Annotated in this window: 44 protein-coding genes (1 of these 44 only partly in view); 30 read left to right on the top strand and 14 right to left on the bottom strand. The window is 68.3% G+C overall.

All coding sequences use genetic code 11. From position 1 onward, the window contains the following. Positions 1-470: 470 nt before the first annotated feature. The 3 genes from nrdF (at position 471) to A5789_RS37505 (ending at position 2,831) form a co-directional block, all read left to right on the top strand. The gene (gene nrdF / locus A5789_RS29315; RefSeq protein ID WP_030515669.1) at positions 471-1,433 is read left to right on the top strand and encodes a class 1b ribonucleoside-diphosphate reductase subunit beta; all 963 of its coding nucleotides are present in this window, start codon (positions 471-473) and stop codon (positions 1,431-1,433) included. Between the two features lie 328 nt (positions 1,434-1,761). After that, entirely contained in the window at positions 1,762-2,265 is a 504-nt protein-coding gene (locus A5789_RS29310; RefSeq protein WP_064906124.1) for a hypothetical protein, read from the top strand. Positions 2,266-2,336: 71 nt separating this feature from the next. After that, positions 2,337-2,831, top strand: a complete 495-nt coding sequence (locus A5789_RS37505; RefSeq protein WP_181064045.1) for a hypothetical protein — start codon at positions 2,337-2,339, stop codon at positions 2,829-2,831. A gap of 12 nt (positions 2,832-2,843) precedes the next feature. On the opposite strand, the gene A5789_RS29300 is transcribed toward A5789_RS37505, so the two are convergent. Next, positions 2,844-3,920, bottom strand: a complete 1,077-nt coding sequence (locus A5789_RS29300) for an ABC transporter substrate-binding protein (protein WP_064906128.1) — start codon at positions 3,918-3,920, stop codon at positions 2,844-2,846. 199 nt (positions 3,921-4,119) lie between these two features. Here A5789_RS29300 and ctaD point away from each other — a divergent pair, with 199 nt between their 5' ends. From ctaD to A5789_RS29260, 8 genes are all read left to right on the top strand, one after another. Beyond that, a complete protein-coding gene (gene ctaD, locus A5789_RS29295; RefSeq protein WP_062963242.1) occupies positions 4,120-5,856 on the top strand; it encodes a cytochrome c oxidase subunit I in 1,737 nt (578 codons plus the stop codon). 221 nt (positions 5,857-6,077) lie between these two features. Continuing rightward, a complete protein-coding gene (serB, locus tag A5789_RS29290; RefSeq protein WP_036524710.1) occupies positions 6,078-7,331 on the top strand; it encodes a phosphoserine phosphatase SerB in 1,254 nt (417 codons plus the stop codon). Continuing rightward, positions 7,331-8,146: an aminoacyl-tRNA hydrolase gene (locus tag A5789_RS29285; protein ID WP_064906130.1), complete on the top strand. Its 816-nt coding sequence runs from the start codon at positions 7,331-7,333 to the stop codon at positions 8,144-8,146. The genes serB and A5789_RS29285 overlap by 1 nt, the downstream gene beginning before the upstream one ends. A 192-nt stretch (positions 8,147-8,338) precedes the next feature. Further along, positions 8,339-9,169 (top strand): ABC transporter ATP-binding protein, encoded by an 831-nt coding sequence (locus A5789_RS29280; protein WP_063015655.1) that lies wholly within the window; start codon positions 8,339-8,341, stop codon positions 9,167-9,169. A 93-nt stretch (positions 9,170-9,262) separates the two neighbouring features. Then, positions 9,263-10,096 carry an NUDIX domain-containing protein gene (locus A5789_RS29275; RefSeq protein WP_063015654.1) on the top strand — a complete coding sequence of 278 codons (834 nt, stop codon included), beginning with the start codon at positions 9,263-9,265 and terminating at the stop codon, positions 10,094-10,096. A gap of 235 nt (positions 10,097-10,331) precedes the next feature. Then, on the top strand, positions 10,332-11,096 hold the full coding sequence (locus A5789_RS29270) for an enoyl-CoA hydratase-related protein (protein ID WP_063015653.1): 765 nt from the start codon (positions 10,332-10,334) through the stop codon (positions 11,094-11,096). Positions 11,097-11,132: 36 nt separating this feature from the next. Then, complete coding sequence (locus tag A5789_RS29265) at positions 11,133-12,110, top strand: class I SAM-dependent methyltransferase (RefSeq protein ID WP_039779972.1); 978 nt, start codon at positions 11,133-11,135, stop codon at positions 12,108-12,110. A gap of 187 nt (positions 12,111-12,297) precedes the next feature. Continuing rightward, positions 12,298-13,572, top strand: coding sequence for a hypothetical protein (locus A5789_RS29260; protein ID WP_064904558.1), 1,275 nt, complete (start codon positions 12,298-12,300; stop codon positions 13,570-13,572). Here A5789_RS29260 and A5789_RS29255 read toward each other — a convergent pair. After that, complete coding sequence (locus A5789_RS29255) at positions 13,556-15,001, bottom strand: PQQ-binding-like beta-propeller repeat protein (RefSeq protein ID WP_227463004.1); 1,446 nt, start codon at positions 14,999-15,001, stop codon at positions 13,556-13,558. The genes A5789_RS29260 and A5789_RS29255 overlap by 17 nt on opposite strands. A 78-nt stretch (positions 15,002-15,079) precedes the next feature. Between A5789_RS29255 and A5789_RS29250 the strand changes: the two genes are divergently transcribed. Then, a complete protein-coding gene (locus A5789_RS29250; RefSeq protein ID WP_181064059.1) occupies positions 15,080-15,823 on the top strand; it encodes an acyltransferase in 744 nt (247 codons plus the stop codon). 29 nt (positions 15,824-15,852) lie between these two features. On the opposite strand, the gene A5789_RS29245 is transcribed toward A5789_RS29250, so the two are convergent. After that, a complete protein-coding gene (locus tag A5789_RS29245; protein WP_228794837.1) occupies positions 15,853-16,866 on the bottom strand; it encodes an RNA polymerase subunit sigma-70 in 1,014 nt (337 codons plus the stop codon). Positions 16,867-16,993: 127 nt separating this feature from the next. On the opposite strand from A5789_RS29245, the gene A5789_RS29240 reads away from it, so the two are divergent. Further along, a complete protein-coding gene (locus A5789_RS29240; protein ID WP_064904573.1) occupies positions 16,994-17,647 on the top strand; it encodes a dihydrofolate reductase family protein in 654 nt (217 codons plus the stop codon). A gap of 10 nt (positions 17,648-17,657) precedes the next feature. Then, entirely contained in the window at positions 17,658-18,197 is a 540-nt protein-coding gene (locus A5789_RS29235; protein ID WP_064904553.1) for a DUF1697 domain-containing protein, read from the top strand. Between the two features lie 228 nt (positions 18,198-18,425). Here the strand turns inward: A5789_RS29235 and A5789_RS29230 are convergent, their stop codons facing one another. Beyond that, a complete protein-coding gene (locus tag A5789_RS29230; protein WP_063015650.1) occupies positions 18,426-19,091 on the bottom strand; it encodes a TetR/AcrR family transcriptional regulator in 666 nt (221 codons plus the stop codon). A 95-nt stretch (positions 19,092-19,186) separates the two neighbouring features. Between A5789_RS29230 and A5789_RS29225 the strand changes: the two genes are divergently transcribed. After that, on the top strand, positions 19,187-19,891 hold the full coding sequence (locus tag A5789_RS29225; protein ID WP_064904551.1) for an SDR family oxidoreductase: 705 nt from the start codon (positions 19,187-19,189) through the stop codon (positions 19,889-19,891). 75 nt (positions 19,892-19,966) lie between these two features. On the opposite strand, the gene A5789_RS29220 is transcribed toward A5789_RS29225, so the two are convergent. Continuing rightward, a complete protein-coding gene (locus tag A5789_RS29220; RefSeq protein WP_064904548.1) occupies positions 19,967-21,262 on the bottom strand; it encodes an NAD(P)/FAD-dependent oxidoreductase in 1,296 nt (431 codons plus the stop codon). Between the two features lie 111 nt (positions 21,263-21,373). Between A5789_RS29220 and A5789_RS29215 the strand changes: the two genes are divergently transcribed. Beyond that, positions 21,374-22,231: a LysR family transcriptional regulator gene (locus A5789_RS29215; protein ID WP_063015687.1), complete on the top strand. Its 858-nt coding sequence runs from the start codon at positions 21,374-21,376 to the stop codon at positions 22,229-22,231. 69 nt (positions 22,232-22,300) lie between these two features. Here A5789_RS29215 and A5789_RS29210 read toward each other — a convergent pair whose 3' ends face one another. The 5 genes from A5789_RS29210 to A5789_RS29190 all read right to left on the bottom strand — a co-directional run bounded on the left by A5789_RS29210 (position 22,301) and on the right by A5789_RS29190 (position 26,495). Continuing rightward, complete coding sequence (locus A5789_RS29210; RefSeq protein ID WP_081879507.1) at positions 22,301-22,948, bottom strand: ATP/GTP-binding protein; 648 nt, start codon at positions 22,946-22,948, stop codon at positions 22,301-22,303. Further along, positions 22,923-23,273, bottom strand: coding sequence for a DUF742 domain-containing protein (locus A5789_RS29205; RefSeq protein WP_030515691.1), 351 nt, complete (start codon positions 23,271-23,273; stop codon positions 22,923-22,925). The genes A5789_RS29210 and A5789_RS29205 overlap by 26 nt, the downstream gene beginning before the upstream one ends. Beyond that, positions 23,270-23,698, bottom strand: coding sequence for a roadblock/LC7 domain-containing protein (locus tag A5789_RS29200; RefSeq protein ID WP_030515692.1), 429 nt, complete (start codon positions 23,696-23,698; stop codon positions 23,270-23,272). Before A5789_RS29200 ends, A5789_RS29205 begins: the two co-directional genes overlap by 4 nt. After that, a complete protein-coding gene (locus A5789_RS29195; RefSeq protein ID WP_227463003.1) occupies positions 23,698-25,164 on the bottom strand; it encodes a sensor histidine kinase in 1,467 nt (488 codons plus the stop codon). Before A5789_RS29195 ends, A5789_RS29200 begins: the two co-directional genes overlap by 1 nt. 344 nt (positions 25,165-25,508) lie before the next feature. Then, on the bottom strand, positions 25,509-26,495 hold the full coding sequence (locus A5789_RS29190) for an aminoglycoside phosphotransferase family protein (protein ID WP_082941036.1): 987 nt from the start codon (positions 26,493-26,495) through the stop codon (positions 25,509-25,511). Positions 26,496-26,607: 112 nt separating this feature from the next. On the opposite strand from A5789_RS29190, the gene A5789_RS29185 reads away from it, so the two are divergent. Continuing rightward, complete coding sequence (locus A5789_RS29185) at positions 26,608-27,015, top strand: DUF1707 domain-containing protein (protein ID WP_063014426.1); 408 nt, start codon at positions 26,608-26,610, stop codon at positions 27,013-27,015. A gap of 99 nt (positions 27,016-27,114) precedes the next feature. Here A5789_RS29185 and A5789_RS29180 read toward each other — a convergent pair whose 3' ends face one another. Both A5789_RS29180 and A5789_RS29175 read right to left on the bottom strand, forming a co-directional pair. Then, entirely contained in the window at positions 27,115-28,074 is a 960-nt protein-coding gene (locus A5789_RS29180) for an electron transfer flavoprotein subunit alpha/FixB family protein (protein WP_030515696.1), read from the bottom strand. A 41-nt stretch (positions 28,075-28,115) separates the two neighbouring features. Continuing rightward, the gene (locus A5789_RS29175) at positions 28,116-28,901 is read right to left on the bottom strand and encodes an electron transfer flavoprotein subunit beta/FixA family protein (protein WP_030515697.1); all 786 of its coding nucleotides are present in this window, start codon (positions 28,899-28,901) and stop codon (positions 28,116-28,118) included. A gap of 210 nt (positions 28,902-29,111) precedes the next feature. Between A5789_RS29175 and A5789_RS29170 the strand changes: the two genes are divergently transcribed. The 8 genes from A5789_RS29170 (at position 29,112) to A5789_RS29135 (ending at position 37,349) form a co-directional block, all read left to right on the top strand. Beyond that, entirely contained in the window at positions 29,112-29,927 is an 816-nt protein-coding gene (locus A5789_RS29170) for a bifunctional 2-polyprenyl-6-hydroxyphenol methylase/3-demethylubiquinol 3-O-methyltransferase UbiG (protein ID WP_064904546.1), read from the top strand. After that, on the top strand, positions 29,924-31,495 hold the full coding sequence (locus A5789_RS29165; RefSeq protein ID WP_064904544.1) for a glycoside hydrolase family 57 protein: 1,572 nt from the start codon (positions 29,924-29,926) through the stop codon (positions 31,493-31,495). Before A5789_RS29170 ends, A5789_RS29165 begins: the two co-directional genes overlap by 4 nt. Next, positions 31,492-32,754: a glycosyltransferase family 4 protein gene (locus tag A5789_RS29160; RefSeq protein WP_030515700.1), complete on the top strand. Its 1,263-nt coding sequence runs from the start codon at positions 31,492-31,494 to the stop codon at positions 32,752-32,754. Before A5789_RS29165 ends, A5789_RS29160 begins: the two co-directional genes overlap by 4 nt. A gap of 51 nt (positions 32,755-32,805) precedes the next feature. Continuing rightward, a complete protein-coding gene (locus A5789_RS29155; protein WP_063014434.1) occupies positions 32,806-33,447 on the top strand; it encodes a PadR family transcriptional regulator in 642 nt (213 codons plus the stop codon). 46 nt (positions 33,448-33,493) lie between these two features. Next, the gene (locus A5789_RS29150) at positions 33,494-34,483 is read left to right on the top strand and encodes an ATP-binding cassette domain-containing protein (protein WP_064904541.1); all 990 of its coding nucleotides are present in this window, start codon (positions 33,494-33,496) and stop codon (positions 34,481-34,483) included. Further along, positions 34,480-35,241, top strand: coding sequence for an ABC transporter permease (locus tag A5789_RS29145; RefSeq protein ID WP_030515703.1), 762 nt, complete (start codon positions 34,480-34,482; stop codon positions 35,239-35,241). Before A5789_RS29150 ends, A5789_RS29145 begins: the two co-directional genes overlap by 4 nt. Before the next feature lie 177 nt (positions 35,242-35,418). Continuing rightward, positions 35,419-36,339 carry a GNAT family N-acetyltransferase gene (locus A5789_RS29140; RefSeq protein WP_082941039.1) on the top strand — a complete coding sequence of 307 codons (921 nt, stop codon included), beginning with the start codon at positions 35,419-35,421 and terminating at the stop codon, positions 36,337-36,339. Continuing rightward, positions 36,336-37,349 (top strand): 1-acyl-sn-glycerol-3-phosphate acyltransferase, encoded by a 1,014-nt coding sequence (locus A5789_RS29135; protein WP_227463002.1) that lies wholly within the window; start codon positions 36,336-36,338, stop codon positions 37,347-37,349. The genes A5789_RS29140 and A5789_RS29135 overlap by 4 nt, the downstream gene beginning before the upstream one ends. A 17-nt stretch (positions 37,350-37,366) precedes the next feature. Here the strand turns inward: A5789_RS29135 and A5789_RS29130 are convergent, their stop codons facing one another. Beyond that, complete coding sequence (locus A5789_RS29130; protein ID WP_227463001.1) at positions 37,367-38,050, bottom strand: PAS and ANTAR domain-containing protein; 684 nt, start codon at positions 38,048-38,050, stop codon at positions 37,367-37,369. 730 nt (positions 38,051-38,780) lie between these two features. Here A5789_RS29130 and A5789_RS29120 point away from each other — a divergent pair. Genes A5789_RS29120 through A5789_RS29110 form a run of 3 tightly spaced genes read left to right on the top strand, consistent with a single transcriptional unit; the run spans position 38,781 to position 42,048 of the window. After that, entirely contained in the window at positions 38,781-39,995 is a 1,215-nt protein-coding gene (locus A5789_RS29120; RefSeq protein WP_227463000.1) for a PP2C family protein-serine/threonine phosphatase, read from the top strand. A 47-nt stretch (positions 39,996-40,042) separates the two neighbouring features. Next, positions 40,043-41,605, top strand: coding sequence for a CHASE3 domain-containing protein (locus tag A5789_RS29115; protein ID WP_064904564.1), 1,563 nt, complete (start codon positions 40,043-40,045; stop codon positions 41,603-41,605). Beyond that, positions 41,602-42,048: a response regulator gene (locus tag A5789_RS29110; RefSeq protein WP_030515710.1), complete on the top strand. Its 447-nt coding sequence runs from the start codon at positions 41,602-41,604 to the stop codon at positions 42,046-42,048. The genes A5789_RS29115 and A5789_RS29110 overlap by 4 nt, the downstream gene beginning before the upstream one ends. A gap of 36 nt (positions 42,049-42,084) precedes the next feature. Here the strand turns inward: A5789_RS29110 and A5789_RS29105 are convergent, their stop codons facing one another. Further along, on the bottom strand, positions 42,085-42,453 hold the full coding sequence (locus A5789_RS29105) for an STAS domain-containing protein (RefSeq protein WP_062963217.1): 369 nt from the start codon (positions 42,451-42,453) through the stop codon (positions 42,085-42,087). Positions 42,454-42,686: 233 nt separating this feature from the next. Between A5789_RS29105 and A5789_RS29100 the strand changes: the two genes are divergently transcribed. Together A5789_RS29100 and A5789_RS29095 are read left to right on the top strand one after the other, a co-directional pair. Further along, positions 42,687-43,115 carry a hypothetical protein gene (locus A5789_RS29100; protein WP_064904562.1) on the top strand — a complete coding sequence of 143 codons (429 nt, stop codon included), beginning with the start codon at positions 42,687-42,689 and terminating at the stop codon, positions 43,113-43,115. After that, a protein-coding gene (locus A5789_RS29095; RefSeq protein ID WP_063014558.1) for an RNA polymerase sigma factor SigF crosses the window boundary here: on the top strand, positions 43,105-43,391 show its start. The gene runs 511 nt beyond the window's last position; the window shows 287 of its 798 coding nt (coding positions 1-287); its start codon is at positions 43,105-43,107; its stop codon lies beyond the right edge, outside the window. The genes A5789_RS29100 and A5789_RS29095 overlap by 11 nt, the downstream gene beginning before the upstream one ends.

Here is a 43,391-nt window from a genome sequence, read left to right as displayed (position 1 = left end):
CACACCTGTCAGCACAACCAACCAAATGAAAGGGCCACGGCGCTACACGCCGCCACCACCCATTTCGCAACAGCCCGAAAACCGCTGAAGCCGAGGAGGTTTGCACGATTAGTGCGCCGCCCGCATGCGTTCACCGCCGCCGGTCGGGGCGCTGAGCCCGGTCGGGAGCACCCGCCAGGCCTCATCGATGTCCGCCGGAATGTGCTCTGCGGGGATCGACCGGCACGTCCCGGTATTGGATCGCATTGGCAAACTCTCGGCATCGTTGCTGCGATCGTGGCGGCGGCAGTAGCCTGTGCATCGCGCGCTCGTCATTCGCTCTCGGCCGCGGTGTGGAACTTCCCACCCCGGAACGCATTTGCCCAGGACATGGGAGACACAAGCCCTTGTGTTGTGCTGAGCGGCGGCCCACTAGGAGTAGTGTCCGAGCGTACAATGACCGGCGAAGCGGGAAGGGTGAGTGAGCGGGCGTGAAGCTGATCGATCGAGTGTCTGCGATCAACTGGAATCGGGTGCCCGACGAGAAGGATGCCGAGGTCTGGGACCGGCTCGTCGGCAACTTCTGGTTGCCGGAGAAGGTTCCGGTGTCCAACGACATTCCGTCGTGGAACACGCTGAACGCGCACGAGAAGCAGTTGACCATGCGCGTGTTCACGGGTCTGACGCTGCTGGACACCATTCAGGGCACGGTCGGCGCGGTGAGCCTGATTCCGGACGCGCGCACCCCGCACGAAGAGGCGGTGCTGACCAACATCGCGTTCATGGAGTCGGTACACGCCAAGAGCTACAGCTCCATCTTCTCCACGCTGTGCTCCACCCGCGAGATCGACGACGCCTTCCGCTGGTCGGAGGAGAACCCGAATCTGCAGCGCAAGGCCGAGATCGTGCTCGAGTACTACCGGGGCGACGAGCCGCTCAAGCGCAAGGTGGCCTCCACGCTGCTGGAGAGCTTCTTGTTCTACTCCGGGTTCTATCTGCCGATGTACTGGTCCTCGCGCGCCAAGCTCACCAACACCGCCGACCTGATCCGGCTGATCATTCGTGACGAGGCCGTGCACGGCTACTACATCGGCTACAAGTACCAAAAGGGGCTCGAGGACCTCACCCAGCCCGAGCGCGACGAGCTCAAGAACTACACCTTCGAGCTGCTGTTCGAGCTGTACGAGAACGAGGTCGAATACACCCAGGACCTCTACGACGAGGTCGGCCTCACCGAGGACGTCAAGAAGTTCCTGCGCTACAACGCCAACAAGGCGCTGATGAACCTCGGTTACGAGGGCCTGTTCCCGCGCGACGAGACCGACGTCAACCCGGCCATCCTGTCGGCGCTGTCCCCGAACGCCGACGAGAACCACGACTTCTTCTCCGGCTCCGGTTCCAGCTACGTCATCGGCAAGGCGGTCAACACCGAAGACGAGGACTGGGAGTTCTGAACTCGGTTCGACCATGAAGGGCCCGGACGCAGACTTCTGCGTCCGGGCTCGTTCGTTCTGGGCTCCTGGGACCTTGCCGAGCCCAGCCGCTCGAGTCTCCCCTAGGAGGAGGCGGCAGGCTGAGGCTCGTGAACGACGAGACGATGCTGACGATCGGCGCGCCGGCCGAGCGGACGGGGCTGACGGTCAAGGCGATTCGGTTCTAGGCGGATCGGGGGATCGTGGCGCCGACCGGCCGTAGTCGCGGCGGATATCGGCTCTACGATGCCGAGGCCTCCGCACGCCAGGAACTGGTGCGAACGCTGGGTCTTCGACATCGTTGTCGTACATGAGCGCAATCGGTTTCGAGCATGCACGGTTGGTGCATATGGACCGCGGCACGCGACAGTGGGTGAGTGTCAAGGTCTTTCGCATCGACCCGGGAGCGTCAACGCCGGAGTTGCTGGCGGCGCTGCTCGCGCATCGGCAGTATCGCGACCACTACGCGGGGGGACTTCCCGAGGAACAGGGTGAGCACCGCATGCACGGGCCCTATCGCCTGGAATGCATCACCCTCGATTCGTTCCGGCCGATCGAGACCGAGGGCGCCGTGGCGATCGTGCGAGGGTGGGCGGCCGCGGGTAAGCCGGTGTCAGCCGGAACGCAACGTGATCTCGACATGTTGGTCTACCCGGCCCTCGCAACTCCCGAGCTGTACGAATTATCCGATTTGCATTCAACCGCTGAACACGACTGGGGATGGGTGGTGGGTCATCTCGCAGGCTTCCACGAACTGATCGCCATCGACAGAATCAGGTGCTCACTGGCGTTGCTGGTTGCCTCGGACGACTGACCGCCATGCATTGCCGCGGGGCGGCGGTGGGGTGGGTGCCGATCGGGCCGACCGCTCGGTATGATTCGAATATGTGTTCGAGTGCCGGGGGTGTGTCGTCGGAGGGGGCGGGCGATGGGTTCTCCGGCCGGGCGCCGCGACGGCTTCCGGACGGTGTTCCGCGGACCGAGGGGACCGAACCGCAGCTGCAGTATCCGAACGAGACCGGCTATTACTACCGGGTGCTCGTGCAGCCGCCGAAACCGGTGTGGGTGCGGTTGGATGCGATTCTCATCCGGGATCCGGGCGCGCCCCGGCACGTCAACGGGGCGGGGCTGGATATGACGGGGGAGCGGCCGGGGACACTGACCCACTGGGTGCCCTCGTTCAGTGGCGAGTGGCTGGGGCGGGTGAATTTCTCGGTTTGTTATGCGGACGGGCGGACGCCGCTGCACCTGACCGACCAGTTGGTGCCGGCCTACGCATTGCGTCCGCGGGCGGCAAGCGACGATCCGCGCCGCACCCCGGCGAATCCGTCGGATGCCGACGAGCGGATGGCCGGTGAACCGGGCCCCGAGCTGCGATGAGCCGATACGCGCTCAGTCGGTGACGTACCCGTTCAGCGTCTTCCGTAGGTCGTCGAGGATCGCCCGCGCGGCGGTGAGCCCGGAACCGTGCCAGAGGTCGTCCTCGACGGCGAAATCGCGCTTGTCGGCGACGGCGCCGAGCTCTTTCCAGTCGTCGCCCTTCATGATTGATTCGCCGTGGCTCTGACCGTCGGGGCCGTCGAACATCAAATAGATGATGTCGCCCTCGATCTTGTTGCGGTCGCTCTCGGTGGCGAGGCTGTCCACCGTGAACGAGCGATCGCGCTGGGCGCCGGGCCGCTGCACACCGGCGTCGGCGAGCACCTGCCCCGCGAACGTGTCGATGCCCTGAACCTGAATGTCCTTGGGGGAGAAGCGGATCACCGATGCCTGCGAGAAATTGGCCGCGATCGAGGCTCCGGTTTCGCGGGCGTCCGTGCGGTAGTCCGCGAGCGCCTTCGCGCCGGCCGAACCGCGGCCCAGGGCGTCGGTGTAGGCGGTGAAATCGTCCTGCCAGCCGCGGTGGTCGACCAGTACGGTCGGGGCGACGCCGCGCAAGGCGGCGAGATCCCCGTCACCCGCGGCGCCCAGGATCAGATCCGGTTGCAACGCGGAGATTTTCGCCGGGTCCACCGCCCCGGAGGTCCCCACGCTCGGGATCTTCAGCACGCCAGTGCCCAGATAGTTCGGTTGCGGCGCCGGGCCGGGTTGCGTGGTCGCGCCGACGACCCGCTCCCACAGGCCCACGGCACAGACCGCGTCCAGCGCCGCGGTGTCCAGGACGACAATGCGTTTCGGATCCGCGGGCACCTGGGTGCCTGCCACCGTGCGCGTGCCCGACGCCTGATCGGGGGCGGTGGGCAGGGCGCAGGCCCGGGTGGTGTCGCGCTCGATGCCGACCACGCTCGCACCGGCGATATTCGTGGTGGTCCGGACGATCGAACTCGATGCGTCGTCACCCCCGGTGCCGCACCCGGTGACCAGGGCGACCACCGCGCCGACGGCCGCACCGCCGAGCGAGAGCCGGCGCGCACTGGTGCGCTTGCGGGTCTTGGGCTTTCGGGTGGAGACGCGTTCGCTCACCGGCATGCAGCGTAGGGTACATGCGCCCGTGTGCAGGGTCGTTGCGGCACCGTCCGCGCGGCGAATACGACAGAGAGTAGGACCCCGTCGGACGCCTGCGACGCCACGGTTTACGATGCCTCTAGCGCAAGCCACCGTCGTTTCGTCATGTGCCGGAACGCACGAGCGTGCGAAACGAGCAGAAGGCACACCTTCAGGAGGATCAGTGACTGCTGTAGAGCCCCAGCCAGTCCCCAAGCTGGAAGCGACACGGCCGTATCCGGCACGACTGGGCCCGAAGGGTTCGTTCATCTACAAGGCCGTCACCACCACGGACCCCAAGGTCCTCGGTGTGATGTACCTGGTGACCGCGATGTCGTTCTTCATGATCGGCGGCCTGATGGCCCTGCTGATGCGTGGTGAGCTCGCTCGTCCGGGTCTGCAGTTCCTGTCGCCGGAACAGTTCAACCAGCTGTTCACCATGCACGGCACGATCATGCTGCTGTTCTATGCGACCGCGATCGTGTTCGGCTTCGCCAACATCGTGCTGCCGCTGCAGATCGGTGCGCCCGACGTCGCCTTCCCGCGTCTGAACGCGTTCAGCTACTGGCTGTACCTGTTCGGCGCGACCATGGCGACCGCGGGCTTCATCACCCCCGGTGGCGCCGCCGACTTCGGCTGGACCGCCTACACCCCGCTGTCGGACATCGTGCACTCCCCGGGTGTCGGCGGCGACCTGTGGATTCTGGGTCTGGCCGTCTCCGGTCTGGGCACCATCCTCGGTGGTGTCAACATGCTGACCACCGTCGTCTGCCTGCGCTGCCCCGGTATGACCCTGTTCCGGATGCCGATCTTCACCTGGAACATCGCCGTCACCAGCGTTCTGATCCTGCTGGCCTTCCCGCTGCTGACCGCCGCGCTGATGGCGCTGGCCTACGACCGGCACCTGGGCGGCCACATCTACGACCCGGCCACCGGCGGTTCGCTGCTCTACCAGCACCTGTTCTGGTACTTCGGCCACCCCGAGGTGTACATCATCGCGCTGCCGTTCTTCGGCATCGTGTCCGAGATCTTCCCGGTCTTCAGCCGTAAGCCGATCTTCGGTTACACCACCCTGGTCTACGCGACGCTGGGCATCGCGGCGCTGTCGATCGCGGTGTGGGCGCACCACATGTACGCCACCGGCGCGGTGCTGCTGCCGTACTTCTCGTTCATGACCTTCCTGATCGCGGTTCCGACCGGTGTGAAGTTCTTCAACTGGATCGGCACCATGTGGAAGGGGCAGCTGACCTTCGAATCACCGATGTTGTTCTCGGTCGGCTTCCTGGTCACGTTCCTCTTCGGTGGTCTGTCGGGCGTCATCCTGGCCAGCCCGCCGCTGGACTTCCACGTGTCCGACACCTACTTCGTGGTCGCGCACTTCCACTACGTGCTCTTCGGCACCATCGTGTTCGCCACCTTCGCCGGAATCTACTTCTGGTTCCCGAAGATGACCGGCCGCATGCTGGACGAGCGCCTGGCGAAGTGGCACTTCTGGGCGACCATGGTCGGCTTCCACACCACCTTCCTGGTGCAGCACTGGCTGGGTAACGAGGGCATGCCGCGTCGTTACGCGGACTACCTGCCGACCGATGGTTTCACCGCCCTGAACACCGTCTCCACGATCGGCGCCTTCATCCTCGGTGCCTCGACGCTGCCGTTCATCTGGAACGTCTTCAAGAGCTACCGCTACGGCGAGGTCGTGACCGTGGACGATCCGTGGGGCTACGGCAACTCGCTGGAGTGGGCCACCACCTGCCCGCCGCCGCGGCACAACTTCTACGAGCTGCCGCGGATCCGGTCCGAGCGTCCGGCGTTCGAGCTGCACTACCCGCACATGGTGGAGCGCATGCGGGCCGAGGCGCACGTGGGCTGGGGCTCGAAGTCCCATCACGTGGCCGAGCTCGAGAAGGTGTCGAGCTAGTACCCCGCTTCGAAGAGAGCAGTCCCGGCGCGGCGGCCGTCCAGTGCGACGGCCGCCGCGTTCGGCGTTTCGGGGGGTGCCGCGCCGGGTCGGCGGTGCGGCAGTGACTCCGGCGACCGGTGCGCGCCGGTGGCCGCACCCGACCTGAGAGAATGTCTGCTGGCCGTCGCGGACCGCGATCGCCGCGGAAGTGGAGCTGTGACGAAGAGATGGAGTTGCGCGTGGGCACGTCCGAGTCCGATCGTGGCACTGCCACCGAGACGACGGTGCTGATCACGGTCACCGGGCCCGATAAACCGGGCGTGACCTCGGTGCTGCTGGCGGCGCTGTCCCGGCACGGCGTGAGCCTGCTGGACGTGGAGCAGGTCGTGATCCGGGGCCGGCTGACCCTCGGGGTGCTGGTGACGAGTCCGGGCGATCCGGAGGATCTGCAGGATCAGCTCGAGGACGCGATGGCGACCGTCGGCATGCAGGTCGACGTCGAGATCGGCGCCAATTCGGTCTCCGGGGCGCCCTTGTCCACACACGCGGTGGTGGTGCTCGGCAGCCCGGTGACCGCTCGCGCGTTCAGCACCATCGCGCGCACACTGGCCGCCCAAGAGGTCAACATCGACTCCATCCGGGGTATCGCCGACTACCCGGTGACCGGTCTCGAGCTGATGGTCACCGCACCGCCCACCGAGGACGCGCTGGCCGAGACCCGCCTGCGCACGGCGCTGGCCGAGGTCGCCGCGAAGGAGAAGGTGGACGTCGCCGTCGAGCGCGCGGGGCTGGCCCGGCGGGCGAAGCGGCTCATCGTCTTCGACGTCGACTCCACCCTGATCCAGGGCGAGGTGATCGAGATGCTGGCCGCCCACGCCGGTGTCGAGGAGGAGGTCCGCAAGGTCACCGAGGCCGCGATGCGCGGGGAGATCGACTTCGCCGAATCGCTGCGTCAGCGCGTCGCCACCCTCACCGGACTGGACGAAACGGTGATCGATCAGGTCGCCGAGCGGATCGAGTTGACCCCCGGCGCGCGGACCACCATTCGCACCCTGCGCCGCCTCGGATTCCGGTGCGGTGTGGTCTCCGGCGGATTCCGTCAGGTGATCGAACCGCTGGCGCACGAGCTGGAACTGGATTTCGTGCACGCCAACACCCTCGAGGTGGTCGACGGCAAGCTCACCGGTCAGGTCATCGGCGAGATCGTCGACCGGCCCGGAAAGGCGGTGGCGCTGCGGCGTTTCGCGGCCGAGGCGGGCGTGCCGATGGAACAGACCGTCGCGGTCGGCGATGGGGCCAACGACATCGACATGCTCAACGCCGCCGGCCTCGGTATCGCCTTCCAGGCCAAGCCCGCGCTGCGGGAGGTCGCCGACACCGCGTTGTCGCATCCGTTCCTGGACGCGGTGTTGTTCATTCTCGGGGTCACCCGCGACGAGGTCGAGGCCGCGGACGCCCGCGACGGACTGCTGCGCCGAGTGCCGCTGAGCTGATGACCGAACCCGAGATCGACGCGCCCGAGGGCGCCGCACCGCCACTGCTGCTGGATTCGGGTTTCCGTGCCCGGCATGCGGAATTGGCGCTGGGTTACGGGGGTGGCGGCGATCCGGACGATCCCGCGCAGGTGCAGGCGATGCAGATGGTGCTGCACATACCGAAAGCCGAACCGCCGCGCCGCAGTGCGGTACTGGAGGCGGCGGCCGCCGCGGCCGTGGCGCTCTGCCTGGACCCGCGAGTGGGTCCGGACGGTGAGTGGCAGGACCGCTACCTCGCATGGAAGCGCTCGCGTATCCGGAAGGTCGCGCGCCGGGCCCGTGGCGCACAGTGGCTCGCGGCCAACGAGGTGGACGGCGTCACGCTCGAGGTGGACGGCGCCGAGGCGCGCGCCCTGGTGCCCGGTCCGGTCGGCGACATCGACCAGCGCATTCGCAAACTGCAGATCGGCGGCACCGATCTCGAGTCGGACGAGCCCGGTCCCGCGGACCCGGAATTGCCTGTGCTGTGGGTGAATTCGGCCCTGAGCATGACCGTGGGCAAGGCGGCGGCGCAGGTCGGTCACGCGAGCATGTTGCTGGCCGGTGCGCTTCCGGTGGAACAAGCCTTCGCCTGGGCGCAGCGTGGATTCCGCTGCGCCGTCCGGGATGCCGAGCCGGATCTCTGGGCCCGCCTGTGCGCCCGAGTGAACGGTGGCGACGGGCTCGAGACGATCGCCGCCGTGCGGGATGCCGGGTTCACCGAAGTCGCGCCCGGATCGATGACGGTGATCGCGGTGGCGCCGCCGATGAGCCCGCTCGACGACGCGGCGTAGCGCGGCGCGACCACCCACCGCACCGAGCCGAGGCCCGGCGTGCCGTGGCGTGTCGAGCGCCGTAGGGTGCTCAAACGTGCGGAATGTCACTGCGGCAATGGCCGATTCGGATCGTGGGGGAGCGGGTGGCCGACTATGACGGATAGCGTGCACACCGACCACGTTGGCAACGGATCGAGCGCGTCGGCAAAGATGGAGCTCGTGCCGCAACCGGATCCCGATCTGCTCATCGATTTCAACGAGGTGACCGTCCGGCGTTCGGGCCATACCCTGGTGGGTCCCGTCACCTGGCAGGTGGAGCTCGACGAACGCTGGGTCGTGCTCGGCCCCAACGGCGCCGGTAAGACGTCGCTGCTGCGGATGGCCGCCGCCGAGCTGTATCCGACCTCGGGGTCGGCCACACTGCTGGGCGAAGTGCTCGGCAAGACCGACATCAGCGAACTGCGGCCGCGCATCGGCCTGTCGTCGGCGGCGGTGGCCAGCCGGATCCCGGTGGACGAGAAGGTGTCGGATCTGGTGGTGTCGGCGGGGTACGCCGTGATGGGCCGCTGGCGCGAACGCTACGACGATGTCGATACCGACCGCGCCGTCGACATCCTGGAAAGCCTGGGCGCCGAACACCTTTCGGACCGCGCCTACGGAACCCTGTCCGAGGGCGAACGCAAACGCGTTCTCATCGCCCGCGCTCTGATGACCGATCCCGAACTGCTGCTGCTCGACGAGCCGGCCGCCGGGCTCGATCTGGGTGGCCGCGAGGAACTGGTCGAGCAACTGGGCGATCTGGCCGCCGACCCGGATGCTCCGGCGACCGTGCTGGTCACCCATCACGTCGAGGAGATTCCGCCCGGCTTCACCCACGCGCTGCTGCTCAACGAGGGCGATGTGATCGCACAGGGCCTGCTCTCGGACGTGCTGACCGCCGAGAACCTCAGCGAGGCCTTCCGCCAGTCCATCGCCCTCGATCGCATCGACGGACGGTATTTCGCGCGGCGCTCGCAGCGTTTCGGCCGCCACCGCGCCTGAGCCGGTTCCCGGCGCCTGTTCCCGCAGTGCGCACCGGTGCCGCATTCGGGCACCTGCTGCCGATCGGAACCAAGCGCGCGTTATGGTGCGATTGTGAGTGAATCTGTTGCGGAAACCCCGGCCGAGCCACCGGCGCCGAAGGACGCTTCGACCGTAGTGCTCGTGCGTGACGGCGCATCCGGACCGGAGGTATTCCTGCAACGACGGGTCAAGGCGATGGCCTTCGCGGCCGGCATGACTGTCTTTCCCGGTGGCGGTGTCGACCGCTCCGACGCCGACGCGGAAATCGGCTGGGCCGGGCCGGACCCGACGTGGTGGGGTCGTCGTTTCGGAGTCGACCGCGCTCGCGCGCAGGCGCTGGTGTGCGCCGCGGTACGGGAGACCTTCGAGGAATGCGGTGTGCTGCTGGCGGGCCCGACCGCCGACACCGTCGTCTCCGATACTGTCGCCTACCGCAGTGCCCGGGAGAAGCTCGAGCGCCGCGAACTGTCGTTCGGCGATTTCCTGGCGAACGAGAATCTGGTGCTGCGCGCGGATCTGCTGCGCCCGTGGGACAACTGGATCACGCCGGTGGTGGAACCGCGGCGCTACGACACCTACTTCTTCGTCGCCGTCCTGCCGGAAGGCCAGCGCGCCGACGGCGCGACCACCGAGGCGCACGAGGTGGCGTGGCGGACTCCGGCGCAGGCGCTGGACCGCTGGCGGGCCGGCGAGGACGTGCTGCTGCCGCCGACCTGGACGCAGCTGAGTTCGATCGCCGAATTCGCCTCCACCACAGAGATTCTCGCGGCCGAGCGCGCGATCAGCCCGATCATGCCGGTCTTCGAGCCGGTCGACGGTCAGCCGATGCTGCAGTTCCCGAACAACCACCGGTATTTCGCCGACATGCCGGACGCGTCCCGGTTGCAGGGTTCGAAGCGAGACTGAGCCGGCGGTACGACCGGACACCCGGCCACGGGGCGTGGGCCGAGTCGCGAGCTGCTACCCGGCGCCGGTCGCGGTGCGGCGGGCTCGTCTCGGGGACCCGTTTCGCCTCGCGGGTCGGGTCGGCAGCGTCTCGTCGCACTACCGGCGGCCCGGACGGCGACGCGCCGGCGGTCCGACACCGGCGCGAACATCCCGACGTCGGAGGTGTCCCGGCACGCACAGTAGGCTCGCCGCCGTGGCCGAATTCGTGACCGTGGACCGTGTCGAGGCGGGAATCGCCGTACTGCGTTTCGCCCGGCCGCCGCTGAATCTCATCGATCTGCAGCTGGCGCTCGAGCTGGCCGCGGCCGCCGCGGACCTCGCGGCGGACGACGAGGTGCGGGCCGTGGTCGTCTACGGCGACGAGCGAATCTTCAGCGCGGGTGACGACATGGCCGAACTCGCGCGCTGGACGCCCGCGCAGGCCGGCGCCGTCGCCACGGATCTGCAGCAGGCACTGGGCTGCCTGGCCCGGATTCCGCAGCCGACGATCGCCGCGATCACCGGGTACGCGGTCGGCGCGGGCCTCGAGCTCGCTCTGGGTGCCGACCGCCGGCTCATCGGTGACAACGTCAAACTCGGCCTGCCGCAGATTCGGGCGGGCCTGATCCCGGTGGCGGGCATCCGCCGGCTGGGACTGCTCGTGGGCCCCGGCCCGGCCAAGGATCTGGTGTACACCGGCCGCTACGTCGATGCCGAGGAGGCGGCGGCGATCGGGCTGGTCGACGAGGTGGTCGCGCCCGACGACGTCTTCGCCGCGGCGCTGCGGTGGGCGCGGCAGTTCACCACCGGCCCGGCGCGCGCGCTGGCCGCGGCGAAACGGGTCTTCGAGGCCGGTCCGCACGGCCTCGACCGCGCCCGCGGCGAGTGGGCGGAGCTGTTCGAAACCGAAGATCGCAGCGTAGGAACACGTTCTTATTCGGCGTCCGGTCCGGGCGTCGCGGAATTCCTGGGCCGCTGACCCACTCCGCGTGATCACTCGATACGCTGTGCCACCATGACCGCACGTCTTGACGACCCCGCGCCGAACCCGCACGCCACCGAGGCCGAGGTCCAGGCCGCGCTCACCGACAACAAGCTCGCGCAGGTCCTCTACCACGACTGGGAGGCCGAGACCTACGACGACAAATGGTCCATCTCCTACGACGAGCGCTGCATCGAGTACGCGCGCGGCCGCTTCGACGCCGTCGCGCCGAATGCGCCGCTGCCGTACGAGCGGGCCCTCGAACTCGGTTGCGGCACCGGCTTCTTCCTGTTGAATCTGATGCAGGCCGGAGTGGCGAAAACCGGTTCGGTGACCGACCTTTCGCCGGGCATGGTCAAGGTCGCCACCCGCAACGCGCAGAACCTGGGGCTGGATGTCGACGGCCGCGTCGCCGACGCCGAGACCATCCCCTACGAGGACAACACTTTCGACCTGGTCGTGGGACATGCTGTGCTGCACCACATTCCGGATGTCGAGCAGGCGCTGCGAGAATGTCTGCGGGTACTGAAGCCGGGCGGCCGTTTCGTGTTCGCCGGTGAGCCGACCACCATCGGCAACTTCTACGCCCGCAAACTCGGCCAGATCACCTGGAAGGTCACCACCGAGGTGACCAAGCTGCCGTTCCTGTCCGACTGGCGGCGACCGCAGGCCGAACTGGACGAGTCGTCGCGGGCCGCGGCCCTGGAGGCCGTGGTCGACCTGCACACCTTCGATCCCTCCGAGCTCGAGCAGATCGCCCGCAGCGCCGGTGCGGTGCAGGTGCACGCCGAGACCGAGGAATTCGCGGCCGCGCTGTGGGGCTGGCCGGTGCGTACCTTCGAGGCGGCGGTGCCGGAGGAGAAGCTCACCTGGCGCTACCGGATGGCTCAGTACAAGGCGTGGCTGGGCCTGAGCAAGCTCGACGAGAAGGTGCTGCGCCACGTGGTGCCGCGCCAGTTCTTCTACAACGCCATGATCACCGGCGTGAAGCCGGGCGCCGCCGGAAAGTAGTGGGCGGCAGGCTGTCTCGCGTGCGGACCGGCTACGCTGCCGGTCCGGCGCGGACCGTCTCGACGGGCGTGGGGTGCATGCTCCGGCCCTCGGCGGTGCCGGTGTCCTACCGGCGTGCGGTCTCTGCTCGCTCGATACCCGTTGCGGCTCAGTCGGTCTCGCCCGTGCGGCGGCCGGAGCCGCGCTGATGGGGTATTCGTTCACAGCGGAAGACGTCGGCTTTCTGGACAGTGCGGCGGGCCGGGACGCACTGTCCGTGGTCGGGGAACACGCGCTGACGCCCGCGACGATGCTGCGCGACCTCGAGGTCCTGCGCCGCGACTACGGCGAGCGTACGGCCGCGCTGGTGGAGACCGTGCAGCTGCGCCGGCGGGCGGCCGCCAAACTCGACGACGCGGCCGAATGGCTGTTCACCGACGACGCTCTGCAGCAGGCGACGCCGAGTCTCGTGGCCCGCCACCGGGCCCGGCGGCTGGCGGGGCGTCCCGTCCACGACATCACCTGCTCGATCGGCGCGGAACTCGCCGCGCTGCGGCGGGAATGCCCGGCGGTGCTCGGCAGTGATCTGGACCGGGTGCGGCTGGCGATGGCCGCGCACAATCTGGCGGATGCGCCGAATGTCGCACTGGCACAGGCCGATGCGCTGCGGCCGTGCAGTGCCGGCGCCGTGGTGATCGCCGATCCGGCGCGGCGCGCGGGAGGCCGGCGCACCCACGATCCGGCTCAGCTGCAACCGCCGCTACCGCAGCTGCTGGCCGTCTACCGCGACCGCGATCTGGTCGTGAAATGCGCTCCCGGACTGGATTTCGACCGTTTCGCGCTGCGGCGCCCGGGCGCCCAACCCTTGCCGGCGCGAGCCGACCGGACGGCCGCGGACGGGTACGCGGGCCTTTCGTGGGACGGTGAGGTCGAGGTGGTCTCCCTCGACGGCGCCGTGCGCGAAGCCTGCCTGTGGTCGCGCGGGCTCACCGAATCCGGGGTGACCAGGCGGGCGACGGTGCTGCACAGCGACGGTTCCTCGTGGTCGCTGACCGATGCCGAGCCCGACGACCTTCCCGACCGCGAGCCCGGCACCTGGCTCGTCGACCCGGACGGCGCGGTGGTCCGGGCCGGCCTGGTCCGCCACTACGCCGCGAGATACGGCCTGTGGCAATTGGATCCGCGCATCGCCTATCTCACCGGCGAGACGGTGCCGCCGGGTGTGCGCGGTTTCCGCATCCTGGACCGGCTGGAATTCCGGGAGAAGCCGCTGCGCGCCGAACTGCACCGCCGCGACTGCGGTCCGCTGGAAATACTGATCCGCGGCGTCGACGTCGATCCCGATGCCCTGCGGCGCCGGATCAAACCGCGGGGCAGCGCCCCGCACACCGTGGTGATCACCCGGATCGGCCGTACCGCAACGGCATTCGTCTGCGAAACGCCGCGCGTGGGGCCGGCGGCGAACTCTACCGATCCGGTGTGAAGGCGAACAGCTCGCCGATCCGGGTGCCGACCACGACCTGGCCGTCGGGTCCGATCGCGGTGGACACCGTCGTGCCCTGCGCACCCGGCAGTGCGGCGGAGGCGATCGTCTTACCCGACTTCGTCTCGAAGGTCAGCAGATGCAGCGCATCGCCCATCGGCACCACCACGTAGCCGGTATCGCCGGCCGTCTGCACCGGACGGCCGCGCAGGGTGAGATCCTTACGTTCCCAGGCGATCTCGGCGCGGTCGCCGTTGTCGTGCAACGCCAGCAGATGGCCGTCGTCGCCGCCCGGAATCAGCAGCCCGTCGAGTTCGGAGATGCCGCCGCGCGGGGCGAAGCCCAGCGGCTGCGTCCATTTCGTACGACCGTCGGCGGTGTCGACGGCGAGCAGGCGACCGCTGTTGTCGCCCACGTACAGCGTCTTCCCGTCCGACGACAGCGTCGGGCTGGTCGCGCTGCCGTCGGTGAGGATGTCGACGCTCCAGTCCTGGGTGACCTTCTTGTCGGCGTAGTGCAGCGCCACCACGGACGCCGCGGGCGCGCCGGTCCGCCAGGCGGTCAGATAGAAGCGGCCCGAATTCGGATCGAGCGCCGACACATTCGCCACCGCGCACTGCGGACCGCCGACGGCGCAGTCGTCGATACCCTGCCCGTCCGCCGGGCGCGTGACATTCGGGTGCGCGAGGAAGTCGGGGTCGCCCAGCACCTGATAGGTCGACACCTCGCGGTCGCCGGTCTGCCGGTCCAGGACGTCGACCTGACCGGACTGCGAGACCGACAGCACGGTCCCGTCGTGGGTGAACTGCACCGAGACCGGAACGCCGGCAACGGGAGTGCGCCAGCGCGGCTGCCCCAGCGCGTTGAACGAAAACACCGCGCCGTCGTCACCGACGTACACATTGCTCGCCCCGTCGACCGCCGAGGCCGCGGCGACGGCATCCGGTCCCAGCGCATTGCAGAACCGCTTGCGCCCGGTGGGCATCTGGAACGAGAAGATCATGCCGGTGGTACCCGGCTTGCCGACACAGTCGGTGGTGGTGCGGGAGGTGACGAACAACTGGCCGTCCGGGCCGATCGTGGTCGCATTCGCCAGCGGGCCGCCGATCGGGCGCGACCAGCTCAGACTCAGATGCCGGGCGCCGGTCACGGGACTCGCGCCGCTGTTGCGGGCATCGTGGAAGGCCGACTGCCAGCCCTTGCCGGAACCGACCTTGATGTCGTCGACGGTGCTGCTGCCGCATCCGGTCAGCGTCAGGAGGCCCAGGGCGCCCACCGCCGCGATCGCGCGCCACGGGACGCCTCCCCGAATTACCGAGTGGCGCAACGTCGTCGGGTGGTGTCCGCCGCGGTCGTGCTCGCTGCGCTCGGGTCGCCGACTGCCGCTTCGCACCTGCTGCACTCCCATCTGTTCGTAACGGGCCTGCACGAGACTACGCTGGTACCTCGATCAGGTGACCACCGAGGTAACCGTCGCCCGAGGAAAGGGAGCTGGCCCGTGACGAGCATGTGGGGCGCACCGTTGCGTTCGCGTTGGCGGGGTTCGCGCCGCCGGGATCCGGAGCAGGCGCGCTTTCTGACGATGGCGTCGCTGCGCTGGGTGCTCGCCAATCGGGCGTACACGCCGTGGTATCTGGTGCGGTACTACCGGCTGTTCAAATTCCGGCTGGCGAACCCGCATATCGTGCTGCGCGGCATGGTCTTCCTGGGCCGCAATGTCGAGATCCACGCCACCCCCGAGCTCGGCCGCATGGAGATCGGCAAATGGGTGCATATCGGCGACGGCAACGCGTTGCGCTGCCACGAGGGCTCGCTGCGCATCGGCGACAAGGTCGTCTTCGGTAAGGACAACGTCGTCAACACCTATCTCGACATCGAGATCGGCGAGTCGACCCTGGTCGCCGACTGGTGCTACATCTGCGACTTCGACCACCGGATGGACGATGTGACGATGCCGATCAAGGATCAGGGCATCGTGAAGAGCCCGGTCCGCATCGGCCCCGACACCTGGATCGCGGCCAAGGTGACCGTGCTGCGCGAGACCCGGGTGGGCCGCGGCTGCGTGCTCGGCGCCCATGCCGTCGTGAAGGGGGAGATCCCCGACTTCAGCATCGCCGTCGGCGCCCCCGCCCGGGTGGTCAAGAACCGCAAGAAGGCCTGGGACGACGCCGCCGAGGAGCGCGCCCGGCATGCCGCCGCGCTGGCCGATATCGAACGCAAGAAGGCGGGAGTCGGGGCCGGATCGGAATGATCCGCCGGACCCGTATTCCTCCCGTACCGCTATCGGCTCGGTAGCGTGCGCCCCAGTCCGAACCACGGCAGCACCGTGCTCTCGAATCGGGTCAGGGCGCTGATGCGCTCGCCGGCGAGCGACAGGACGTACAGGCCGGTGCCGTGACTGCTGCCGTCCGGGCCGCGCAGGTAGGCGCCGAACGCCGGTTGGCCGTTGGCCCGCGTCGGTACCAGGTCGAATCGCCGCCCGGCGGCGAAGATGCCGGCGCAGAAGCGGGTGGCGACCTCGCGGCCCACGTATTCGAACGGGATCGGCGGCATCGACATGAAGACGTCGTCGGTCAGCAGTCGCACGAGGGCGTCCACATCGGCCGATTCCCACGCGCGCGCGAATCTCGCCACGATCGCCTCCTCGTCGGCCGATCCCGGTGCCGGTGACCGGCCGATCGGCCGGCGCCGCTCGAGTGCCGCCCGGGCCCGGGTGAGGGCACTGTTGACCGAGTCGACGGTGGTGTCGAGCATCCGGGCGGTCTCGGCCGCACGGAATCCGAGGACATCGCGCAGGACGAGGACGGCGACCTGGCGCGGCGGCAGCAGTTGCAGCGCGGTCACGAAGGCCAGCGAGACGGACTCGCTCAGCTCGTAGCGTGCCTCCGGGCCGGGCGGCGCCTGCTCGAGCAGTGCGTCGGGACAGGGCTGCAACCACACGACTTCGCCGAGCCGTGACGGCTCGGGCGGTTCGACGTTCGGCACGTCCCACTCCTTCGCCCGGCGCCGGCCCGCGGCCCGGCGCGCGTTCAGGCACCGGTTGGTGGCGATCCGGTACAGCCAGGTGCGCAGCGAGGAGCGCTCCTGGAATGCGCCGATGCCCCGCCACGCGGCCAGCATCGTGTCCTGCAAGGCATCCTCGGCATCCTGGAGCGAGCCGAGCATCCGATAGCAGTGCAGCTGTAGCTCCGTGCGGTACGGCGCGGTCAACGCCCGGAACGCCGCACCGTCGCCCGCCCGCGCCCCGGCCATCAGATCGCCGATCGCCACCATGTCGTCATCTCCGTCTGTCATGACACACCTCCACCGAATATCGACACCGCGGCGACGGTGAATGTGTCGGTCCGAACGCGACCATTTCGGCCGATGCGGCGGTGTCTATCTCTGTAGCAGTCCCGCCACCCGCAAGAGGAGTACCGCCATGGGAAAGATCGTCGTCTTCGAGAACGTGTCGCTCGACGGAGTGACCCAGGATCCGACCGGTGCGGAGGGTTTCAGCGACGCGGATTGGCGTGCGGCGCTGTCACCGGACGACCGCGCGGAATGGGCCCGGCTGATTCACGACGATGTGCTGGACGCACAGGCACTGCTGCTGGGCAGGCGCAGTTACGAATACTTCGCTGCCCGGTATCCGCTGCGCACCGGCGCGACCGCGGACCGCATGAACGGTCTGCCGAAATACGTTGTGTCCGCGACCCTGTCGGATCCCCAGTGGAACAACACGACCGTGCTACGGGGCGATCTCGCCGAGCAGGTGGCGAGGTTGCGACACCTCGTCGACGGCGAGATCCGGGTCTACGCGAGTACCGAACTGGTGCACGCGCTGACCGGCCACAGCCTGGTCGACGAGGTACGACTGGCGGTATTCCCGGTGGTGATGGGCGCGGGGAGCCGGCTCTTCGCCTGCGCCGACGGCTCGGCACCGGTCTCGCCGCGCCCCTTGCGGCTCACCGGGGTTCGCGCGGTCGGCACGGGTCTCGTGCACCTGACCTACGCACGCCTGCCGGACGCGTCCGCCGGACAGCCCGATCGCCGGGACGGCCGAACCGGCATTCCTGTCGGTGACGCCGGGTAGCCTTCGGCTCATGAACCGGTATGCGGCCTGGTTGCGGGGGATCATGCCCAGCAACCCCAACATGCGCAACGAGAAGTTGCGGGAGGTCTTCGAGGGCCTCGGCTACGAGGGGGTGGGATCGGTGCTGGCGAGTGGGAACATCGTCTTCGGCAGCATTGAAACCGATATCGCCGCAATGGAATCGCAGATCCAGGCGGCGTTGCAGGCGGAGCTCGGCATCGGCGGCGGCACCATCATCCGCAGCCGGGAGGAGCTGCAGAAGCTGGTCGACTCCGATCCTTTTCCCGGCCTCACACATGCGCGCGGCACCTATCTCACCGCGACCTTCGTGAAGGATCGAGCCGGGTCCGCTCCGCCGGAGCTGCCCGGCAACCTGGAGTCGGCCGTGCGCATCGTGCGCTTCGACGAACCGGCGCGGGCGCTGCTGGCGGTCATCGACAACTCGGTCGCGGGCACGCCGAACCACATGTCGTGGCTCGAGACCGTCTACGGCAAGGACATCACCACCCGCACCTGGCTCACGGTGCAAAAAGTGCTGGCCAAGCTGTAGTTTTTCCTTCCTGAGGTCTTGACTGGAGGAAAATCAGGAGGAAACTAGGTGATACACCGGAACACCGGAAATCATCACGGAGTCGAACGAGACGTCGAACGACTCACGGAGATGGTTTCCAGGATCTGGCCAGGCCCCCGGCAAGCCAGTCGAATATCCGGAACCGACAGCGACGACTGAGGTTCAGGTATCGATGGAGACTACCGGGGACTGCTGTGTTCGGGGGTCTCAACCGAGAGTCATTGCCGCGCGGACCTGTTCGGGGTCGAGCGCGCGTCCCGGCAGAGGATGGGCGGCCTCGGCGCGTAAGCCGTCGAGCAGGACCGTCAGATGCCGGCGCCACGCCTCGGGGGCGACCTCGCGCACGCCGTCGGTCGCGCGCACCACCGACCACAGCAGGAGGCCGAGATCGGCTTCGGTGATGTCGCTGCGCAGCTGCCCGGCCTCCTGCGCTCGCGTCACCAACCGCTGGAACAGGGTGTGCCCCTGCTGTTTCGCCACCTCGATCGGACTGTCGGCGGGCAGCGAATACACGCAGATATCGGTGAAGCCGCGATCGCTCGCCTGCCACTGCGCCAGCTTCGTCAAGTGGTCGACCAGCCCCGTCCACGGGTCGGCCGCCCGCAAGGCCTCCTCCGCGCTGCGGCCCGACTCGACGACCAGGTCCAGTAACGCGTCGCCGATCAGCGCCTCGCGGGTGGGGAAGTGGTTGTAGAGCGTGCCGATGCTGACCCCCGCGTCGCGTGCGATCTGATTCAGCGAAGCGTCGAGGCCCTCGGCCGTGAACCGCCGCCGGGCCGCCGCGGCGATCTTGTCCCGATTGTCCCGGGCGTCCCGACGCCGCGGGCGCGCGCCGGCCGCCGTTTCCCCGGTACTCGCCACCTTCTCGACCATGACCTCACACTAACAACTTGAAAACCCACTCGACTTAGCCTTAACTTGAGAATGTGCTCAACTTGAGTGCCTTCTCGAGTTATGGAGGTTCGGTCATGCCACATCTGGCAGTGTTCGGCGCGGGTCCCGCGCTCGGATTGTCGGCAGCGCTGCGATTCGGCCGTGCGGGCTATTCGGTGACGCTGATCGCGCGCAACCCGGACACACTCGAACGGTTGCGGGCGCGGCTGGCGGCCGAGGGGATCGAGGTGGACGTCCTGCTCGCCGACCTCACCGACGACGCCCGGATCGACTACGCACTCGCCGAATTGCGGAGTGCGCACGGACTTCCGGACGTGGTGGTCTACAGCCCGGGTGATGTGAGCCGGCTACCCGTCGATGCCTTGTCGCTGGACGCGGACACCCTGCGCAGGTGGTTGCCGATCAACTTGACCACGCCGGTGCGCATCATGCACGCGCTACTGCCGGCGATGACGGCCCGCGGGTCGGGCGCCGTCCTCATCGCCCAGGGCGGAGCGGTGCGCGAACCGCAAGCGGCGCTGGCCAGTTCGAGCGTGCCGCAGTCGGCCTTGCTCAATTACCTGTACGCGATCGACCAGCAGGTCCGACCGAGCGGTGTGCGGGTGGGCGCTCTGCTCATCACCCGCCTCATCGAAAACAGTGCGGCGCAACAGTTGTTCGATTCCGGCCATTTCGCCTCGGTGGAACCGAACGACGTGCGGCGAGTCCATCCCGATGCTCTTGCCGAGGATTTGTTCGCCATGGCCACCACCGAGGCCGCCGTCGAGCGAGCGGCCTGAACCCGGGACCCGGGAGCCACGCGTTCCGGCCCGCATCGTTGTCGCGGGCCGGAAGGGGGATTCGGTCGGGTGACGCTACGCCGCTCGTCGATTCTCGGGAACCGGCGCCGCCTGCTGCGGCTTGTCGCTCTCGTCGAAGCCCGGGCGGCCGGTACCGATGAACGCCACCAGCCAGGAGAGGACCGCGACGAAGCGGTTACGGAAGCCGACCAGATAGAACAGGTGGACGGCGAGCCAGGTGGCCCAGGCGATGGTGCCGGTGAACTTCACGCGGTCGTTGAGTTTGGTGACCGCGCTGAACCGGCTGATCACCGCCATCGAACCCTTGTCCCAGTACACGAACGGGGTGCCGGGCTGCTTCTTGCGGCGGATGATGTCGGCGACGTGGCGGCCCTCCTGCATGGCCGTCGGCGACTGGCCGGGATAGCCGTTCAGCGAGGTCATATCGCCGATGGCGTAGATATCGGCGTGTCCGCCCACCGTGCAGTCGGGGTTGATGAGAAGCCGTCCGGCACGGTCGGTTTCGCAGCCGGTGGCCTCGGCCAGCAGCGTGGCGAATCCGCCGGCCGCGACACCCGCCGACCACACCACGGTCTCGGCGCCGATACCGCGCTCGACACCGTCCTTGGTCTTGACGGTCACCTTGCCGGCTTCGATGTCGGTGACGAAGGTGTCGAGCAGCACCTCGACGCCGTTGCGGCTCAACGACTTGCGCGCATACTCCGACAGGCTGCCACCGAACGGCGGCAGCACCGCGCCCGCGCCTTCCACCAGGGTCACCGAAATCTCCTGGTGATAGTGGCGTTTCGCGAGCTCCTTGAGCTGACCGGCGACCTCGACGCCGGTCGGGCCCGCGCCGACGACCACGAAGCTCAGCAGCCGTTCCCGGGTTTCCGGATCGGCCTTCGCCGCCTCGGCGAAGACGCGCTCGATCTGCGCTCGCAGCAGTTTGGCATCGTCGATGGTCTTGAGTGAGAACGTCTTCTCCGCGAAATCGTCGCGGCCGAAATACGATTGGGTGGCGCCGGTGGCCGCGATCAGCGAGCCGTAGCGAATCTTGCGTGGCCCCTGCTCGGTCTCGTAGGTGAGGACGGCGGCACCGGCGTCGATATCGACGACCTTGCCCAGCCGCACATCCGCGCCCTTGTGCCGGCGCAGGATCTGCGCGATCGGCGGAGCGATGTCGGTGGACGGGAGCACACCCGTCGCTACCTGATAGAGCAGCGGCTGGAACAGATGTTCCGGCGTCGCCGAGATGAGAACGTAGTCGATCCCCGATTTGCTGAGCTGCTTCGCGGCGGCGAGCCCGCCGAACCCCGAACCCACGATGACCACATCGGTGGTTTCGATTCCCGCATCCACGTCTTGCATGACAGCCTCCTTCTGTCATGAGTAAACGCGATTCATGCCCTGGATGTTTCGGGGGTCAGGGCGCATAATATTGATGACTCTTATCTAGATCATTCATGAATGGAGATCTTGATGGAACTTCGTCAGCTCACCTACTTCGTCGCGGTGTGCGAGGAGTTGAGCTTCAGTCGCGCCGCTGTGCGCTGCTTCATATCGCAATCGGCTATCAGTCATCAAATCGCGCGACTCGAACATGATCTTGGTGTGCAGCTCTTCGAACGCTCCACGCGCTCCGTTGTCCCGACTGAGGCAACCGTTCGGCTACTTCCCCTTGCGAAACAAATGCTGAGCCTCGAATCCGCTATTCGCGCAGCTGTTCGCGACTCCGGGCCACGAATTCGCCTGGCAGCGAATATGTCTTTCGCAACAAGATCGCTATCCGCGATAGCCGGAGCACGCGAAGCGCATCCGGGTGCCGAAATCGAGTTCGTCATCAAGCCGTTCCGACAGCGCATCGCTGCGGTCGCCGACGGCGATTGTGATCTTGCTCTCATCCGCGGCAGTGTCGAACAGCCCGGTCTGACGGTCGAACAACTGTGGGTGGAGGACCTCGTCATCGCCGCCTCGACCGCCCACCCGCTGGCCGGCCGCGGTGATGTGACATTGGCCGAATTGGGGAAATATCCGCTGCTGCTGCCCCCGGAGACGGAACAGGTGCTTCTGCACAACGTCGTCCGGCACGCGTTCGCCGAAATACCGACCCGCCCGAGTTACGGCCCGCCGATCCCGCCGGACCACACCGCGACGATGGAGTTGATCAATCGGCCGGACGCCTGGACGATCCTCTACGCCGACAGTGCCACCGAAGGGATCGCCACGCTGAAACTCGCCGGCCGGCCGCTGCGCATTCCGGTGTCGGCCGTACTTCGCGGCGATATCCGGCGCTCACCCATCCTGGTCACCCTGCTGGCCGCCCTGCACAGTTCCTGAAAGCGCAGCTCCTGAAAACGGAGCAACGCCGCACCGGAAGCCGGTACGGCGTTGCTCGGGGTGAAACGGTCAGGGACGCGGTTCGAGCCGGTGGAACAGGAATTCCACCAGCGTGATCAGCGATCGCAGGCAGGTGCCGCGGTCGCGGGCGTCCAACGCGGTCAGCGGGGTGCCCGGTTCCAGGTCCAGCGCATCGCGAATCTCGCTGAGCGGGAAGCGATGCGCACCGTCGAATTCGTTGATCGCCACGGAATACGGCACGCCGCGTTCCTCGAGGATGGAGAGCACCTCGTCGGCCTTGTCGATGCGCCGGGTGTCGACCAGCACCAGCGCACCGAGTGCGCCGTTGGCCAGCTCCTCCCACAACGGCAGGAACCGGCGCTGCCCCGGCGTACCGAACAGATACAGCGCCAGTTGCGGATTGAGCGTGATGCGCCCGAAATCCATGGCCACCGTGGTGGTCTGCTTGCCCGGGAGACCGGCCATGTCGTCGATCCCGACGCTGGCCTCGGTGATGGTCTCCTCGGTGCGTAGCGGACGGATCTCCGACACGCTGCTGACGAACGTGGTCTTACCGACGCCGAAATTACCTGCTACCAACAGCTTCACCGACCGCGTGACCGTTTCCGGTACATAGTCGACCGTACGGTCGGTCACAGCGGCGGGTCGTTCGGACAGGGCGGTCGGGCGCTCAGACGGCGAGAGCGCGGAGCCCATTCAGTACCTCCTCGAGCAGGGCGACCTCCGGCACATGATCCGCCGGGGTCGGGTTGACCAGATGGCCGCTGTCGAGCAGGTCCGATACCACGATCTTCACTACCGAGGGCGGCAGGTCGAGATATGCGGCCACCTCGGCGAGCGACAGTGCAGCGTGCCGACTGCAGACGTTCAAAACCCGGCGCGCGTCCGGACTGGCACCGGGCGTCGGATCCTGTGCTGCCACAACCAGTGTCACCAGGTCGACCGAGCGAGTCGCACGGGTACGTCCGCCCGTGCGTACGTAGGCACGGACCAGGTCGGGATCGCGCCGGTGCTTGCTCATGCCCGATCGCTACCGGGCCTGTGGCGGGGCAGGCTGCCGAGTTCGCGGCCGACTCTCACGGCGAGTTCGTTCATCCGGTGAGCGACCATGCTGACGTCCACATCGGACATGGTCGAGACGCCGATCAGGGCGCCCTCACCGGCCGCGGTGATGAAGATCATGCCCTCGTCGTACTCGGTCATGTTCTGCCGCACCGTGTTCGCTCCGCCGCAGAATTCGCTGAGGGCCTTACCCAGGGATCTGAGGCCGGAGGCCGCGGCGGCGAAGCGCTCGGCGTCGTCGAGGGAGATGGCGCCGACGTGGGCGATGCGCAGGCCGTCTTCGGACAGTAGTACGGCGAATCGGACGCCGGGAACGGTCAGATCCTCGAGCATCCACGACAGCTTGTTATCGCCGTCGGTCACAGTGGTGCCGGGTGTGGCCATCAGGATGTCATCCCTTCGGAGTTGTCATGTGCGGCTGCACGTCCGCTGGTGGAACCGGTCTGCCAGGCTTCGGCGATGTCGACCCGGGGCAGGCCCGTATCGGTATGCGGCTGTCCGGTATCGGTGCGGGGCCCGCGGGCGGAGGCGGGCAACGCCACGCTGCGCCGCCGCCGGCGCGGCAGCCCGCCCGGCGTGATCTCGTGCACCGTGGACGACTGGCCGGTCGGTGTCGGATCCGCGGCCGGCAGCGGTTCCGCCTCGGCGACCGGCGCGGCCGGTGCCGCGGAGAGGGTCACCGGGGCCGGGGCGGCATGCGCGCTCCCGACCGCGGCGGGTGCCGCGGCGACCTCGATCGGCGTGGAAATCGGTGGCGCCGTAACGCTTTCGAGGTTGTCGGGCCGCGCGGCCAGCAGTCCCTCGGGTACGTAGACCATCGCGCGCATACCACCGTAGATATTGGGTCCGTCGATGTACACGGTGAAGCCGTAGCGGCGGGCCAGTGCGGCGATGCCCGGGAAACCCACCCGCGGGGTCGGGCCCAGTTGGTGGATGTCGACGGTGCGCTCGCCGGCGAGGACCTGGCGGGCCTCTTCCATCTGTTCGGGGTTCATCCGCACGCCAGCGTCGTCGATGATCACCGTCAGGCCGTGGTGGCCTTCCTGGAAGGTGACGTCCACGAAGGAGGTGGGCGGCGAGTAACGCAGCGCGTTGTCCAGCAGGGTGGCCATCGTGTGCACGAGCGGTTCGACCGCACGGCTGATGATCACCCGGTCGAGCTGCTGCGGCCGGATCCGGGTGAAGTCGCGGACGCGGCCGATGGCGCCGCCGACGATGTCGGTCAGCGACTGCTGCGGCCAGCGGCGACCGGGCAGACCGCCACAGACGATCACGTACGACTGCGCCTGGCGGATCATCTGCTGGACGCTGTGGTCGATGCGGATCAGCGTCTCGTAGACGTCGTCCCCACGGTGCTGGCGCAGCGCGGCGCTGACCACCTGGCCGACGTCGGCGCCCAGGCTGACCACGGAGGTGCCGAACGCGCGGACCGCGGCGCTGGTCGCCTCGCGGGAGGCGTTCTCGACCTGCTCGCGGATGCTGGCCTCGGTGGCGGAGATCGCCTGCTGCTTCTCGTATTCCAGCTCGTGGCTGGTGCGCTCATGGGTTTCGGCGGCCACTCGGTGCAGGTCGTCGGCGTAACGCTCGGTCAGCCGCTGCAGCAGCTGGGCGAAGCGAGAACCGCCGCGGTCGATGGCGGGCAATTCGACCGTCGATTCGGCGCGGCGCACCGAGTCGGCCACCAAACCCATTGTGGTGCTCGTGAAATGTTCGAGCTCGTCCTCGTGGGCGCGCAATTCCGCCTCGGCACTGCGGGCACGGGCGCGCTGCTGCGACGCGTAATACGCGGCGTACAGAGCTCCCGCGATCGTCAGTATCAGAATGGCGGCGAGGATCCACGAAAGAGTCACGGCGGTAGCTTGATTCATCAGTTCCCTCGGTGCCGGATTTCCGGCCGCTTCGTCCTTTCCAACTCGACGACCGCGATCGGCGCGGCCGGGATAACACTCAGGTCGGACGGCGGGAACGCGGCAGGCAGGATGATACTGCACCTAACCTGGAGGAGACCTCGAAGCGCTTACCGGACAGGCGAATTCAGCATCGACCCACCGGCGGGAGGATCCCGATCGGCCCCAGCACCCGACGACAGCAAAGATAGCAGCAATTCCGTGTGGCAGCGACCGATTCGTTATCTACGGCTCGGTAGGAATATCTTCATCGCCGGTGTTTCGCAATCGTCCTGTTTCGGTGCGGCTCAACCCACCTCGAAAGATGGCGCAATTCCGCTCAGGGCGGTGGCGACGGCGAGGTGTAACCGCAGGTCAGTGGGCGTGTGATCGTCGACGGCCCAGGATATTTCCTCCATCGCCCGCAGAAACGCCCACCGGCACGCGCGGCCGGGGTCGACGCCGGTGGCCGCGGCCGTATCGGTGACCATTCGTTTCGCGTGCTCGGCGGTCGGCAAGCGCTGAATCCGAATCATGATCAGGAAACCGATATCGAATGCGGCCTCACCGAGATACGGCTTCGGGTCGATCAGCAGCCACGGCTCCCGTTCGGCGGCAACGATATTGCCCAGGTGGGTATCGCGATTGACGAGGACCGGCGGTCCCTGCGGCCGGGCGAGTTCGGCGCATCGAGCCACCGCGGCGTCCAGTAGGGTGGACGGAACGGCGTGGACCAGTTCGGATTTCGGTTGCCCGAAGCGGACGGACCAGTCGGCGAGCACAGCGGAAACGGTGGGAATGTCCGGATATCCGTCCGGCAGCGCGACGGGCGGGCGGCGCAGACGCCGGTACAACCGGCAGGCCACATCGACCTTGTCCGCATGTTCGGGCAGGCCTTCCAGGCTCGGGAACCCGGGCTGCGCCAGCAGTGGCGTGCCTGGCCGGGCACACTCGAGCAGCAGGGCGCCGCTACCGGGGTCGTAGTCGTGGAGGCGGACCGCTCCGTCGCCGTCGTAGCAGTACAGGCCGACCGCCTCGCCGACGTTCTCCTCGTCGACGACCGGAATCTTCAGCACCGCCACCGAACCGTCGGCGCGGCGGACGGGGGCGGCGTAGGAGTGGGTGCCACCGGCGAAGGCGGCGCCGAGCGAGGTCAGCTGCCACTGCGCGCACAGCGCCTCGACGCGCTCGGGAAGTTCGGTGAGCCAGGTCCGGCCGCGCGCGCCGAAGACCGTGCTCACGGTCTCGACGACCTCGGGTGGGAGTGCGATCGGCGGTCCGGTCGGAGTCGGCACGGCCTCAGCCTGGCCGAGGGCAGCGGAGGAGCGCAAGCGGATTATCGCCTGCCCCAGGTGGTTCCGGGTGATGTCCCCCGCGTGTGGCGATGGTCGCCTCTAGGCTTGGGCCGTGGGAAACGAGCACGTGCGGGCCTCGGACGCGGACCGGGAGAAGATCGTCGAGCGGTTGCGCACGGCGATGAACGAGGGGCGATTGAATCTCGCCGAATTCGACGATCGGGTCCAGCAGGTCTACGCCGCGCGTACCTACGGGGAGTTGTCGCCGATCCTGTCGGATCTGCCCGCGGTGCGGGATCGGCCGGGCGCCGCGCGGCCCGGGCGGGTGCCGCCGTGGGTGCTGATCATGTGGACGCCGTGGATCTTCGTCAACATCCTGTGCGTCGTGATCTGGCTGGCCACCGGCGCCGGGTACTTCTGGCCGTTCTGGGTCGCGGTGCCGTGGGGGCTGGCGCTGTGCATACCGACCGTCATCGGCATCACCGTCGGCGGGAACCAGGCGCAGCGGCCACCGGACTGAACAGCGCGGACCGAGCACGCGGACGGAACGCAGACGGCTCGCCGAACCGATACCGCGAGGTACCGATTCGGCGAGCCGTACTCCCTGCAGGGGTCTCGATCAGCCCTTGTGGGTCTTGACCGCCTCGGTCAGCTGCGGCGCGACGTTGAACAGGTCGCCCACGATGCCGTAGTCGCTGATCTCGAAGATCGGCGCCTCTTCGTCCTTGTTGACGGCGACGATGGTCTTCGAGGTCTGCATGCCGGCGCGGTGCTGGATCGCGCCCGAAATGCCCAGGGCCACATACAGCTGCGGCGACACGGTCTTACCGGTCTGGCCGACCTGGAACTGGCCCGGGTAGTAGCCCGAGTCGACGGCGGCACGCGAGGCGCCGACCGCGGCACCCAGCGCGTCGGCCAGCGGCTCGACGACCTTGTGGAAGTTGTCCTCGCTGCCGACGCCGCGACCACCGGAGACCACGATGGTGGCCTCGGTGAGTTCCGGACGGTCGCCACCGACGACGGGCTCGCGGGAGGTCACCTTGGTGACGCCCTCTTCCTGAGCCGGAACCTCGACGGTCACCTTCTCACCGGCGCCGGCCTGCGGAGCCGCCTCGATCGCACCCGGGCGCACCGAGATCACCGGCACGTCGCCGGTGGCCTTGGCGTCCACGGTGAACGCGCCACCGAAGATGGAGTGGACCGCGGTGCCGTCGGACTTGACGTCGATGACGTCGACCAGCAGGCCGGAGCCGATGCGGGCGGCCAGGCGACCCGACACCTCCTTGCCCTCGGCGGACGCGGCGACCAGCACGGCGGCCGGCGACGCCGACTCGACCAGACCGGCGAGCACGTCGACCTTCGGGGTGACCAGGAAGCCCTCGACGTCGTCGGACTCGGCGACGTAGATCTTCTCGGCACCGGCCGAGGTCAGCGCGTCGGCCAGCTTGTCGGCGGTGCCGGGCGCACCCAGCACGACCGCGGCCGGGGTGCCCAGCGTGCGGGCGGCGGTGAGGAGTTCGGTGGTGACCTTCTTGGGGGCACCTTCGGCGTGCTCGACGAGCACGAGTACTTCTGCCATGTTGCTTCTCCTGAAGTCTGTGGTGATTGCGCTCGGTGGGCTCAGATGATCTTCTGGCCGATGAGGTACTGCGCGACCTGGTTGCCGCCCTCGCCCTCGTCGACGACCTTCTCGCCCGCGGTGCGCGGCGGCTTCGGGGTGACACCGGAGACTGCGGTGCCGGCATTGCCCACGCCGACGGTCGACGGGTCGATGCCCAGGTCGGCCAGCGTGAACGTCTGCACTTCCTTCTTCTTCGCGGCCATGATGCCCTTGAAGGAGGGGAAGCGGGGTTCGTTGATCTTCTCGGTGACCGAGACGATGGCGGGCAGGTTCGCCTCGAGCTTGAACACGCCCTCGTCGGTCTCGCGCTCGCCGGAGATCTTGTCGCCGTCGACGGTCAGCTTGCGCAGGTGGGTGAGCTGCGGGATGCCCAGGTACTCGGCGATGATGGCCGGCACGGCGCCGGCGCGGCCGTCGGTGGCCTCGTTACCGGCGATGACGAGCTCGATGCCTTCGATCTGGCCCAGCGCACCGGCGAGCACCCACGCGGTCTGCACGGCGTCGGAACCGTGGATGGCGTCGTCCTTGACGTGGATGGCCTTGTCGGCACCCATGGACAGCGCCTTGCGGATGGCCTCGGTGGCGCGCTCGGGGCCCATGGCGAGAACGGTGACCTCGCCGCCCTGGGCTTCCTTGATCAGCAGAGCCTCTTCGACGGCACGCTCGTTGATCTCGTCCAGGATCGCGTCGGCGGCCTCCCGGTCGAGGGTGTAGTCACCATCGCTGAGCTTGCGCTCGGACCAGGTGTCGGGAACCTGCTTGATCAGTACGACGATGTTCGGCATTGGTCTTCGTCGACCTCCTGTTCTGGTGGCACGTGAGGTGGGGTCGCACGATCGGGTGGCCGTACGTCCACGTGAAAAGCTCCGTCACATCTAAAGCTCCGTCCGGGAGATTACCCTACATTAAGTTACTCACGGGTAACTTAGGGTGTGATGTTCTCCATGGCCGGTCCGGGCGCCGGTGTGATACAGGCAACCGCTAACGTCGATCCAATGAGTGAGGCTGTCGTCTCCCCGGTGAGCGGGGAGTCTGCCGGGGTGGAGTCGCTGCCACTGACCGGCGAACGGACCGTGCCGGGTATCGCGGAGGAGAACTACTGGTTCCGCCGACACGAGATCGTCTACGCGCGCCTGCTCGAACGATGCGCCGGGGCAACGGTTCTGGAGGCGGGCTCCGGCGAGGGCTACGGCGCGAACATGATCGCCGACGTCGCCACCCGGGTGATCGGCCTGGACTACGACACCAGCGCGGTGGAGCATGTGCGCGCGGCCTACCCCCGGGTCGAGATGATCCAGGGCAATCTCGCCGACCTGCCGCTCGACGACGCCTCGGTCGATGTGGTGGTGAACTTCCAGGTCATCGAACATCTCTGGGACCAGGGCCAATTCCTGCGCGAATGCCTGCGGGTGCTGCGCCCCGGCGGGCAGCTGCTGATCAGCACGCCGAACCGGATCACCTTCTCGCCCGGTCGCGATACGCCCTTGAACCCCTTCCACACTCGCGAGCTGAACGCCGCCGAACTCGCGGAACTGCTGGAGCAGGCCGGATTCCGCGTCGACGTGATGGCCGGTGTGCATCACGGCCCGGCGCTGGTCGCTCTGGACGAGCGGTGGGGCGGCTCGTTCATCGACGCGCAGATCGAGCGGGCGCTGGCCGGTGAACCCTGGCCCGCCGAACTGACCGCGGCGGTGGCCGGTGTCCGCACCGACGATTTCGAACTGCGTCCGGCCTCGAATTCGGCCGTCCCGGCGTGGGATCCGGAGATCGATGCCAGCCTCGATCTGGTCGCCATCGCGGTGAAGCCGTGAGCGATTCGCGGTCGGTGCCGGGCCGGTTCAGCCTGGTCCTGCATTCCCATCTGCCGTGGCTGGTCCATCACGGCCGCTGGCCGGTGGGTGAGGAATGGCTGTATCAATCGTGGGCGGCGTCCTATTTGCCGGTCGCCCGGGTGCTGAGAACCCTTGCCGCGGAAGGTCGTTCGCATCTGCTCAGCTTCGGCATCACGCCGGTGCTGGCCGCCCAGCTCGACGATCCGCACGCGCTGGCGGCCATGCACCACTGGCTGGGGAACTGGCAGATGCGCGCCGACGAGGCATCGATGGCCGGCAAGCGCGAGCTCGGCGGCTACGAACACGCACTGGCCGCCGAGGCCCTCGCCGATTTCGAGCAGCGGTGGCGGCACGGCGGTTCGCCGGTGTGGCGGGAGCTGATCGACGCCGAGGCGATCGAACTGCTGGGCGGTCCGCTGGCGCATCCGTTCCAGCCGCTGCTCGACGCGCGCCTGCGTGACTTCCAGTTGCGCGAAGGCCTGGCCGACGCGCGGCATCGCTGGGGGCGCACCCCGGCGGGGATCTGGGCGCCGGAATGTGGCTTCACACCGGGGATGGAAAGCGGCTATGCCGCAGCGGGTGTGACGCATTTCATGGTCGACGGTCCGGCGCTGCGCGGCGACACCACCCTCGGTCGGCCCGTCTGGGACAGCGATGTGGTCGCGTTCGGGCGGGATCTGCAGGTCAGCTATCGCGTGTGGTCGCCGAAATCCGGATATCCGGGCCAGGCCCACTACCGCGACTTCCATCACTACGACCACGAGACCGGTCTCAAACCGTCCCGCGTCACCGGCAAGCAGGTCGCGGGCCCGGACAAGGCGCCCTACGATCCCGCGGCCGCCGCGGCGGCGATCGAACGCGATGTGGCCGATTTCGTGGCGACCGTGCGCGAACGGCTGATCACCGAATCCGAGCGGATCGGCCGGCCGGCGCTCGTGGTGGCGGCCTTCGACACCGAACTGTTCGGCCACTGGTGGCATGAGGGGCCGCAGTGGCTGGAACAGGTGTTGCGCGCCCTGCCCGAGGCCGGGGTCACCGTGGGCACCCTCGCCGACGCGCGGGCGGACGGATTCGTCGGCGAACCCGTCGAGCTGGCCGATTCCTCGTGGGGTTCGGGTAAGGACTGGCGGGTGTGGGCCGGCGATCAGGTCCGCGACCTGGTCGAACTCAACGCCGAGATCGTGCGTGCGGCCCTGGACACCCTGGACAAGATGGCCGCGCAGTCCGACGGTCTGCGTGATCCGGTCGCCGATCAGCTGCTGCGCGAGGCGATTCTGGCCGTCTCCAGCGACTGGGCGTTCATGGTCAGCAAGGACTCCGCGGCCGGCTATGCCCGCGACCGCGCGCATCAGCACGCGCACGCCGTCCGCGAGATCGCCGGGGCCGTCACCGCGGGCCAACTCGCCAAAGCACGGCAGTTGGCGGCAGGATGGTACGCGGCCGACGGATTCTTCCCCGCTCTCGACGCGCGCCGACTCGACGCACGAGGTACGGACATCCCCGCAGTCGGTCACCGCTCGGCGGGAGCAACAGAAGGACCGGCATGAAGATCTTGATGGTGTCGTGGGAGTACCCACCGGTAGTTGTCGGTGGGCTCGGCCGGCACGTCCATCATCTGGCCGTCGAACTGGCGGCCGCCGGTCACGAGGTCGTGGTGCTGGCGCGCCGGCCGATGGGCACCGACGCCACGACGCACCCCACCCACACCTTCATCGAGGATCGGGTGCTGGTGGTCGCCGTCGCCGAGGATCCGCCCGCCTTCGACTTCGGCGAGGACATGCTCGCCTGGACCCTCGCCATGGGGCATGCGATGGTCCGCGCCGGTATCGCGTTGAGCAAACCGGGTATCGCCGAGGGCTGGACGCCGGATGTGGTGCACGCCCACGACTGGCTGGTCGCGCATTCGGCGATCGCCCTGGCCGAGTACTACGACGTGCCGCTGGTCTCGACCATTCATGCCACCGAGGCGGGCCGCCACAGCGGCTGGGTTTCGGGCCGGGTCAACAAGCAGGTCCATTCGGTCGAGTGGTGGCTCGCCCGCGAATCCGATGCCCTCATCACCTGTTCGACCTCGATGCAGGACGAGGTGGAAAAGCTCTACGGCCCCGAACTGGTGCCGGTGACGGTGATCCGCAACGGAATCGACGTGGGGGCGTGGACATTTCGCGACCGCGCGCCGCGTTCGGGTCCGCCCCGGCTGCTGTACGTGGGCCGGCTCGAATACGAGAAGGGCGTCCAGGACGCGATCGCCGCACTGCCGCGGATCCGTCGCGCGCATCCCGGCGCCACGCTGACCATCGCGGGGGTGGGCACGCAGTTCGAATGGCTGCGCGAGCGCGCGCGGGTCCATCGGGTGGCCCGCGCGGTGAATTTCGCCGGCCGCCTGGACCACGCCGAACTACTGGGCTGGCTGCACGGCGCCGACGCGATCGTGCTGCCCAGCCGCTACGAACCGTTCGGCATCGTCGCCCTCGAGGCCGCCGCGGCCGGAACGCCGCTGGTGACCTCCACCGCCGGCGGGCTCGGTGAGCTGGTCGTCGACGGAGTCACCGGCGCTTCGTTCGAACCGGCGGATGTGACCGGACTGGTCGAGGCGGTGACGGCCGTCCTCGACGATCCGATCGCGGCGCAGCAGCGTGCGTACGCGGCCCACGCGCGGCTGACCGCCGATTTCGCCTGGGATGTGGTGGCCGCGGAGACGATTCAGGTCTATCAGGCCGCCAAGCGCCGGGTCCGCAATCCGCTGGGCCGCCCGGTGATCACCGAACGCCCACTGCCGGAACGGGATCCGAACAACCCGCTGTGATCGGCCGGGTCGCGGCGGCGGGTACCGGGCGGCGGGGGCAGAATTTTCGATATGGCTGTTCCGACGACTCGACTGCTGGTGCTGGCCCTGGTGCGGCTGCTGCAACCCGTGCACGGTTACGACGTGCGGCGTGAGCTGCTGTCCTGGCATGCCGACGACTGGGCCAACGTCAAACCCGGATCGGTCTACGGCGCGCTGAACACGCTGCAGCGCGACGGGCTCATCGCCGTCGAGGGCGTGGGCCAGGACGGCGCGCGCCCGGAACGGACCTCGTATCGGCTGACGTCGGAGGGGGAGAAGGTGCTCGCCGATCTGATCCGGGAGGGTCTGTGGTCGGCCGAGCAGCCGAAACATCCGTATCACGCCGCGGTGGCGCTGTTCCCGTTCGCGCCGCGCGGCGATGTGATCGCGGCGTTGCGCAGCCGCATTCTGAAGTTCGAGGCCGACCTGGGCTATTTCGAGCGGGAGGAGCAGCGGATCCTGTCCGGCAGCGGCGATCCGACCGAAACCGAGCCGTATCACGTGGCCGACGCGATCGCGCTGGCCGCCGCCCATACCCGCGCCGACTTGGAGTGGTCGCGAAAAACCTTGCAGCGCATCGAGAACGGCGAGCTGGACGTCTGGTCCTCGGCGCCGTACACCCTCTTCGAGCATCCGCGGGACGACGCCGGAGCCGCTGTTGATCAAGACTGAATAGTAAAGCTTGACTATTTGAGCCGTCGTTCCTACCGTGTGCGGTATGGAAACGACGGCTACCGTTCGTGACCGCACCCGCACCTCGGCGATCCGAGTGCGGGGGCTGGCACGGACGTTCACGACGAAAACGGGACCGGTGCAGGCCGTGAACGGCTTGGACTTCGAGGTCCGCGAGGGCGAGATCGTGGGACTGCTCGGTCCCAACGGCGCCGGTAAGACCACCACCCTGCGGATGATCGCGACGCTGCTCGCGCCGACCGCGGGCCAGGCGCGGATCGCCGACGCCGATCTCCGCGAGGCGCCGCGCGAGGTGCGGGCTCGCATCGGGTACGTCGCCCAGGGCGGCATGACCAACGACGACGAGCTGGTGATCGACCAATTGGTCCTGCAGGCAAGGCTTTTCGGGCTGAGCAAGGCCGAGGCGACGGCGAGTGCCGAACACCTCCTGCGGACGCTGGAACTGGACGGAATGGGCCGTCGGCGCTGCCGCGAGCTGTCCGGCGGGCAGCGCCGCCGCGTCGATATCGCGCTCGGCCTGGTGCATCGTCCGCGACTGGTCTACCTGGACGAGCCGACGACCGGGCTGGACCCGCAGAGCCGCGCGAACCTCTGGGAACATGTGCGGCGGTTGCGGTCCGAGGGCACGACGATCGTGCTCACCACGCACTACCTGGAGGAAGCCGACGCGCTGTGCGACCGGATCCTGGTCATGGATCACGGCGGCATCGTCGCCTCCGGCACGCCGGACGAGTTGAAACAGCGGATCTCCGGCGATGTGATCAGCCTCGACATCGCCGACGCACAGGCCGATCTCGCGATCGAGATCGCCGACTCGGTGCTGGAGTTGCGCTCGAAGCTGCGCGCCGACGGACTGGTGCATCTGACGGTGGCGCGCGGCGATGCCGCCGTGGTGCCGCTGCTGCGCGCACTGGACGAGCACGGCATCGTGCCCGGCGCGCTGACCGTGAAACGACCGAGCCTCGACGACGTGTTCCTCACCGTCACCGGGCGTTCGCTGCGGGAGGGAAAATGAGTTTTCTGCGGGAGACCGGGCTGGTGTTCTGGTCGCAACTGCGCACGCAGCTGCGCAATCCGGTGTGGGTGATCATCGGATTGAGTCAGCCCGTGCTGTATCTGGTGTTGTTCGGTCCGCTGGTGAAGGCGATCGCACCCGCGCTGGGCGCCGATACCGACCCCTGGAAGGTGCTGACGCCCGCCCTGGTCATCCAGGTCGGATTGTTCGGTTCCATGTTCGCGGGATTCGCGATGGTGCAGGAACTGCGGGCCGGCGTGATCGAACGCCAGCGCGTCACCCCGGCCCACCGCGGCGCACTGCTGGTGGGCCGGGTGCTCAAGGATATGGTCGTGCTGATCGTGCAGGCGCTGGTCCTGGTCGCGGTCGCGATGGCGGCATTCTCGTTGCGGCCCAGCGCTTTCGGGCTGATCGCCTCGGTGCTGCTGATTTCGGTGATGGCGGCCGGGCTGGCCTCGGGGTCGTATGCGCTGGCGCTGTGGGCGCGTTCGGAGGACACCTTGGCGTCGGTGCTCAACAGCGTCTCGGTGCCGCTGATGCTGCTGTCGGGCATCCTGCTGCCGATGAGCCTGGCGCCGCACTGGCTGCGGATCATCGCCGACATCAATCCGTTCCAGCACACCGTCGAGGCCGCGCGGGCATTGTTCCGCGGTGATTTCGCGGTCACCGAGGTCTATCTCGGCACCGGGCTGACGGTTGCGGTGGCCGTACTGCTGATGGTGGTCGGCGCCCGCAGCTTCGCCCGCGAGAACGCCTGACCGCTGCTCGTTCCGCCGCGCCGGTGCGTCCGACGTGGCGGTTTCGGGCGTGTGGGCCAACTCGGGGGAACGACGCAGTGAACGTTCGGTGTGACGGGGATCTCGTTCACCGGACTGGCATTCGCTCGACACTCGAACGTCGCCGCCTCGCCGAATCGGCCTGGCTTCATCGACACCATGACGCCATCGTCCGTGCTGAACCCGACCCGCACGACAGGCCCAGGGGTGGCGGCGCCACAGTACTCCCTGGTTGTGTCCTCCGATCTCGACCATCGCCGGGCCGCGCAGCGGCTGCGCTACCGGGTGTTCGCCGGCGAACCCGGATTCGACATTCCCTTCAGCGCCGAGGGCCTGGACGCCGACCGGTTCGACGAGCACTGCGATCATCTGCTGGTCCGCGACGAGGCCTCCGGCGAATTCGTCGGCTGCTACCGGATGCTGCCGCCGGACAAGGTGCGCGCCGCCGGCGGGTACTACACGGCCACCGAATTCGATCTGAGCGCCATGGATCCCGAAGGGCGCCGGATCGTCGAAATGGGCCGCGCCTGCGTGGTTCCGGACCATCGCAACGGCTCGGTGCTGACGCTGATGTGGGCCGGGATCCTGCACTACATCCAGCTCACCGGCTACGACTGGGTGATGGGTTGCGTCTCGGTGCCGATGCGCGACACCCCCGCCGATCCGCCCGGCGCGAACGTGGCCGCGGTCCGGGATCTGTTGCTGAGCAAGCACGCCGGTGATCCGGCCCGCCGCGTGCGCCCGTACCGCCCGGTCGTGGTCGACGGCCGCGGGCTCGACGAACTGGCCGCCCCGGCCCGGCCGAAACTTCCCCCGCTGCTGCGCGGTTATCTGCGCCTGGGCGCCGAGATCTGCGGTGAACCGGCCCACGACCCGGATTTCGGCGTCGCGGATTTCGTCGCCCTCCTCGGCCTGGAAACGATCAACACCCGCTACCTGGAACGCCTGCAGAGCGCTGCGGGAGCCATGGACGCCCGCGCGTCGGAAGGCACAGACGCTCGCGCGTCGGAAGGCACAGACGCTCGCGCGTCGCAAGCCGATGCCGCGCGGGCCCGCGATACGGGCGGAGGAGCACGATGACCGAGACAACCGATTTACGAAGCGGCGCGGACATTGTCGGCCGGACCGCGGCCGCGCCCGCCGGCACGGCAGCGGAGACGCCGTTCGATCCTCGGCCCGTGGCGGAACCGGCGGTTCACGCATGGATGCCCGCGAGTCCGTGCGGCGCCGGCTGTGTGGCCGTGCCCGACACCGCGGGCGCGGTGCGGACTGTTGCGCGGATCGCGGGTGTGGTGGGGTTGCTGGTGGCGTTTCCGGTGGTGAACGTGGTGACGCCGGCTGCCCGGCGGACGGGCTTGCATCGCCGGTACGCACGGGCCGTCTTGCGCTGCTGCGGAATCGCTTTGCGCGTCGTCGACGAGCGGGGCGCGGTCGACGAGGGTGCGGTGCGCGGCGGTGGCTCTCCGGGTGATTCCGGGCGCGGCCTGCTGGTGGTGGCCGCGCACGTCGGATGGTCCGATGTGCTGGCGTTGGCGGCGGTCTCGCCGATGGGCTTCGTGGCCCGCGGCGATCTGGTGTCGTGGCCGGTGCTGGGGCAGCTGGCCCGGCTCATGCGAGTGATCCCGATCGATCGGGATCGGTTGCGGCAGCTGCCCGAGGTGATCGCGGCGATGTCGGCACGGCTGGCGGCGGGGGAGCGGGTGGGCCTGTTCCCCGAGGGCACCACCTGGTGTGGCCGGGCGCACGGCCGGATGCGACCCGCGCTGTTCCAGGCCGCGGTCGACACCGCCACGCCGGTACAGCCGATCCGGCTGCGCTATCTGAACGGCGCCGGCGAGACATCGACGGTCCCCGGCTTCGTCGGCGTGGACACCTTCCTCGACTCGGCCCGTCGCATCCTGCGTGCCAAGGGCATCGTCGCCGAACTCGTCCTGCTGCCGATCGAGGAACCGGGCACCGACCGCCACGACCTGGCCGAGCGCTGTGATCGCGCGATCCGCGGCCGCACCGAGGTGCGCATCGACGCCCACGCCACGGCCGTCGGCACCGGCCCCACCCGCGAGATCGTCGTCGCCGACGCGGTCTCCTGACCGCACCGACCGGCGCCTCAGTCGTGCGGGATCAGGCGGTGGGCGGTCAGGACGATGTGGTCGACGCGGCTGCGCAGGGCGGTGTTCTCCCCGTTCAGGCGGCGGAACTCCTGCACGAACTGCGCGGCCAGGTCCCGCAGCTTGGTGTTGGTCTCCTGCGAACGCCAGCTCAGCACCCGGAACGCCTGTTCGGGGCTGATGCCGTAGGCCAGCGTCAGCGCGCCCTTCGCCTGTTCGATCACCGCGCGGGACTCGATCACCTCGGGCAGCACCTCCGACAGCGCGTCGTTGCGCTCCTCGGCGATCGTCTCGGTGACGTCGACGAAATATCCGCTGGCCCCGACCACCGCGCCGTCGTCGTCGGTGAGTTGTTCGCCGACGACGATGATGTCGTGGGTGTCCCCGTCGGCGTCGACGATGCGGTGCTGGCCGCAGATCGGGTCGCCGGTTTTCACCGACGTCGCGATGCTGGCCGCCAGCTCCTCGCGGTCGTCCGGATGTTTGTGCGATATGAGCAGTTCGGTGGTGGGTTGGGTATCGGCGCCCTGATACCCGTACATCTGCGCCACTTCGTCCGACCATTCCCAGCGCTGATCGGCGAACCAGAATCGGAACCAGCCGACGTGATCGCAGGACTGGGCGCCGAGCACGCTCGTCAGGGGATCGAGCGGCGCGATGCGTGGCGACTGTTCCGTACTCACGTTCCACAGTATCCGCTGTATTGCGGTCGGTTGTTACACCAGGTCGGACGGGATGTGACGTGCCCCGCGCACGCTTTCTGTTTGGTATGAGGGTTTCGGGGCATCTTTCCGTCGGTACACAGGACATCCAACTCGGAGAGGACCGGGATCAGTCGTGGTTGCGTTGCTCATGGTGATCGGCTCGGTATCACTGATCGTCATTGCGGTGTACGCGGCGGTGGTCGCGGTGTGGACGGCGAAATTGCGCCTTCGGCGCACCTCGGACGCCATCCGCGCGGGGGCGCCTCTCCTAGCGAAAACCGTGGTGCACCAGCCTCTCCTCCGATCTCGGGCAGGTGCCGACGCGACGTCCTGATCGTGGCCTGCCCCATGGTGCGCGCAGCGTGGTCGGCCGGGTTCCGATAGGATCGGCAAGCCTCACGGTCGAAAAACGCGCCGCTGAGCAAGTCGGCGTGCGCTCGGGCCGCCACTTCGTTGATCGGAGGCAGCATTGTCGAAGCGTGCCGTCCCAGGCACGGTTGCTGTTCCCTCGTCGCGGTCCGATGCAGCCGGTGCGCTGCGGGCCGACATCGTGCGACCTCGTCGCATCGGCGACGCGACCCCGCGGCCCCGCCCGGCCGCGGTGATGGAACAGTCCCCGCGGTTTCGCGATGTATCCGGCCGTTCCGCGGGCCACTCGTCCGAGGGTCCCACTTCCGCATCCGTTCGAGACGACGGCCGCGGTTCCACCGTGCGCCCGCCCCTCGACGGCGTCACGCCGCTGGGCACCGCCTCCCCGCTCGGGCAGACGATCCTGCTGGTCGAGGACGACCCCGGTGATGCCCTGCTGGTCGAGGAACTCGTTGCCGACGGTGCGCCCGGTGTGCGCCTGGAACATGTGCGCTCACTCGCGGAAGCGGGCGCGTGGCTGGCCGCGGGCCTGCCCGACTGTGTGCTGCTCGATCTGAACCTGCCCGACTCCCACGGCTTGGACGCGCTCGCGCAGTTGCGCGAGTACACCGACCAGGTCGCGGTCGTGGTGATGACCGGCCTGGACGAGGAACAGACCGGCCTGGCCGCGATGGCGGCCGGCGCGCAGGACTATCTGGTGAAGGGCCGGGTCGAGCCGGAGTGGTTCGGCCGGGCCGTGCGCTATGCGATTCAGCGCAAACAGGCCGAGCGCACCACCGCGGCGCTGCGCGCGAGCACCATGCGCGCCCAGGAGAACGCCCGCCTGGAACGCGGGCTGCTCCCCAAGCCACTGCTGCGCGGTGCGCCCATCGTCGATGTGGTCTCGCGGTATCGGCCCGGACGCGCGCATTCGCTGCTCGGCGGCGATTTCTACGACGTCGTCCAGGAGGCCGACGGCACGGTGCACGCGCTGATCGGCGATGTGGCCGGCCACGGCCCGGACGAGGCCGCGATCGGCGTGGGTCTGCGGTTGGCTTGGCGCACACTGGTATTCAGCGGCATCACCGGGCCCCGGCAGCTGCAACTGCTGGAGGAGGTGCTGGTCGCCGAACGCACCGGACCACAGACCTTCGCCACCCTCACCACGCTGTACGCCCCGCCCGGTCGCGGCGCCGTCGAGGTGATCCGGGCCGGTCACCCCGGCATGCTCGTCCACTCGCCGACCGGCACCGAATGGCTGGAGGTGCCCGGCGGACCGGCCCTGGGCTTCATGCCGGGCCGGACGGACTGGCCGGTCACGGAGGTGGCCGTGCCGGCCGGTACCGGGCTGGTGCTGTTCACCGACGGCCTGTTCGAGGTGCGTACCGGTGCGGGCGACTGGCTGGGCGAGGACGGCCTGCTGGCGATGGCGCAAGGGGTGTCGGTCGAACAGCCCGCCCGTTATCTGGACGAACTGCTGGGCCAGGTCGAATCCGCGGCCGCCCCGGCCGGCGGACTCGACGACGATTTGGCGATCGTCTATCTGCGCTGGCACGGGGGTGAGTGGGTCCGGTGAAAGACGTCCGACCCCGCGAGGGGATCGTCGGCCGGCTCACCGCACAGATGTGGTTTCAGCTGGTCCTCGCCCTGATGCTCGTGGTGGTGATCGCCGGTGCGATCGCCGCCAGGCAAATGATCGCCCATACCGACGCCATCGAAGACCGGCTGCTCGATCGCGCCCAGCCGGCCGCGACCGAGGCCTATCGGCTGCAGGCCGCCCTGGTCAACCAGGAAACCGGCCTGCGCGGCTACGCGATCTCGGCCGATGAGCAGTTCATGCAGCCCTACAACCAGGGTGTCGCCGACGAGACCACCGCCGCGGGCCGCCTGCGTGAGCTGGCCGCCGGCCGCACCACACTGCTCGACGATCTGGACGCCGTCGAGGCCGCGGCTCAGCGCTGGCGTTCCGAATACGTGCAGCCGATGATCGCGGCGGCGGGCCATGTATCGCCGGCCGAATCCGCCGCCCTGGTCACCCGCGGCAAGGCGCTGTTCGACGAGTTGCGAAAGAAGTTCGCCGCGCAGAACGCGGATTCCGCGGCCGCGATCGCCAACGACCGCCGCGACCTCGATCACGCGCGCACCGTGCGCGACAGCGTGCTGATCGCGGTGGTGGTCCTCATCCTGCTCACCGGCCTGGCACTGACCGTGCTGATCCGGCGGCTGGTCGCTCGCCCGCTCGACGAGCTCACCGAGGCGTCCCGGCGGGTCTCGGCCGGCGAATTCGATCATCACATCGAGGCGCACGGCCCGGCCGACCTGGCCACGGTCGCCGACGCGGTCGAGGAGATGCGCGTGCGCATCGTCTCCGAACTGGGGTCCTCGCGGGCGCAGGAGGTGCAGCTCGCCCGGCAGGCCGACGATCTGGATCGCCAGACGGTCCAACTACGCCGCTCGAACGCCGAACTCGAGCAGTTCGCCTACGTCGCCTCCCACGACCTGCAGGAGCCGTTGCGCAAGGTCGCCGCGTTCTGTCAGTTGCTGGAGAAGCGTTACGGCGATCAGCTCGACGAGCGGGCCAAACAGTACATCGACTACGCCGTCGACGGCGCCAAGCGGATGCAGCGGCTGATCAACGATCTGCTGACGTTCTCGCGCGTGGGCCGGGTGATCGAGGGCAACGAGCTCGTCGCCCTGGACTCGACGCTGAATTCGGCGCTGGACAATCTGTCCGGCGCGATCGAGGAATCCGGCGCGGTGATCGAGCGTCCGGAGCAGTTGCCCGAAGTCGCGGGCCAGCCGACGCTGCTGACGATGTTGTGGCAGAACCTCATCGGCAATGCCGTGAAATTCCACACCCCCGGTACCGCGCCGGTCGTGCGCATCGAGTGCGAGCCGGGCGATCACCTGGACGAATGGCAATTCTCGGTGTCCGACAACGGCATCGGCATCCCGCCGGAATTCGCGGACAAGATCTTCGTGATCTTCCAGCGCCTGCACAATCGGGAGGACTACAGCGGCACCGGCATCGGCCTGGCGCTGTGCAAGAAGATCGTCGAGTACCACGGTGGCAATCTGTGGATCGACACCGAATACACCGGCGGCGCCCGGTTCCGTTTCACCCTGGCGACCCGGGCCGCCACGCTCGCACCGCTCGAACCCGTATCCGAAGGAGCCGACGCATGACCGCACCGGTGAGCCAGCCCATCGACATCCTGCTCGTGGAGGACGACCCCGGCGACGAGTTGATGACCCGGGAGGCGTTCGAGGACAACAAGATCGGCAATACGCTGCACGTCGCCCACGACGGTCAGGAAGCGCTCGACTTCCTCTACCGGCAGGGGGAATTCGCGCAGGCGCCGCGGCCCGATCTGATTCTGCTCGATCTGAACCTGCCGAAATACGACGGCCGCCAGGTTCTGGAAAAGATCAAATCCGATCCGGACCTCAGCCATATTCCGGTGGTCGTACTCACCACGTCGGCAGCCGAAGAGGACATTCTGCGCAGTTATCGACTGCACGCGAACGCCTACGTGACCAAACCGGTCGACCTGGATCAATTCATCGCCGCGATCAAGCACATCGACGAATTCTTCGTTCAGGTCGTCCGGTTGCCACGACAGCGATGACGCCGGCGGCGAGGAACGCGCCGGGCGGGCGCCGGATCAGGCCGAGGTGGTCTGCTCCGGCGCGGCCAGCGCGTCCGCGACGGTCGGGAACAGACGCAGCAACGCGTCCAGCGCGGTCACCTCGATCGGGCGGCGCACCGCGGGCGACGCGACCACTCGCAGACCGCCCGTCGCGGTGGACTGGGAAGTGGCCAGCAGCACGCTCAGCCCGGCCGATCCGAGGAAACCGACCTCGGTCATATCGAGCACCACGGCGGTGGGCTCGGCCTGCAGCGCCCGGTCGAGAGCCGATTGCAACTCCGGCGCGGAATTCATGTCCACCTCACCGGCCACGGTCACGACCACGGCCGAACCTTCCGTGCGCTGCTCGGTGCGCAGCAGCGGTGACACCCGCTCGCCGCTCATCGGGCCGACCCCAGCGCGAGGCGATTCGTACCGCATTTCGCCACTTCGATACCTCCGGCGTATTCCGATCTGCGCCGCTGTCCGCGGCGTGGCGACGATTCGCCGCTGACCAACATACCCGTTTCGGCGCGATCCGAACGGGGGCCGTCACCGCGATCGGAGGGCGTCCGGCGGGCGCTCGCGTACGCTGTGAAATCGTCTCGCGGCACGATATTTGGGAGCAAGGAATGGGCATGGTCGAGAAAGTGTCCCCGGACGCGGGGACCACTGCGGTCGGATTCCAGGTGCCGGCCGATGCGGCGCAATTGATGATGGTCCGGGCGTTGACCGAAACCGTCGCTCTGGTCGCCGATTTCGGTATCGACGAGGCCACCGATATTCGTCTCGCCGTCGACGAGGTGGTCAGCGCGCTGATCGTGGACGCGGCCGCCGGTTCCGTGATCGATTGCGCATTCACCGCGGGCGAGAACACCATGGACGTGCGCGTCGCCGCCGTCACCACGGCCGCGGGTGGCCCGGACACCAACAGCTTCGGCTGGCACATCGTCTCGACTCTCACCCAATGGGTGAAGACCGAGAGTTCGGACTACGACGCAACCGTGGGCGGGCACCCGACCGTCGTCGAGTTCCGCTGGGCACGTGGCGGAACAGATGTCGACTGAGAACGGTACCGGCACCGCCCGCCACCCCGACGGTTACGACGACGTCGCACCGCTGTTCGTCGAGCTCGCCGCCCTGCCCGAAGACGATCCGGAGCGCGACCGGCTGCGCGAACGAATCATCAACCGCTGCCTGCCGCTGGCCGAGCACATCGCGCGCAAGTTCAGCGGGCGCGGCGAGAACTTCGAGGATCTCCTGCAGATCGCCCGGGTCGGCCTGGTCGCGGCCGTCGACCGGTTCGATCCCTCGCAGGGGTCGCCGTTCCTCGCCTTCGCGGT

Source organism: Nocardia sp. 852002-51101_SCH5132738 (assembly GCF_001665695.1).
GTDB lineage: Bacteria > Actinomycetota > Actinomycetes > Mycobacteriales > Mycobacteriaceae > Nocardia > Nocardia nova.
This window is presented reverse-complemented; position numbering and strand designations above follow the sequence as displayed.

What these genes read in the sequence shown, in the direction of transcription:
- A5789_RS29225 (WP_064904551.1), top strand. Translation starts at nt 19,187, where the DNA reads ATGCCACATCTGGCAGTGTTCGGCGCGGGTCCCGCGCTCGGATTGTCG.
- A5789_RS29250 (WP_181064059.1), top strand. Translation starts at nt 15,080, where the DNA reads ATGTGGGGCGCACCGTTGCGTTCGCGTTGGCGGGGTTCGCGCCGCCGG.
- A5789_RS29135 (WP_227463002.1), top strand. Translation starts at nt 36,336, where the DNA reads ATGACCGAGACAACCGATTTACGAAGCGGCGCGGACATTGTCGGCCGG.
- A5789_RS29280 (WP_063015655.1), top strand. Translation starts at nt 8,339, where the DNA reads ATGGAGCTCGTGCCGCAACCGGATCCCGATCTGCTCATCGATTTCAAC.
- A5789_RS29160 (WP_030515700.1), top strand. Translation starts at nt 31,492, where the DNA reads ATGAAGATCTTGATGGTGTCGTGGGAGTACCCACCGGTAGTTGTCGGT.
- A5789_RS29310 (WP_064906124.1), top strand. Translation starts at nt 1,762, where the DNA reads ATGAGCGCAATCGGTTTCGAGCATGCACGGTTGGTGCATATGGACCGC.
- A5789_RS29215 (WP_063015687.1), top strand. Translation starts at nt 21,374, where the DNA reads ATGGAACTTCGTCAGCTCACCTACTTCGTCGCGGTGTGCGAGGAGTTG.
- A5789_RS29220 (WP_064904548.1), bottom strand. Translation starts at nt 21,262, where the DNA reads ATGCAAGACGTGGATGCGGGAATCGAAACCACCGATGTGGTCATCGTG.
- A5789_RS29230 (WP_063015650.1), bottom strand. Translation starts at nt 19,091, where the DNA reads ATGGTCGAGAAGGTGGCGAGTACCGGGGAAACGGCGGCCGGCGCGCGC.
- A5789_RS29235 (WP_064904553.1), top strand. Translation starts at nt 17,658, where the DNA reads ATGAACCGGTATGCGGCCTGGTTGCGGGGGATCATGCCCAGCAACCCC.
- A5789_RS29240 (WP_064904573.1), top strand. Translation starts at nt 16,994, where the DNA reads ATGGGAAAGATCGTCGTCTTCGAGAACGTGTCGCTCGACGGAGTGACC.
- A5789_RS29170 (WP_064904546.1), top strand. Translation starts at nt 29,112, where the DNA reads ATGAGTGAGGCTGTCGTCTCCCCGGTGAGCGGGGAGTCTGCCGGGGTG.
- A5789_RS29205 (WP_030515691.1), bottom strand. Translation starts at nt 23,273, where the DNA reads ATGAGCAAGCACCGGCGCGATCCCGACCTGGTCCGTGCCTACGTACGC.
- A5789_RS29155 (WP_063014434.1), top strand. Translation starts at nt 32,806, where the DNA reads ATGGCTGTTCCGACGACTCGACTGCTGGTGCTGGCCCTGGTGCGGCTG.
- A5789_RS29210 (WP_081879507.1), bottom strand. Translation starts at nt 22,948, where the DNA reads ATGGGCTCCGCGCTCTCGCCGTCTGAGCGCCCGACCGCCCTGTCCGAA.
- A5789_RS29245 (WP_228794837.1), bottom strand. Translation starts at nt 16,866, where the DNA reads ATGACAGACGGAGATGACGACATGGTGGCGATCGGCGATCTGATGGCC.
- A5789_RS29110 (WP_030515710.1), top strand. Translation starts at nt 41,602, where the DNA reads ATGACCGCACCGGTGAGCCAGCCCATCGACATCCTGCTCGTGGAGGAC.
- A5789_RS29175 (WP_030515697.1), bottom strand. Translation starts at nt 28,901, where the DNA reads ATGCCGAACATCGTCGTACTGATCAAGCAGGTTCCCGACACCTGGTCC.
- A5789_RS29145 (WP_030515703.1), top strand. Translation starts at nt 34,480, where the DNA reads ATGAGTTTTCTGCGGGAGACCGGGCTGGTGTTCTGGTCGCAACTGCGC.
- A5789_RS29200 (WP_030515692.1), bottom strand. Translation starts at nt 23,698, where the DNA reads ATGGCCACACCCGGCACCACTGTGACCGACGGCGATAACAAGCTGTCG.
- A5789_RS37505 (WP_181064045.1), top strand. Translation starts at nt 2,337, where the DNA reads ATGTGTTCGAGTGCCGGGGGTGTGTCGTCGGAGGGGGCGGGCGATGGG.
- A5789_RS29115 (WP_064904564.1), top strand. Translation starts at nt 40,043, where the DNA reads ATGTGGTTTCAGCTGGTCCTCGCCCTGATGCTCGTGGTGGTGATCGCC.
- A5789_RS29150 (WP_064904541.1), top strand. Translation starts at nt 33,494, where the DNA reads ATGGAAACGACGGCTACCGTTCGTGACCGCACCCGCACCTCGGCGATC.
- A5789_RS29260 (WP_064904558.1), top strand. Translation starts at nt 12,298, where the DNA reads ATGGGGTATTCGTTCACAGCGGAAGACGTCGGCTTTCTGGACAGTGCG.
- A5789_RS29105 (WP_062963217.1), bottom strand. Translation starts at nt 42,453, where the DNA reads ATGAGCGGCGAGCGGGTGTCACCGCTGCTGCGCACCGAGCAGCGCACG.
- A5789_RS29140 (WP_082941039.1), top strand. Translation starts at nt 35,419, where the DNA reads ATGACGCCATCGTCCGTGCTGAACCCGACCCGCACGACAGGCCCAGGG.
- A5789_RS29285 (WP_064906130.1), top strand. Translation starts at nt 7,331, where the DNA reads ATGACCGAACCCGAGATCGACGCGCCCGAGGGCGCCGCACCGCCACTG.
- A5789_RS29300 (WP_064906128.1), bottom strand. Translation starts at nt 3,920, where the DNA reads ATGCCGGTGAGCGAACGCGTCTCCACCCGAAAGCCCAAGACCCGCAAG.
- A5789_RS29180 (WP_030515696.1), bottom strand. Translation starts at nt 28,074, where the DNA reads ATGGCAGAAGTACTCGTGCTCGTCGAGCACGCCGAAGGTGCCCCCAAG.
- A5789_RS29265 (WP_039779972.1), top strand. Translation starts at nt 11,133, where the DNA reads ATGACCGCACGTCTTGACGACCCCGCGCCGAACCCGCACGCCACCGAG.
- A5789_RS29100 (WP_064904562.1), top strand. Translation starts at nt 42,687, where the DNA reads ATGGTCGAGAAAGTGTCCCCGGACGCGGGGACCACTGCGGTCGGATTC.